Origin of the sequence: Pseudomonas sp. JR33AA, from assembly GCF_021378985.1 — a bacterium.
Taxonomy (GTDB): Bacteria; Pseudomonadota; Gammaproteobacteria; order Pseudomonadales; family Pseudomonadaceae; genus Aquipseudomonas; species Aquipseudomonas alloputida.
This window is the reverse complement of record NZ_JAJSAW010000006.1, coordinates 169,079-225,681: the sequence shown is the minus strand read 5'-3', so window position 1 is coordinate 225,681 and position 56,603 is coordinate 169,079. Positions and strand designations below refer to the sequence as shown.

The window sequence follows — 56,603 nt, the reverse complement described above, 5'->3', positions numbered from 1 at the left end:
AAGTCGATATCTGCCTGCAGGCACCTGCAGCCTGGATGCCGGTGTCGAAGGTGCCGGTGGGTGGTGGGCGGCATATTGCCTTTCCGCATTTGCTCGACCGCTACAAGCCGGGTGTGATCGGCGTGCTGCGTTCGGGGCAGCGATTCACCAACGAGTCGAATGCCTACCACGACGTAGGCGCAGCGCTGATCGAGGCGTGTGCCGACCAGGCAGAAACCGCCATGTGGTTGGTGTGCGACCGCCGCACCCTGGCAAAATACGGGCTGGGCTTTGCCAAGCCTGCGCCGATGCCGCTGGGGCCATTGCTGCGCAACGGTTACCTGCTCAAGGGCCAGACCCTGGCGGAATTGGCCGGCAAGGCCGGTATCGATGCGCAAGGGTTGGAGCAGACTGTGCGCGAGTACAACCTTGGCGCTGTCCATGGCGAAGACCGTCAGTTCGGCCGCGGCAGCACTTGCTTCAATCGCTACCTGGCCGACCCGCAGCAACAACCCAACCCCTGCGTAGCGCCGGTTGGCGAGGGACCGTACTTTGCCGTGAAAGTGATCATGGGCGATCTGGGCACCTTTGACGGGCTGCGCACCCGTGTGACCGGTGAAGTGTTGGCGGCCGACGGGCAAGTCATCGACGGCCTGTATGCGGTGGGTAACGACCGCGTCAGCATCATGGGCGGCAACTACCCCGGGGCGGGTATCACCCTGGGGCCGATCATGACCTTTGCCTACATCACCGGGCGCCATCTGGCGGGTGTCGAGCAGGGGCTGGCGGCGGGCAACGCACGGGAGGTGGCGTGATGGACAAGCCTGTGGTCGACCACCGCATCTACACCATTCGCCCGCGCGGCATGGCGGCCTTTCTCGAGGCGTTCGACCGGCTGGCGATGCCGATCCTGCTGCGCCACCTCGGTGCACCCCTGGCGTTTTACACCAGCAGCATCGGGCCGTTGAACCAGGTGGTGCACTTGTGGGGCTATGACAGCCTCGATGATTTCGAGAAGCGCAGCGCAGCGCGGGATGCCGACCCGGACTTTGCCGCGTACCTGCATGCCACCCGCGACCTGGTGGTGGCCCAGGAAACACGCATCATAAGGCCTGTGCGCTTACCCAGCCTTTTTCACTAGGGCTGCGACAAACACCGTCATAAAAACAACAACAGGTGATACCTATGAACAACACACTCGACGTGCGCCAACTGATCGACCAGCAACCCATCGGCCGTTACCAGAAATGGGTGGTGTTCCTCGGCTTTCTCATCATCGCCCTGGACGGCCTGGACGTCGCCATCATCGGCTTCATTGCCCCGCAACTGAAAAGCGACTGGGGCCTGGATGCGCAAAGCCTGGGCCCGGTATTGAGCGCCGCGTTGATCGGCCTGGCACTCGGCGCCCTGATTGCCGGCCCCTTGGCTGATCGTTACGGACGCAAGGCGGTGTTGCTGTGCAGCGTCCTGCTGTTCGGCCTCTGGACACTGGCCTCGGCCTTTTCACCCAACCTGGAAGCCCTGGTCGCGTTGCGCTTTCTGACTGGCCTGGGCCTGGGCGCAGCCATGCCCAATGCCAGCACCCTGGTCAGCGAGTATGCCCCGGCACGCAGCCGCTCGCTGCTCATTACCCTGGCGTTCTGCGGGTTCTCCCTGGGCGCGGCGGCAGGTGGTTTCGTCAGCGCCTGGATGATTCCGAACCTGGGCTGGCGCAGTGTCTTGGCATTGGGTGGGGTGTTGCCGCTAATGGTCCTGCCGTTGCTGTACTGGCGCCTGCCGGAATCGGTGACGTTTCTGGTCAGCAAGGGAGCGGACCGCAAGCGCATTCTGGCCATTGTCCGTCGCCTGGCACCTGTGCAGGTCAACGCCGACACGACCTTTGTCTTGCCCGGTAAAGCCCAGGCTGCAGGCGGTGCAATCGGCACCATCCTCTCTGCGCGGTATCGCTTTGGTACCTGCATGCTCTGGGGCGGGTACGTGCTGGCGCTGTTCCTGGTCTATCTGTTCAGCGGCTGGTTGCCGACGCTGGTAAAGGAAGGGGGCGGGTTTTCGGTGGCTGAAGCGGCCATCGTCACGGCCTGTTTCCAGATTGGCGGCCCGTTGGGGGCGATTTCGGTGGGGTGGGCCATGGATCGTTACCCGGCGCAGCGCGTGCTGGTCCTGACCTTCCTGTTCAGTGGTGCGGTGATTTTTGCAATAGGTCAGGTTGCTGCGGACTTCGCCTGGTTATGCGCGGTTGCGAGCGCTGTGGGCTTTGGCCTTAACGGGGCAAGTGTTGGCATGAATGCACTGGCGGCGGCTTTTTACCCGACTGAGGCACGGGCGACCGGGGCCAGCTGGATGAGCGGCATCGGGCGCCTGGGTGCGATTCTCAGTGCCTTTGCCGGGGCGCAGATGCTGGCGCTGGGCTGGAGCTTTGCCCAGGTGTTCGCTTCGTTGTTGTTACCCGCAGGGTTGGCGGCTTTGGCGGTATGGTTGCAGGGGCGAAATGCGGCGTTACGGCTTAGCGTTCCAGGCAGCACATCCGGCACCCGGGCTGCAGCGCCTGCAGGGTCGGCTCCCACTCCCTAGCCTTCGGGAACTCACCCCCGATCTGAAGCCATACGCTCGATCAACGCCCACAACGCCGCATCATTGAAATCGTCGATAACCAGCCTGGCGCCCGCCGCCAGCAACCGCTCCGGGGTCTGCGTCGTGGCTACGCCCACGGTGAAGATCCCCGCGCCACTGGCCGCGGCCGTCCCCGGCAATGAGTCCTCGAAGGCCAGCGCTTGCCCGGCCTCGGCACCCAGCCGCTGCAGCCCGGTGAGGTAGGGCAGCGGGTCCGGTTTGGGCCGTGCCAGTTCTTCGGCCACCAGCACATGTTCAAAGTGCTGGCCAAGGCCCATGGCGTTCAGCATGTGCTCGGCGTTCAGCCGCGGTGCGTTGGTCACCACGCACATGCCGATGTCATGGGCCTGGGCATGCTCCAGCAGGCGCAACAGGCCTGGCATTGGCTCAAGCGACGGCGACATCGCGCGAAACAGCGCTTCCTTGCGGTCGGCCAACGCCTGGCACTGTTCGACGCTGGCGCCGTTGAACAGCTCGGCGAACAGCTCGCCGTTGGCGCGGCCGCTGACCTGGGCGTCGAACTGCGCCTGGCTCAGCTCGCGGCCGTCGTGTTCGCGCAGCAGTTGGCGAAAGGCCTGCAGGTGCAGGGTGTCAGTGTCGGTGAGGGTACCGTCAAGGTCGAACAGCAGGGCGGTCAGCATGGGATATCCAGATGAAAAAACACAAGCCAGGGGATCATAACCAAAGCTGACGACGAAGGGGGCTGTTCAGCGTACTCCGAAAAGAGTACAAATGTGCTCCATGGACACTCTTACCCCCAAACGCCGCGCCATTTTCGAATTCATCCGTGAGCGCATTGCCGAGCATGGTCAGCCGCCGAGCCTGGCCGATATCGCCACACGCTTCGGTTTTGCCTCGCGCAGCGTTGCGCGCAAGCACATCACCGCCCTGTGCCAGGCCGGTTACATCGATGTCACGCCAAACCAGGCCCGGGGCATACGCCTGGCCGAACCGCTGCGCCGGCCGGAAATCCTCGAAATACCCGTCCTGGGGCAGGTGGCGGCAGGTGCCCCCATCGGGCCTGACCTGGACATCCACGAGCAGTTGCTGCTCGACCCCAGCCTGTTCCGCCGTACCCCCGACTACCTGCTGAAGGTGCGGGGCGACTCGATGATCGACGACGGCATCTTTGACGGTGACCTGGTCGGCATCCTGCAACAGGCCGACGCCCGCGACGGGCAAATCGTGGTTGCGCGCCTGGACGGCGAAGTGACCATCAAGCGCCTGCAACGCCAAGGCGGTACTTACCGGCTGTTGCCACGCAACCCGGCCTATGCGCCGATCGATGTGCAGCCCGAACAGGACTTTTTCATCGAAGGCGTGTTCTGCGGCTTGCTGAGGCGCGACTGATGGGCGCCGTGGTCGACCTCGACCGGCTGCTGGAGCAGCGCCGGGTATGGCGCGGACGGCAGGCCCAGGCGCGGCCACTCGGGCTGCAGCCCACCGGCCATGCGGCCCTCGACGAACGTTTGCCGGAAGGTGGCTGGCCGGCGGCAGCACTGAGCGAGCTGTTGCTGGCCAACCCCGGCTGTGGCGAATTGCAGTTGCTGTGGCCAACCCTGGCCCGGCTGAGTGAAGACGCCAGCAGAGTGGTGCTGGTGGCTCCACCCTTCATCCCTTATGCACCGGCCTGGCAGGCCGCGGGGGTGGACCTGCGCTGGCTGGTACAGGTGGATGCCGCGCCTGCCGATGCCCTGTGGGCTGCCGAACAGTGCCTGCGCTCGGGCAGTTGCGCGGCGGTGCTGTGCTGGCCGGAACGTGCCGATGACCGCGCCCTGCGGCGCTTGCAGGTAGCGGCCGAAACCGGGCAGGCACTGGCGTTCGCCTGCAGGCCGCAGCAGGCGTCGCACAACCCTTCACCTGCAGCGCTGCGCATTGCAGTCGACACGCGCCCGGCGCAATGGCGCGTGCTGAAAAGCCGTGGTGGCATGCCACCAGCGCTGCCTATACCCTGCCCGGGGCGGGGCTGATGCACCATGCTCTGGGCCTGCATCCTGCTCCCGCAGCTTGCGCTGGACACCGTCCTGCGTGAGCGTGATGACCCTGACACACCCTTGGTGCTGATTGGCGGGCCGACCCAGCGTCGCGTGTTGCAGGCAGTCAACCCGGCGGCCGCTGCACTGGGCCTGAAGGCCGGGCAAACCCTGACCGCAGCGCGTGCCCTGGCCGATGGCTTCACCTGCGTCGAAGCCGACCCCAAACGCATCGATCAGGTGCAACAGCTGCTGGCGGCCTGGGCCTACCGCTTCAGTGCCCAGGTCAGCCTGCATTACCCACGGGCGCTGCTGCTGGAAGTGGGCTCCAGCCTGCAACTGTTCGGGCCCTGGCCCTTGTTCGAGGCGCGTCTGCGTCAGGAACTGGCAGAATTGGGCCTGCGCCAACGCATTGTCCTGGCCAGCAACCCGGTGGCTGCTCGCATGCTCGCCAATGCTCACGATGGCCTGGCCGTGGGCGATGCCGACGCCACCCGAGCGGCGCTGCTTGGCATGCCCATCACGCGCGTCGGCCTGCCGGCAGAGGCGGCCGAAGCGTTTGTCCGCATGGGCTTGCGTCAGCTGGGCCAGGTATTGGCCTTGCCGCGCGATACCTTGGCCAGGCGCTTTGCGGCCCAGGTGCAGCTGCACCTCGACCAGTTGCTCGGCCTGCGCAACCTGGGGCTGGACTTCTACCAGCCACCGGACCGTTTCGAAACCCGGCTGGAACTCAATTTCGACGTCGAGTCGCACCAGGCGCTGTTGTTCCCGCTGCGGCGCATGCTCAACGACCTTGCTGCATTTCTGGCCGGGCGAGACTGTGGCGTGCAGCGCTTCTGCCTGCATCTGGAGCACGCCGAGGGGCCGGATACCCTGCTCAAGGTGGGTTTGCTGGCGGCCGAACGCGATGCTGCGATGCTGTTCGAGCTGGCCCGTGGGCGCCTTGAGCCGCTGCGCATACCCGCACCGGTGCGCAACCTGCGGCTGGTTGCCGAAGACTTGCCACCCTTCGTGCCACAGCATCAGGCGCTGTTCGACCCGCGGGCGCAACAGGCGCAACCCTGGGCGCAATTGCGTGAGCGGCTGCGCGCCCGTCTGGGGGATGAGGCCGTCAAGGGGCTTGCCGCAGCCGCCGATCACCGCCCCGAATGCGCCTGGCAGTTGGCAGAGCAGGGTGCCCAAGGCAACATGCCGATTACCCCGGGCAGTCGCCCGGGGTGGCTGTTGTCGGCTCCGATAGCGCTGGATGACGCCACCTACCAGGTGCAGGGCTACGCCGAGCGCATCGAATCAGGTTGGTGGGATGGCGGCGATGTGCGTCGCGACTACTATCGCATCGAAACCCGTGACGGCTTGCGCGGTTGGGCCTACCGCGACCTGAGCCAGGCCGGCCCGCTTTGGCTGCAGGGTTGGTTCGCATGAACACCCCGGGTTATGCCGAGCTGCATTGCCTTTCCAACTTCAGCTTCCAGCGCGGTGCGTCGAGCGCCGACGAGCTGTTCCGGCGAGCGCGCGAACAGGGCTACCAGGCGTTGGCAATCACTGACGAATGCACCTTGGCCGGTATCGTGCGCGCATGGCAGGCTGCCAAGGTGCACCAGTTGCGGCTGATCGTCGGCAGCGAGGTGCAATTGTCAGACGGGCCCAAGCTGGTGCTGTTGGTCGAAAACCTGACGGGTTACCAGAACCTGTGCGCACTGATCACCCGTGCCCGGCGGCGAGCAGAGAAGGGTAAGTACCAGCTGTTTCGTGATGACCTGCTGCTGCACCATCAAGGCCTGCTGGCGTTGTGGGTGGCCGCTGACAGTGGCGATACCGTTACCGGCGCGTGGCTGCGCAGCCTGTTCGCTGAGCGCCTGTGGCTGGCCGTGCACCTTCACCGGGGCAGTGACGATGCCGTGCGCCTGCAACGGCTGCGGGCACTGGCGGCTGATGTAGGCATTCGCAGCGTGGCCTGTGGCGACGTGCATATGCACGTGCGTGGCCGTCGTGCCTTGCAGGACTGCATGACTGCCATCGGCCAGCATTGCCAGGTGAGCGAGGCCGGGCGCTTTCTGTTTGCCAATGGCGAACGGCACCTGCGCAGCCAGGCGCAACTGGCCGAGTTGTATCCGCTCGACCTGCTGGCCGAGACCCTGGTCATTGCCCAGCGCTGCCAGTTTGACTTGAGCGAACTGAACTACCAGTACCCACGCGAACTGGTGCCCGAGGGACATACCCCGGCAAGCTGGCTGCGCGAACTGTGCGAGCAAGGCATGCCGCTGCGCTGGCCAGACGGGCCAAGTGGCAAGGTACGGGATGTGCTTGCCAAGGAACTGGGGCTGATCGAAGAGCTGGGCTACGAAAGCTACTTCCTGACGGTGCACGACATTGTCGCCTTCGCCCGCAGCCAGCGCATTCTATGCCAGGGCCGAGGGTCGGCAGCCAACTCGGTGGTGTGCTTCGTGCTGGGCATCACCGAGCTTGACCCCATGGAACACCACCTGCTGTTCGAGCGCTTCCTGTCGCGCGAGCGCAACGAGCCGCCGGACATCGACGTGGACTTCGAACACGAGCGGCGCGAGGAGGTGATCCAGTATGTGTTCCGGCGTTATGGCCGGCACCGGGCGGCGCTCACAGCGGTCGTCAACACCTACCATGCCGCCGGTGCGGTGCGTGATGTGGCACGGGTGCTGGGGCTACCCGCCGACCAGGTGGATGCCCTGGCCAAATGCTGTGGCCGCTGGAGCGATCGCATACCCGATGACCAGCGCCTGGCCGAAGCCGGTTTTGAAGCAAGCAGCCCTTCGCTGCGGCGGGTGCTGGTGCTGGCCGGTGAACTGATCGGCTTCCCCCGGCACCTGTCTCAACACCCGGGCGGTTTTGTCATCTCCCAGCAACCGCTCGACCAGCTGGTGCCGGTGGAGAATGCCGCGATGCCGGAGCGCACGGTGATCCAGTGGGACAAGGACGACCTGGACATGGTCGGCCTGCTCAAGGTCGATGTACTGGCACTGGGCATGCTCAGCGCCTTGCGCCGCTGCTTCGACCTGCTGCAACACCACCGTGGCCGGCACCTGACCCTGGCGACCATCCCCAGCGAAGACCCGGCCACCTACGCCATGATCAGCCGTGCCGAGACCATGGGTGTGTTCCAGATCGAGTCGCGCGCGCAAATGGCCATGTTGCCCAGGCTGCGGCCCACCACGTTCTATGACCTGGTCATAGAAGTGGCCATCGTCCGCCCCGGGCCTATCCAGGGCGACATGGTGCACCCGTACCTGCGCCGGCGCCTGAAGCAGGAACCGGTGACGTATCCGTCGCCGCAACTGAAGGAGGTGTTCGAGCGTACCTTGGGCGTGCCGCTGTTCCAGGAGCAGGTGATGGAGCTGGCGATGGTCGCGGCCGACTATACGCCGGGCGAGGCCGACCAGTTGCGCCGCAGCATGGCAGCCTGGAAGCGTCACGGCGGCCTGGAACCGCACCGCGAACGGCTGGTGCAGGGTATGTTGCGCAATGGCTACGCGCTGGCATTTGCCGAGCGCATCTTCGAGCAGATCAAGGGGTTTGGCAGCTATGGCTTCCCTGAGTCGCATGCGGCCAGCTTCGCCTTGCTGTGCTATGCCAGCAGTTGGCTGAAGTGCCATGAGCCGGCGATCTTCACCTGTGCGTTGGTCAACAGTTGGCCGATGGGCTTCTACAGCCCTGACCAGTTGCTGCAAGAGGCTCGCCGCCAAGGTATCGAAGTGCGGCCGGTTGATGTCTGCCACAGCGACTGGGACTGCACCCTGGAGCCTGATGCTGAAGGCACCCTGGCCATTCGCATGGGCTTGCGACTGGTACGTGGCCTGGCCGAAGCCGATGCCCGGCGCCTGCAGCAGGCCAGGGCACAGCGGCCGTGGCGCAACGTCGAAGACCTGTGCCTGCGCGCCGGCCTGGACGCACGGGCCCGTGCCCGCCTGGCTGATGGCGGGGCGCTGCGTGCCTTGGCCAGCGATCGGCACCAGGCGCGCTGGCAGGTGGCTGCGGTGCAGCCGCAGCTGCCATTGTTCGCCGAGGTGCAAGCCTTGCCTGAAGAAACGGTGGTATTGCCGGTGCCAACCGTGGGCGAGGACCTGATGGCCGATTATCAAACCCTCGGCACTACGCTTGGCCCACATCCACTGGCCCTGTTGCGTTCTCGCCTGAGGGCACTGGGGTGTCGCAGCTCCAGTGAGCTGCAAGGGGTTGTGCATGGCGACAACATTGCCGTGGCCGGGCTGGTGGTGGGCCGGCAACGGCCTCAAACCGCCAGCGGTGTGACCTTCGTTACCCTGGAGGACGAACATGGCATGGTCAACGTGGTGGTGTGGCGTGCGCTGGCCGAACGGCAGCGGCGGGCGCTGGTGGGGTCGCAGTTGCTCAAGGTCAGTGGGCGGCTGGAGCAGGAGAATGGGGTGCGGCACCTGATTGCGCGGCGGTTGGAGGATGTGAGTCCGCTGTTGCAAGGGCTGGATGTGCGCAGTCGTGATTTCCACTGACCCCCAACGCTCGGTACTTGCGCGATTCCCTGTGGGTGCGGGCGAGCCCGCGAAGCAGCCACCGCGTTGCAGGGCACCGGCCTTGCCGGTGTTCGCGGGCATGCCCGCGCCCACGGAGGTCGTCTACTGGGCCAGCTTGTGCTCGCCTACACCATCGCCAACCGCTGCTTGCGCGTCGGTGCAGGGAACGCCCGGTCGATCGCCCGCAGGTCTTCACCGGTCAAGGTCAGCGCTCCCGCCGCCGCATTGAGCCGCACGTGCTCGGGCGCCACCGCCTTGGGGATGGCGATCACGCCGTCATCGCGGGTCACCCAGGCCAGGCTGACCTGGGCCGGTGTGGCGCCATGGCGCTCGGCGATTTCCGCCAGTACCGGGTGCTGCAACAAGCGCCCGGCCTGGGCCAGCGGGCAGTAGGCCATGGTTGGCAAGCCACGTTTTTCGCACCACGGTAGCAAGTCGAATTCGATGCCACGCTGGGCCGGGTTGTACAACACCTGGTTGGTGGCACAATCAGGGTTATGCAGTTCGCGCAGGTCGTCGACGTCGAAGTTGGACACGCCCCAGCGCTTGATCTTGCCTTGTTCGCGCAAGCGCTCGAAACCTTCGACGGTTTCCTCCAGCGGGTGCTGACCACGCCAGTGCAGCAGGTACAAGTCGATGCAGTCAGTAGCCAGGCGGGTGAGGCTGCGTTCGCAGGCAGCCGCCATGCCGCGCAGACCGGCGTTGTGCGGGTACACCTTGCTGACCAGAAATACCTGGTCGCGGCGCCCGGCAATGGCTTGGCCAACGACCGCTTCTGCCCCCCCTTCGGCATACATCTCGGCGGTGTCGATCAGGTTCAGGCCCAGCTCGATGCCCTGTTGCAACGCCGCGACTTCGGCAGCCCTGCGGCCTGGGTCTTCGCCCATGTACCAGGTGCCTTGGCCGATCGCTGGAACGCTCGTGCCTGCCAGATTTACGTAACGCATGTCACCTCCGGGATCCGGGTATTGGAAAGAAGAACCTCAAGCAGTGCTTGCGCTGCGGTGGAAAGCTTGTGCTCGCTGAGGGCAATCACGCCGATGCGCCGCTCGACAGTGGGCTCGACCAAGGTTACGCAGCGGGCACCCAGCTCCTGCATCTGGTTGATGCACAGCGCCGGCACGGCACTCACCCCCAGGCCGCTGGCAACCATGCGGCCGATGGTCGTCAGCTGGTGGCTTTCGAACGCGACTGCCAGCTTGCCGTGGCGGGCCGCCACATGCTGCTCCATCAGCAGGCGCACCGCCGAAGGGCGTTGCAGGGCCACGAAATCTTCGGCCATCAGCTGCGCCCAGCTGACCTGGGGCAGCAGTGCCAAGGGCGAGTCGGCGGCCACCACCGCAACGAAGCGGTCCATGTACAACGGGTGGAAGGCCAGCCCATCGATGTTATCCGGCTCGAAGCCGATGCCCAGTTCGACGCGGCGATGGCGTACCAGTTCCTGTACCTGTTCGTTGATCACGTCGTGCACCGTGACGTTGACTTTGGGGTAGCGCTGGCGAAACACCTTGAGCGAATGGGGCAACAGGTTGCCGGCAAAAGCCGGCATGGCCGCCACCGATACACGGCCCAATTGCAGGGTGAAGCGCTGGCGCAGCATCTCTTCGGTGTCGTCCCAGTCGGCCAGCAGGCGGCGTGCCAGTGGCAGCAGCACTTCGCCTTCGGCAGTGAGGCTGACGCTGCGCGTGGTGCGGCTGAGCAGGGCGCCGCCGAGGTTTTCTTCCAGTGCCTTGATGGTCAGGCTCAGTGCTGGTTGCGAAACGTGCAGGTGTTCACCGGCCTGGGCGAAGCTCTGGTACTTGGCCACGGCGACAAAGGCGCGCAGTTGTTTGACGTTCATGTCGGGCCTGTCGTTTGTTTTATAAAAATTATCAATCGATGACGAAAACAAAATTAACAAATCAGTCGCTTGCGGTGAAGATGTCTGCACACGCTCACCGACAGCCTCGTCGGTTAAACAACTACAAAAGGCGGATCAGCATGGCCGGACTGGACAAGCGCGTTGCAACCTATGAACAGGCCCTCGAAGGCCTGACCGACAACATGACGGTACTGGCCGGTGGTTTCGGCTTGTGCGGCATCCCGGAAAACCTTATCAGCGAGATCAAGCGGCGTGGCGTCAAGGGCCTGACCGTGGTTTCCAACAACTGCGGCGTTGACGGTTTTGGTCTGGGCGTGTTGCTGGAAGACCGGCAGATTCGCAAGATGATTGCCTCCTACGTGGGCGAAAACGCCGAGTTCGAACGCCAGTTGCTCAGTGGCGAGCTGGAAGTGGAGCTGACCCCGCAGGGCACCCTCGCCGAAAAAATGCGCGCAGGTGGTGCCGGCATTCCGGCGTTCTATACCGCCACCGGCTATGGCACCCCGGTTGCCGACGGCAAGGAAGTCCGCGAGTTCAAGGGCCGCAAGTACATCCTGGAAGAATCCATCACCGGTGACTTCGCCATCGTAAAGGGCTGGAAGGCCGACCACTACGGCAACGTGGTGTACCGCAACACTGCGCAAAACTTCAACCCGCTGGCGGCTACCGCCGGCAAGATCACCGTGGTCGAAGTGGAAGAAATCGTCGAACCCGGCGTGCTGCTGCCCAGCGAAATCCACACCCCGGGCATCTACGTGGACCGTGTCATCGTCGGCACCTTCGAAAAGCGTATCGAAAAGCGCACCGTCAAGGCCTGAGCGCCATCCACCCGAACAATAAAGAGATCCTGACCATGGCACTGACCCGCGAACAGATGGCGCAACGCGTTGCCCGTGAACTGAAGGACGGTTACTACGTCAACCTGGGCATCGGCATCCCCACCTTGGTGGCCAACTATGTACCCGCCGACATGGATGTGATGCTGCAATCGGAAAACGGCCTGCTCGGCATGGGCGAATTCCCGACCGAAAGCACCCTCGATGCCGACATGATCAATGCCGGCAAGCAAACGGTCACCGCCCGCCGCGGTGCCTCGATTTTCGATTCGGCACAATCGTTCGCCATGATCCGTGGTGGCCACGTCGACCTGACCGTACTGGGGGCTTTCGAGGTGGACGTGCAGGGCAATATCGCCTCGTGGATGATTCCGGGCAAACTGGTCAAGGGCATGGGCGGGGCCATGGACCTGGTGGCCGGCGCCGACAACATCATCGTCACCATGACCCACGCCTCCAAGGACGGCGAGTCCAAGTTGCTGCCACAGTGCAGCCTGCCGCTGACCGGTGCGGGCTGCATCCGCAAGGTGCTGACCGACCTGGCCTACCTGGAAATCGAAGACGGCGCCTTCATCCTGCGCGAGACCGCGCCAGGAGTCAGTGTCGAGGAAATCATCGAGAAAACCGCCGGCAAACTGATCGTGCCGGATGACGTCAAGGAAATGACCTTCTAAGGCATGACGTGATCTCACCTGTAGGAGCGGGTTTAGCCGCGAATGCGTCGGTACATTGACCGCCGCATTCGCGGCTAAACCCGTTCCCACAGGTTTTTCGCGTTGCCTGGCAATACCGCTTCACCTCATAAAACCAATAAAAGGAATGCCACTGTGGCCGCTGAAATCCAAGACAGCCGCTCCGCGCGCTTTGCCTTGCGCTGCTCCAACTGGGCTGAACGCTGGTTCCCCGACTCCTGGGTGTTCGCCGCGCTGGCGGTGCTGCTGGTGTGTATCGGCGCACTGGCCATGGGCGCCAAACCGACCGACACCGCCAAGGCTTTTGGCGACGGTTTCTGGAGCCTGATACCGTTCACCATGCAGATGGCCTTTGTGGTCATCGGCGGTTATGTGGTGGCCAGCTCGCCGCCCGCCGCCAGGCTGATCGATCGCCTGGCGCGCATCCCTGGCAATGGGCGTTCGGCAGTGTGCTGGGTAGCACTGATCTCGATGCTGGCATCCTTGCTCAACTGGGGGCTGTCGCTGGTGTTTGGAGGCTTGTTGGTACGCGCCCTGGCGAGGCGCACCGACCTGAAGATGGACTACCGCGCCGCAGGTGCCGCCGCTTACCTGGGCCTGGGTGCGGTGTGGGCGCTGGGCCTGTCCTCCTCGGCGGCGCAGCTACAGGCCAACCCGGCCAGCCTGCCACCTTCAATCCTGTCGATAACCGGGGTGATCCCGTTTACCGAAACCATCTTTCTCTGGCAGTCCGGCGTGATGTTGGCGGCACTGGTGGTGGTCTCGCTGGTGATCGCCTATGCCACCGCTCCAGGGCCGAACAGCGCACGTAGCGCCGAAGACTGCGGTGTCGACCCCAGCTTCACAGCGCCGCCCGCGCCGCAACGCACGCGCCCGGGGGAGTGGCTGGAACACAGCCCGATCCTGATCCTGCTGTTGGTGGCCTTGGCTGCTGGCTGGCTGTACCAGGAGTTTGCGACAAAACCTGCAATTACCGCCATCTCGGGGCTCAACACCTACAACCTGTTGTTCATCATGCTCGGGGCTTTGCTGCACTGGCGCCCGCGCAGCTTTCTTGACGCGGTGGCGCGTGCGGTGCCGACCACCACGGGTGTGCTGATCCAGTTCCCGCTGTATGGTTCGATCGCCGCTATTCTCACCCAGGTGAAGGGCGTCGATGAACAGACGCTGGCCCACCATATTTCACTGTTTTTCACCCAGATTGCGACCCATGACACGTATGCCGTGCTGATGGGGGTGTATTCGGCGGTGCTGGGCTTCTTCATCCCTTCAGGCGGCGGCAAGTGGATCATCGAGGCCCCTTACGTGATGCTGGTGGCCAACGACCTGCAGTACCACCTGGGGTGGGCCGTGCAGATCTACAACGCGGCCGAAGCCTTGCCGAACCTGATCAACCCGTTCTACATGCTGCCGCTGCTGGGCGTGCTGGGGCTCAAGGCGCGCGACCTGATCGGTTTCTCGTTCGTGCAATTGCTGGTGCATGTGCCGTTGGTGCTGGTGTTGCTGTGGGCGCTGGGTTCAACGCTGCAGTACGTGCCGCCCGTGATGCCTTGATTCAACGCCCCTGGAGGCTTGGCGTCAGCTTTCAGACGCGTATCATGGCTGCCTCAGCCTGGGAAACCCGCGTCACATGTCTATCCGATTGAAACTGCTGCGTAAGAAACTGGGGATGACCCTGGAAATGCTGGCCGAAAAGACTGGCATGACCAAAAGCTACCTGTCCAAGGTCGAGCGCGGCCTCAACACGCCCTCGATCGCTGCGGCGCTGAAGCTGGCGAGGGCGCTGAACGTCAATGTCGAAGAGCTGTTCGCCGAAGAACAGACCGGGCAGAGCCGCTACAGCCTGGTGCGCCGTACCGAGCGCCAGGCCCTGGTAGGCGATGGGCAAGGGCCGGGGTACGCGGCCCTCACCAGTCAGGTTGGCCAGCGCAGCCTGCTGCCGTTTCTGATTCAGCCGCCGGCCGAGTTCAGCGACCCCACGTTCAAGGAACACCAGGGCGAAGAGTTCCTGTTTGTACACGCAGGCCAGGTGGAAGTGGATTTCATGAGTGAACGGGTGTTGCTGGAGCAGGGCGACGCCCTGCATTTCAACGCCCAGACGCCGCACCGGCTGCGCTCGGTAGGTGTGACACCGGCGCAGTTACTGGTTGTGGTTCATCACGCAGACGAATGACTCCGCAGGGGGGGCAGATATGTCCCTCACGCGTTCTCAGTTGTGAAACGTCCGATTCATCGCAACAGCCCTCCCTTGCATAATCTGCATGCCGTTTTTTTGACGAATGCGCCTATCGCCCATTGAATTTTATTATGGTGTCGGATCATTGACGTAGTGTCATTGTGCCCATAAGCTCAAATCAACACCGAAACAACTCCCGCAGCACCGCACCAATAACTAATTGATTTTCCTGTTTTTAGGAGGGGAGTATGCGCACGACTCTGATAATCAAATCGATGTTCTTGCTGGTGATGCTAAGTGGTGCTGCCCGCGCAGCGGATTCGTATATAAATCAGAACAGTATCATTCCTGTTTCAACTGCAGGCTGGTTCTTTGCCTTTGCTGTGGTCGGTTTTGTTGCCGTTGCCAACCGCAGAAAGATCTGAACCGGATACCGTGTACGTAAAATGACTGCCCATCGCTGCGAGGCCACAAGCATGGCTTGTGAATTCTCCAACCGTTGCTATATTCCCAGTAGCCCGTAGGGCGAACGTTTACAAAGCGTTGCAGCCACGTCTACAGCGTCAAGGCAAGGGCCTACAGGAAGGTCGAGGCCATCGCGGCAGCTGTGCGCCGTGAAGCGGAGCGAGAGTTGGTGTGTTGTTCTCATTCAGTGCTCTTTGTCGGGCCATTTGGCCGGAGGGACCCTCATGGTGCGTTCAATGTTTGCCGCTTTCTGCATGCTGACGGTGTGGTCTGGCGCCGGTAACGCCGACCAGAACAGTGCCGCCTACCTGCTCAGCCCTGGCGATGTGGTGATGGTTTCGGTGTGGCAGGAAGACAGCCTGCGTCAAGAAGCCACCGTACTTCCCGATGGCAGTATCACCTTCCCCCTGGCCGGGCGCATCAATGTTGCCGGGCTGGATGTGACGGCAGTCGAAAAGCAGGTCGCTGCCAAACTCGAAAAATTCCTCCCCGACCCTAACGTCAGCGTTGTCGTCAAAAGCATTGCCGGCAACATGGTCTATGTCCAAGGCAAAGTGATCAAGCCCGGGCCTGTGCAAATGGCGGGCCCCACTGCGGTATTGCAGGCGCTGAGCATGTCGGGTGGCCTGGACAAGTTTGCTGATGTAGGCGAAATCAAGGTGGTCCGCGGCACCGGTGCTTCCCAAAAGATCCTGCCCGTGCGATATAAGGACCTGGTGTCTGGGCGGGACATGTCCACCAACATCCAACTTCAGGCTGGCGATACGCTGGTCGTTCCTTGATCTTGCCTTTAATAAGAACATTTAATGCCTCTTCTTAGAACAACTCGCATTGCAACGGCAATCTTGGTCTTGCCGTTCACGGACGCGGTACTGGCGGCAAATTGGCAGTCTACGGTGGTGGTACCGACTTCCGTCGAATACGACAGCAACCCATTGCTGCTTACCTCGGGGGAAAAGGGGATAACGCGCACGATCATCGCGCCGGATTACACCCTGATCGGCACTTTCGACCGCGACGAATTGAGGTTGGGGCTTGGCATGCATGTGCTGCGCTCGTCCGATACGGATATCGTCGATGACCGTGAAGACCCTGATATCAGCCTGGGTTGGCAGCGCACCACCGAGCGGGGGCGGTTCGGGTTGGTGGGGCGTTACAACGAAAGCTCGACGTTGTCGGGGACAGTACTCGATACCGGGGTGATTACCACCGACGGTACGCAGAAGCTTTACACCTTGACTGGCAACTGGAGCCAGGCGGTGACCGAGCGCAGCACCTTGAGCAACGAAACCACTTACAGCCGTGCCCGTTACGACATCAGCACGCTGACGGGCTACGACGAACTGGCGAACGTCTTTACCTGGACTTACGCCTGGAGCGAGCGGGCTGACCTGTATACCCGTTTTGGTGCCCGGCGCTATGAGCCCGAAGAGGACCTTACCGCGACGGCTTCCAACAGCTACAGCCCGGCAGTCGGTATCAAGTACCAGCTTGCCGAAGGCTTGAGCGCCGATGCCCATGTTGGCGTCAATCAGGTGTCGGGTGACGACGGCGGCCGGCGCGGGGAGGGTGGGGTTGCGTTGCTGTACACCGGCCCGCGTGCCGATGCCAGCCTGACTGCCGAGCGTAGCACGGTGGCAAGCGCTGAAGGCGGCTTCGCCGAACTGGACCAGGTGCGTGGTGTATGGAGCTATGCGCTGACCGAGTTGTCCCGGGTTGGCGCCGATGCCGCGTGGCAAGACAGCAAAGGACAGTCGCCCAACACGTTGCAGACTTACAGCGTATGGGCCAGCCGCCAGTTCTCGCCTTACTGGGACCTGCGCCTGTCGCTGATGTACAAGGAACGGCAGCAGGACCATGTACCGGATGCGACCGCTACGATCGTTGGTTTGACGTTGACGTACAGGTACCCCGACATCTGAACTTCAGGCAGGTGGCCCTATGAAGTCTGACTACGAGCTCTCCCTCAGAGATTACATCGCCATTATCAAGGACAGGGCCCTGGTGTTAGGGGTGAGTGCCGCAGTCATTCTCGCCGCGACCGTGGCTGTTGCGTTGATGGTGCCGCCGATCTACCAGTCGACGGGCACCATTCTGGTGGAGTCGCAGCAGATTTCACCGGAGCTGGTGTCGACCAACAACACCAGTTTTGCCGATGAGCGCATCGAGGTGATCCGCCAACGGGTGATGACCCGCGATAACCTGTTGCGCATCATTGGCAAGTACGACCTGTTCGCCGACAAGCGCTTCAGCGAAAGCGACAAGATCGACCAGATGCGCAACGCGATCGTGGTCGAAACCCTTACCACCTACGTGCGTGGCCGTGGTGAAGCGACCGTGGCGTTCAATGTGTCGTTCGAGCACAAGCAGGCGCAAGTGGCCAAGGAAGTCGCCGACGAACTGGTGACGCTGTTCCTCAACGAAAACCTCAAGCAGCGCACCGAGCGCGCCAACGAAACCACCGAATTCCTCACCCAGGAAGCCAACAAGCTGGGCGCCGAGTTGGCCAGCCTGGAAAACCAGCTGGCCGATTTCAAGCAGGCTCACGCCAATGCCTTGCCCGAGCACCAGACCTTGCGCATGAACATGCTGTCGCGGGCGGAGCTGGAGTTCCGCGAGGTCGACCGTGACTACAAGGCTGCCCAGGAAGAGCTGCGCTACCTGGAACTGGAGCTGTCTGCGGCCAATGCCGGCCTTGCCACCCAGGTTGCCGAGGGCACCCGGGCAACACGTGCCGACCAGCCCGAAGACCTGCCAAGCCTGAAAGCCGAATATGCGCAGTTGCTGACCCGCTACAAGGACGCCCACCCGGATGTAGTGGCAGTCAAGCGCAAGATCCAGGCGCTTGAAGCCAGCGGGGGGCGCACTGCGGCAGCGTCCACGGTCAGCCTCGACGCGGCCCGTGTCCGCGCCAAGATGAGCGCCGCGCAAGTGCGCATTGCCTCGCTGGCAGAGCAAAAGCGTGAGCTGACCCGGAAAATGGAAGGCTACGAAGCCGAGATCCTCGAAGCGCCGCAGGTCGAGCGTGGCCTGGTGACCTTGATGCGTGACCATGACAACGCGCGCAAGAAATACGAAGAGATTCGTGCCAAGGAAATGGGCGCAAAGATTACCGAAAGCCTCGAGCAGGAAAACAAGGCTGAACGCTTTGTGCTGCTGGAGCCTCCCCTGTTGCCTGAGAAGCCAATCAAGCCTAACCGCAAGAAAATCGCTGCGCTGGGCCTGGTGCTGGCACCGGCCGGTGGCGGTGCGCTGGTGATGCTGCTGGAAATGCTCAATCAGCGCGTGCGCGGCGCTGGTGCCCTGGAAAACCTGCTGGGCAAACGGGTGCTGGTGGCACTGCCGTACATCGATACCCGGGCCGACGTGGCCCGACGCAAACGCTGGCGCAATCGCCTGATCCTGGCGGCACTGGCGTTGGCAGCTATCATGATAGGGCTGGTGCACGTGTTCTACATGCCACTGGATGTGCTGTTGTACAAAGTCATGTCTCGGTTTGTATAGGGAAAGCAGTGATGGACAGGATCAAGCCGTCTGTTGGCAACAATATTCATCAGGTTACCCCGGGTACTCCCCAGGCACTGTCTCCGGCCCCCGGTACGGCGCTGGCCGAAGTGCCGGGTCAGTTCGATTACGTGAACACCAAGGTGGTACCGCTGCGTGCAGACCACCTGGAGCGTAACCGCATCGTGGCGTACAACAAAAACTCCAACATGAACGGGCCGATCGACCTGTTGCGCACGCAGGTGCTCAGGGCCATGGACGAGAACGGTTGGCGTACCTTGGCCATCACCTCGCCAACGCCGGAAGCGGGCAAGACAATGCTGGCGATCAACCTGGCCATGAGTATTGCCCACCACACCACCAAGACTGCGTTACTGGTGGACTTCGACCTGCGTCGGCCCAAGGTCGGCAGTTACCTGGGCCTGCCCATGGAGCAGGCACTGAACGAGTTTCTGACGGACAAGGCCGAGTTGCAGGACTGCCTGGTCAACCCCACCTTGCCGCGCTTCGTGGTGCTGCCAACGCGGGTACCCGTGCCCATGTCGACCGAGATGCTGTCTTCGCCCAAGGTGAACAACCTGATTGGCGAGTTGCGCAACCGCTACGAATCGCGCATTTGCATTTTCGATTTGCCGCCGCTGCTCAGCTCGGACGATGCGATCACCGTGATACCCAAGTTCGACTGCGTGTTGCTGGTGGTGGCCAACGGCATGAACAACAAGAAGGAAATCGAGGATTGCCTGCATCACCTGGCCACGGTGAACCTGATCGGGACAGTGTTGAACAAGGCTGACGAACAGCCGCGCACCTATTACTGAGCCTTCTGGCCATTGCCCTGTAGGCGCAGCCTTTTGCTGCGGCTACAGGGCGCAAGGGCAACTCAGCGCTCCCAGGGATACTGCAACTCCCACTGCCACGCATGCCGCACAATCTGCTCCAGCGAGGCGAATGCCGGGCGCCAGCCCAGCACCTGCATGGCTTTGCTCGCATCCGCCACCAGCCTTGGCGGGTCGCCGGCGCGGCGCGGGGCGTCAAGGACATTGATCTGCCGCCCGGTCACTGCCCGGGCCGTATCGATCACCTGCTGCACCGAAAAGCCAAGGCCATTGCCCAGGTTGAACGCGGCACGCTCGCCACCGCCCAGTAGATAATCCACTGCCAGTGCATGGGCCGCCGCCAGGTCTGCCACATGCACGTAGTCGCGTATGCAGGTGCCATCCGGTGTGTCGTAGTCGCGACCAAACACTGTCACCGCCTCACGCCGGCCAGAGGCCGCCTGCAGGATCAACGGGATCAGATGGGTTTCCGGGTCGTGACGCTCGCCTAGCTGGCCTTGCGGGTCAGCGCCTGCTGCATTGAAATAGCGCAGGCTTACCGACTTCAAGCCATAGGCCCGGTCGAAGTCCTCAAGAATCTGCTCGACCATCCATTTGCTCAACCCGTACGGGTTGATCGGCCCCTTGATGTGCGCTTCATCGATCGGCACGTATTGCGGGTTGCCGTATACGGCGGCACTCGAAGAAAACACCAGATGCCTGATGCCGGCATTGACCATGGCCTGCAGCAGCGAAAGGGTGGCTGCGACGTTGTTCTGGTAGTACTTGCCGGGCGCACTGACCGACTCGCCCACTTGAATGAACGAGGCGAAATGAAACACCGCATCGAAGCGACACACGCCAAACAGCACGTCCAGTGCGGCTTCGTCGGCGATGTCGAGCTTGGCCCACTGGATACCGGGGCCGGGTGAAACCAGGTCCGCAACCAGTACTTCATGGCCAGCGGCGAGCAGGTGCTTGACCATGTGCGAGCCAATGTAGCCCGCACCACCCACAACCAGATACTTCATCCCCACCTCCTGGAATCTGCTGTTTACAGACGCAGTGAACACTCCCTGAAACGTGCAGGTGGGATGATCAGCTACAGGTGACCTGAGCGTAGATGGCCATATGCTCTATTTCAAGAATAGCCAGTTGGACATGTAGGTACCGTCGAAGGTAATGGTGTATTGCCCATCCTTGTAGGCCACCGGCAGCGGTTTGAGCTGCATCCGTGCATCGCGGGCGAACAGTTTCAGGCCGGCGGGCGCCTTGATGTCCAGGCTGCCTTCAAGGGGCTCTACATTGAACGGCGTCTTGTCATCGGCCTTGGGCATGGCACGGGTGCCCAGCGACAGCAGAAGCTCGCGTGACTGGCCCAGTGGCTTGCCGTCCAGGCTCTGGACCACCACGCTGGCGTAAGGCGTTTTGGCTTGTATCTGAATGGCACCCAGCTTGATCGAGCGGTCGCCCAGCCAGCCGCTGGCGGCCTGGGTCAATGGTGTGTCGATGGTGTAGAGGCCTTGTTGCCAGTTGCGCCTGAGCTCGCCTGTGTCGGTCACCGACTCGGTGGCATCGGCGGCCAGCAGCGATTGCCCCGGGTCGTGAAGCACCTGCGCGTCTGCCGGGATGGAAGCGGGTTTTAGCCACGGCAGTTCCGGTGTGTGTGGGAGGGCGATCTGCAACTGGCCCTTTTCCATGGCCGTGCGCAGCAGCGGTGAGTTACGCGGGGTGATTTCCTGGTTGTACAGGGTGGCAGGTGTCGGTGCGAACACGTAGCGCGTGGTGGCTGCTTTTACGTCCCCACGGCGATAGAGCAGGGCAGCGGCGGGCAGGGTGGCAATCATCGCCGGGTCGTTGTACGCGTGCCAGTTGTCCGCCGTGCGCCATCCCGGGTTGAACGCTTGTTGGCTGTAGGCGTATTGCATCATGGCATCCCAGCCTTGGTGGCTGGCGGTGCCGGCGATGTAAATCGGCAGCGAGTGGCGGTCCGCCAGCGGGAAGGGCTCGGCGTTCCACTCGGTGACAGTCAGCGGTTTGCCGACGACCTGGGCGGCAGCAATCCAGTCGATCATGCCGTCGCTGGTCAGCGGGTTCTTCTCCAGCTGGCCTGCGTCGCCGTAGCTGTGGGCGTCGATGACATCGCCAACGCTCAATGCTGGCAGCGCGCTAAGCCCATTACCGCCCCAGGTACTGGTGGTAGCAATGGGCACTTTCACACCCACGCCGCGCAGGTGGGCGATCATGTCGGCATTGAAGCGCTGCTCCAGTTCGTTGAGCAACAGCTTCGACGGCCCATGCTCCCAGGCACGCCAGGTCAGGTCGGCGGGCAGGTCAAACTGTTTGGCAAAGGCCTTGGCTGCGGTCATGTAGCGCTCGCTGTGGCGCGGTACGTCCTTGTTCGGCATCAGGGCGTTGCCGTAATGCTGGGTCAGGTCATTCTCGTTGGTGATCAGCACGGCGGCGATGGCCGGGTCGTCCTTGTAGGCCAGGCCTGTGTATTCGTTCACATGGGTCAGGTACTGCTCGGCGAAGCGTTTCATCGCTTGCCGAATACTGTCGTTCACGTAGGCGTAACCCTTCAGGTCGACGCGACCGTCCTTCTCGGGCAGCTCCTTGAAGTCTTCGATGTTGTCGTTGGCGGTAAACGCACGCTGCACATGCATGTCCAGCCAGATGTAGATGCCTTCGTCCTTGAGTGACTTGATCCACAGGTCAAGCTTGCGCAGCGATTCGGCGCTGAGCTGCTGGGTATCACGCACCAGGGCGCCGTCGCCAAAGACGTTGGGGCTGACCCAGGGCGAGTCGTGGTGATGCAGGCGCACCAGGTTGAAACCAAGTGCCGAAAGGCGTTTGGCCTGTTGGCGTATTTCGTCGTCGGGGCTTTTGAACAGCGAATAGGCCGACAGGTTGGTGCCCCAGAAGCGTACCGGGGTGTTGTCGGCGAACATCAACTGGTCGCCGACCGCCTTGACGAAGCCACGCTTGCCGGCGGGCTTTTCCGCTGCGTTGAGGAACGACAGGTCCACCGGCGAGGTGCGCCAGTCCAGCTGGTCATCAGGCCAGTTGGCGGGGTCTGCCAGGCCGAAGCGCTCGCTGGGCGTCGGGCCGAGTTCGATGTCGCCGGTCACGTTGAGCACAGCCTTGAGCTGCTGGCGGCCGGCGCTGATCGGGTCCTTGTAGAGGAATGCGCGCAGCTCGGACGGGTTGCCGCGCTCAAAATAGACCTTGGCCAGTGGCGGGTCGAAGCGCATTTCGATGCGTCGCCCCTGGTCGGCCTTGCCCCATGTCCAGCCGCGGTTGTCGGGCAGCAACTGCGGGGGGCCCATGTCGCCGGCGATTTGAGCGGGGTCGAACTGAAACACCATGCCGCCACCCATGACGCCGCTCTGGCGGCTGTGGGCGTCGAGGTCGAAGGCCCAGCTCAGGGTTTGCGCCTGTTCCTTGCGAATGTCAGCCTGCAGGTCGAAGTCCAGTTCCTTGTTCTTGCCCTGCAGCGTGTAATGGTAGGGGCCATTGACCTTGAAGTCGGTATAGAAACCGGTCCAGCTCCAGTTGGCGGCCCAGAAATCGAACTTGGCCTTCATGACCGGGCCACCGCCGTGTGTCACGGTAGGCAAGCCATTTTGCTCATCGACACTGACCTGCCAGTCTGAAGCCCAGCTGGCCAGCGGCAGCAAGGCCAGGCCGGCAATGGCCGAAAGGCGCACGTAATGACGCAGGGACAGCCTATTCATGAACATTACCTGGGTTGTAGTCGGGTTCTGCCAGCTCCACGGCCGGGCTGTTGTGCAGGCGGCGAACCATCTGGATGTAAGCCACGCCCAGCCCTGCGATAGACCAGTACACCACCGGGATGAAGGTGATGCTGCTGACGGTGAAGATGATGACCAGAATGCCGATCAGCGTTGCCAGCAACGCCCGGCCGAGCTGTCGTCGCTCGTCATCCTTGTCGGCAAAACTGAGCATGGCCTTGCGGATACCCCGCAGCAGCACGGCAAAGAACGCCACGAACAGGCCAAGCCCGACCAGGCCGGCCCGCAGCGCCAGGTTGATGTAGGTGTTGACGATATCGATGATGCCTTCGCCCTGGATCATCGCCTGCATTTCGGGTGTGTTGCGAAAATCGAAGGAGCCGAACAACGGGTTGCGCTGGATGACGATCCACGAGTTATCCATCAGCCGCTCGCGGTAGGTGATGTTCTCTTTTTCGAGGTTACCGATGAACGGCAGCAGGTCCAGCACCTTTTCGCCGCCAGGCACGACGGTCAGCAAAGGCAATGCCAGTATGCCGGCCGCACCCAGCAGCGCCAGGCGCTTGACGGCGCCTTTGCCCAGGGCAATGAACACCACCACGATGACCACGGCGCCGATCCACGGGCCGCGTGACAATGGTGCGAACAGCCCGGCGGCCAGCAGCAGCGCGCCCATGGCCCTGTGCAACGGGCGTTGCACATAGCCTTGCACGAACAGGAACAGGCCGATGGCCACGCTCATCACGTACCCCAGTACAATCGCCTGGCCGGTGGTGACGCTCGCCCGCAGCGCACCGCCGCGGCTCAGGTAGCCGGACATGCTCCATGGCACGCCCATGGCGTCGACCAGGGCGCTGTACAGTAACCAGTGGCGCACATACTCGGCCACCGCGATCAGCGCCATGACGAAAGAGACGAGTACGAAGGCCAGCAGGGTGTCCTTGAAGTCGCTGATTTGTCGCAGGCCACGGCTGGCCACGTAATACGGCAGGAGTACGTCGACATACAGGTACAGCGCCTGGCGCAGCGTGTCGGTCGGGGTGGTTTCGCGCAAATAGAGCACGCTCAGCAGCAGCAGGCCGGCCGCCAGCAACTTATCGGCCCAGGTGCGGCCAAAGCGCAGGGTGTCACCTTGGCGGCGCAGGTGCAGCGCGGCCGGCAGCAGCACACACACGCTCAGCAGGCGAATATGGTTCAGATCGACCAGATAATTGACCACGCCAAACCCGGGCACCTGCACCGACGCTGGCGGGATCAGGAACAGCAGCATGTAGAACAGCGCCATGGGGTTGTGCTCGCGGCGCCCGGCCAGCAACAGCACCACCGCACCCACGCCCAGGTACAGCCAGAAGCTGTGCGAGAAAAAAGCCAGCAGGGTCAGCAGGAACCACAGATTGCGCCGGCGCTTGTAGTCGCTGGGCGGAATAAGGTCGGTCGCAGGCCGCCGCGCCATCAGGAAGACCACGCTCGCCAAAAACAGGATGACGATCAACGCACGAAAATGTTCAGGCATCGGCTATGTACACCTTTCCCTTGGTGGGCAACGGCTAGCATCGTGGCTAATTGAAACTATAGTGACTTTTAGCCAATCAGTCAGAGATTGAAGTCATGCCGTCGATTGATGTGTCAGCCGCCGCGAGCCTGCGCAAGCGGGCCCTGAGGGCCGGGTCGTGGAACCTGGTCTCGCAGGTGGCTTCACAGGTGATGCGCCTGGGCGGCAATCTGATCATGGCCCGCTTGCTGCTGCCGGAAATGTTCGGGGTGATGGTCATTGCCACCACTGTTTCGATACTGCTCCATTTGCTTTCCGATGTCGGCCTGCGCCAGAACATCATCCAGAGCCACCGTGGAGACGACCCGGACTTTCTCAATACCGCCTGGACCGTGCAGATCATCCGCGGTTTCCTGCTGTTTGCCCTTACCCTGCTACTGGCCCTGGGCGCTTGGTTGGCGCAATTGGCTGAGCTGTGGCCGGTAGACTCTACCTATGCCGCGCCCGTACTGCCGATGGTACTGGCGGTCACCGGCCTGTCAGCGGTTATCTGGGGTTTCCAGTCCACCAAGATAGATGTGGCGGTACGAACTTTCCAACAAAAGCGCGTGGTACTGGTCGACCTTGCCTCGCAGGTGGCTGGCCTGGTGGTGATGCTGGTGCTGGGCTTGCTGACCCATTCGATCTGGGCGCTGGTGTTATCAGGCCTGGTTTCGGCGGTCGCCTGGACCGTGCTGGGCCATACCGCCCTGGAGGGGCCCAACAACCACCTGCGCTGGGACCGTTCGGCGCTGGCCGAGCTGATCGTGTTTGGCCGCTGGATCCTGTTGTCGTCGATGGTCGGCGTGCTGGCGATGTACGGTGACCGCATATGGTTTGGCGCCAGCATGTCAGCGGCGCAACTGGGTGTGTATTCGATCGCCGTGCTGATCCTGGGGGCGGTGCAGACTGCGCTGATGAAAATTGTCGGCGCGGTGGCGCTGCCTGCTTTCAGCGAGGCGGCCAGGGCCGACGACAAGCCGCGCCTGAAAGCGCTGTATTTCCGCTTTCGGCTGCTGGTCGACCTGCTGGTACTGTTCATTTGCGGCGGGTTCCTGACCGCCAGCCCGCTGCTGATCGGCTGGATGTATGACGATCGCTACCGCGAAGCAGGGCCGATGCTGGCGATTCTCTCGCTATCGTTCATCGTATTGCGCTATACCTTGGCTCATCAGGTGTGGATTGCCTTGGGCCTGACCAAGTACCAGGCCATGGACAACATCATCCGCCTGGTCTCGTTATGGGGGCTGTTGCCGCTGTTACTGGCGATTGGCGGCGTGGAGTGGGCGATCTGGGGGGTTGCCCTGCATGCTGTGCCAACGTTGGTGCTAGTTGTGTATGTGAACTGCAAACTGGATATCTTCAGCCTCAAACGTGAGCTGGTGGTACTGCCGATGCTGCTGGTCGGGGCGCTGTGCGGGGCACTGTTGACGGCCTTTTTCAACTGGCTGTAGCGCAGTTTGCCGGGGGGTAACTTTTATGGCTACAGGTCACGGGATCATGGGGAAGCTCACTTTTTGTACTGCGCAGTTGGGTCGTAGAGGTTTTCTCCAGAGTTGTGTCTTGCTCGGTGTGGGGGGGGCGGTGTTCGGCGCCTCGCCGGCCGTTGCCGGCAAGTCGGTTGAAACGCCCGGGTTCGTGGTAATCAACGGTTGGGTATTGCCGTCCCGTTACTTCCGGAACGCGTCAGCATGATCAAGGACTTTCAGCAGCAGAAGGCGCTGCGCGACCACTATGATTTCTGCATCATCGGGGCTGGCCCGGCGGGTATAACCTTGGGCTTGCGCCTGGCCGCCGCCGGCTGGAGCGTCATGATCGCCGAAGGCGGGGGGCGCGAATATGCGCCGCACTCGCAAGCCTTGTACGCGTGCTCATCCACCGGCCTGGAACTGTATGCCGAGGAAACCCGCCTGCGTTACCTGGGTGGCACCTCCAATCACTGGGCTGGCCGTTGCCGTCCATTCACCCCGTCGGACTTTGCCGTCGCCCCGCCAGGCGATTTGCCGGGCTGGCCAATTCCCTACTCGGAGATCGAAGGCTTTCTGCCGGCAGCGATGGAGATCGTCGATCTGGCGCCTGGCTCGGATTTTCGCGCGATGAATGCCGGGCTCGATGGCGGCGACTTCGAGGCGGACCGTTTTCTGCTCAGCACGCCGACACGCTTTGCGCAAAAGTACGCTTCAGCACTGGAACAGACCCCAGGCCTGGACGTATTCATCAACTGTAATTGCGTTGACCTGCAGTTCGACAAGGCGTCCGGCCACCTGGCTGCGGTGGTTTTGTCCGACTATGAGCGCAATCGTCAACGCCTGGAGGCTGGCAATTTCATTCTGGCCACAGGTGCCATCGAGAATGCCCGGCAGTTGCTCAACAGCGAGACCCTGGTGGCCGCAGGCGTGGTGGGCAAGGAAGGGCTGGTCGGCGGGTGTTTCATGGAACACCTGAACATCGAAATGGGCACTTTCATCCTCAAGTCCGGCCTGGACCCTGAGCCGCGCCAGTACTACACCACGGATGCTTTCGTCGACGCGTACAAGGCCGGTAAAGGCAATGTCACCGCCGCCTTGCTGGCCGATGTGCAAACCTATGGCCGCACTGCCGAGGTGAAGTATTTTCTCGAGAGCCTGGCCTGCGACATGGGGTTTGCCAACAAGGTCGCCTTCGTCGCCAAGTTCAGTTGCCCTGGTGACGGCGTGATCAGCACCATGATCGAGCAGTTCCCCAACCTGCACAGCCGTATTTCGCTGCTGGACCAAAAGGATGCGCTGGGCGTGGCTAAGGTCAATGTCAACTGGGTGCTTAGCGCCGAAGACCGGCACACCATCAAGTGCATTGGCAGCGAACTGGCCAAGCAGTTCGCCGACATGGACCTGGGGTTCGTCAAACTCAACGATTTCGTCTACGACACCTCGATTCCGCTGAAAATGGCACCCCATGCCCATCACATGGGCACCACGCGTATGGCCGCCTCGCCGCAGTTCGGTGTAGTCGATGCCAATTGCAAGGTGTTCGGTACCGAAAACCTGTATGTCGCCGGCAGCAGCATTTTTGCCAAGGGCGGCGCCTCCAACCCGACCATGCCGCTGTTGCAATTTGCCGTGCGGCTGGCCGACCACCTCGATAACAAGATGAAAGCGGCCGGCAGCGCCGCTGCGTGATGCAGGTTGTACACGGGTGAGTGCGATGCGGTCAGCACCTAGAAGAACGAGACCGGAACGCCTCAGGACACTCCAGTTTGTTCAGATCGCGAGGCCAGGCAGTATGAAGGAATGGATACGCAAGGCAGTGGCGCACTACGCCCATGCAACCGGGCGCGGGGGCAAATTCTACAGGAGGTTCTGCAACCCTTCTGGTCTCGAATGGGGAGCCTATCTGGCCCGATGGGGCAACTTTCATTCGGTCGGCAGCAATTTCTTCGTCAATACAGGCTGCAAGTTTCTCGACCCGTCGCTGGTCCGTATCGGCAACAGCGTGGGCTTGTCCGATTGCACGCTGATCGGTCATGACGGGGTGGTATTGCTGATCGAGCATCGTTTTGGCAAGCATCTGGATTCGGTCGGTTTCATCGACATCAAGGACAATTGCTTCATCGGCCATGGTGCGATCGTGATGCCTCGCGTGACCATCGGGCCCGAATCCATCGTGGCGGCAGGGGCGGTAGTGACCAAGGACGTGCCGCCAGGCACCGTCTATGGAGGCAACCCGGCCGTGTTCATCTGTACCACCGAGCAGTTGATTCAACGGGTCGAGGCACGTTGCGAAGCCTACCCATGGATAGACCTGGTGAAGCAGCGCAAGGGTGCCTACGACCCGGAAGTTGAACCGCTGTTGATGGCGCAAAGACGCCAGTATTTCTTCGGGGACGGCAAAAATGGCTGACAAACCTGTGGATGTCATGGTGGTGAACTTCAATACCGCTGGACTGCTGCAGCCGATGTTCGATGCACTGCGCCGGGCCGACAGCGAGCGGCTGGCCAGTTACCTGGTGGTCGACAATGCCTCGCGCGATGACTCGGTGCAGCGCATGGCCCAGGTGTGCCCCGAGGCGCTGCTGCTGAGCAACAAGCAGAACGTGGGCTTCGGCCGGGCCAACAACCAGTTGTTGGCGCACCTCAAGGGCAAGTACGCCTTGCTACTCAATACCGATGCCTTCGTTGCCCCTGATTCTCTGCAAAAAACGCTCGACTACATGGACGCCCACCCGGAATGCGGGGTGCTGGGGGTGCGCCTGGAGGGCCGCGATGGGGACCTGCAACCAAGCTGTCGCTACTTCCCCACGCCGCTCAATGTGTTTGTTGGGCGCACCGGGTTGGGGCGGTTCTTCCCAGGGTTGAAGATGGTCGACGAAATGAACTGGGATCACGCCTCGGTGCGCGAGTGTGACTGGTTGCCCGGCTGCTTCTACCTGGTGCGCCGCGAAGTGCTCGACAAGGTGGGTTTGTTCGACCCGCGCTACTTCCTTTATTACGAGGAGGTGGACCACTGCAAGCGGGTGAAGGAAGCGGGCTGGAAAGTGGTGTTCTACCCGCATACCACGGTGGTGCATATCGGTGGCGAAAGCTCCAAGTCGGTGGCGGAGCTGGAGGCTGCCAGCCGGCAGATCTCGTCCTATCAGATCGAAAGCGAGTTGCTGTACTTTCGCAAGCATCACGGGGTGGCGGGGCTTGCCCTGCACATGCTGCTGGTCACGCTGGGCGACTTGGTGCTGGCACTCAAGGCACTGTTGAAACGACGCGGTTGGGGCGCGATTCAGGCCTGCTGGCGTCATTGCCGGGCAACCTGGTCTTTGCTGTTCAAGACCCGGTACGCCAGCCAACCGACAAGGTAGGGGGGAGCCATGTTCGATAATATTCGCGCCGACCTGCGAGCCCATGGCGGGGACTGGGGCGCTCAGGGCTTCTGGGTATTGCTGGTGTACCGCTTTGGCCGCTGGCGTTATACGCTGCGCCCGGCCCTGCTACGCAAACTGTGCTCGCTCATCTACAAGGTGCTGTTCAAATTCGTCCAGATCATCACCGGTATCGAACTGCCTTGCGAGGTGGTGATCGGGCGCAACTTCGTCATCGATCATTTTGGCGGCATCGTTGTCAGCGGCTATGCCCGCTTTGGCGATGACTGCCGTATCCGCAACGGTGTGGTGGTGGGCCTGAAGAATGTCGACGAGCCTATTGCCCCGGTGTTCGGCAACAACGTCGACATCGGCACCGGGGCCAAGGTGTTGGGCAGCATTCGCATTGGCAATAACGTGATCATCGGCGCCAATGCCGTCGTGCTGGTTGATGTGCCTGACAATTCACTGGCAGTGGGGGTGCCGGCCATCATCAAGGCCCGGCAACCGACCGCCACGGCGTCGGTCGAGTGAGGCCCATGGCAACGGTGATCGGCGTAGTGGTGATTGGCCGCAATGAAGGCCAGCGTCTCGAGCGCTGCCTTGTTTCGCTCGCGCAGGGCGCAGACAAGGTGATGTACGTCGACTCGGGTTCCACCGACGGTTCGCTGCAGTTGGCCGCCAACCTTGGCGTTGAAGTGCTGGCGCTGGACATGGGTATCCCGTTCACCGCCGCACGCGCCCGCAATGAAGGTTTTGCCGCCTTGCAGCGCCTGTTGCCCTCGATGCAACTGGTACAGTTCGTGGATGGCGACTGCGAGGTGAATGCCAATTGGCTGGCCACGGCACAGGCTTTTCTTGAGCAGCACCCCGCCGTGGCAGTGGTGTGTGGTCGCCGGCGTGAGCGCTTCCCGCAGCGTTCGGTGTACAACTTGCTGTGCGACCTGGAGTGGGATACCCCGGTCGGTGAGGCCAAGGCCTGTGGCGGCGATGCGCTGATGCGGGCAGACGCCTTTGCTGCTGTGGGTGGCTTCCGTCCTGACCTGATCGCCGGCGAAGAGCCTGAGCTGTGCGTGCGGTTGCGGGCCAACGGCTGGAAAGTCTGGCGACTGGATGCCGAGATGACCCTGCACGATGCCGGCATGACCCGTTTCAGCCAGTGGTGGCGGCGTAGCCTGCGTGCAGGGCACGCCTATGCCGAGGGCGCCTACCTGCATGGCCAGCCACCCGAGCGGCATTGGCTGCGTGAGTCACGTCGGGCCTGGTTGTGGGGCCTGGGCATACCCTTGGTGATCGCGCTGGCCTGCCTGCTGCTGGGCGGCTGGGGCCTGCTCTTGCTGTTGATCTACCCACTGCAGGCCGTGCGCCTGGCCCGCCGCGGCGGCAGGTCGACGCGCGAGAACTGGCTGCAGGCGGTGTTCCTGGTGTTGGGCAAGTTCCCGGAAATGCTCGGCCAGCTGAAGTTCCTGCGCCACCGCCTGGCGGCTGGCAAATCGGCTTTGATCGAGTACAAGTGAGAGAAACCCATGATGCTCGGCACCCTCGTGAAAAGCGTGTTTACCTTGCAACCGGGTTACTCGTTGCGGGCGATGCACAACAAGTACAAGTTGGCACGGCAGATCGCCAGGCAGTGGCCTGAGCTGAACGGGTTCATGCAGCGCATGACGGCAGCGCTGGGCCCGCAGGGTTTGCAGCGTCTGGGTGTGGATTGTATCGGTGTCGTGCAATGGCCTTACATCAGCCGATGCTGGGAGGCCCCACAGCGTCTGGATGTGGTGGCATCGCACTTTGAACGGGTGGCTGGGCAGTTCCCGGCGTTGCTGCTGCTGGGGCGCGACGAAACCCTGAGGCTGTGTGACCTGTCCAGCCATTCGCCGGACTGCTGGCTGGTACTGGACCGGCCTATCTGGTTCAAGCGCGAAGGCGAGCTGGTGCTGAACCTGTTCCAGGCCGACCTGCGTGTGGCATCCCTGGCCTTCACCCTGGGCTGCAGCCAAGGCGAGACCAGCCTGTTCATCGGTGCGGTGCAGGGTATTCACAAAGGTATCGACAGCGAAACCTCACTGGCTATCTACCGTGACCTGACCAAGGACTTCGAAGGGTTGCGGCCGCGCAGCCTGTTGCTCGAAGCGTTGAAATGCCTGGGCAGGACCCTGGGCGTAACGCAGCTGTATGCCGTCAGCGACGCTTGCCGGCACCATCGCCATCCCTACTTTGGCAGCGACAAGGGCCAGGACCTGGCGGCCAACTACGACATGATCTGGCAGGAACACGGCGCCACAGCGTCTGATCGTGAGGACTTTTTTACCCTGCCGTTAGCGCCGGCGCAACGGGCAGAAGCTGACATCCCGGCCAAGAAACGGGCGATGTACCGCCGCCGCCAGGCATTGCTTGACGATGTTTTCACCCGCTTGCAGGCAGCATTGCCAAGCAGCAACCACAACCTTGGACTACAAGGAAAACAGGGGGATGCATTTGCTGTGAGTGCATCGGCAGTAGACAGACCGCCCGTAGTCGACAGCCTGAAGTGAAGGTTGCCAGGGAAGGTTGGTCATCAAGCGGGTTTGGATCTGGATTCGTATGCATATTGCTTACTTCATCAATCAGTACCCGAAAGTCAGCCACAGTTTCATCCGTCGCGAGATTCTGGCGCTGGAGCGCCAGGGGGTTGAGGTGCAACGTATAGCCCTGCGTGGGTGGGACGCCGAGGTGCAGGATGCCGAGGACGCAACCGAACGGGGCAAGACCCGCTACGTGTTGCAAGGTGGGCTCAAGGGGTTGTTGGCGCCGACGTGGCAGGTACTGCGTACGCAGCCGCGGCGGTTTTTCCAGGCGCTGTGGCTGGCCATGCGCCTTGGCCTGCGGGCCGATCGTGCCTGGCCCTACCACCTGGTCTACCTGGCTGAGGCCTGCCTGGTGCTGCAATGGTTGCAGGCCGGGGAGGCGACACATGTGCACGCGCATTTCGGCACCAACTCTACTGAAGTGATCATGCTGGCCAACGTCCTGGGCGGGCCGGCATACAGCTTCACCGTGCACGGGCCGGAAGAATTCGACAAACCACAGTTCTTGCACATGGGTGAGAAGGTGCAGCGCGCCGCCTTTGTCGCGGCGGTGAGCTCGTACGGACGTAGCCAGCTGTACCGCTGGGTGGCGCACGAGCACTGGGGCAAGGTGAAGGTGGTGCATTGCGGCCTGGAGCGTGGTTTTCATGAGGTGGCGCCGGTCGATGTGCCATCGGCGCCACGGCTGGTGTGTGTTGGGCGCCTGTGCGAACAGAAGGGCCAGCTGCTGTTGATCGAAGCGGCGCGCTGTCTGGCTGCCCGGTCGATCACCTTCGAGCTGGTGCTGGCGGGTGACGGTGAAATGCGCAAGCAGATCGAGGCCGTGATTGCCCGGCACGGCTTGCAGCAGCACGTGCGTATCACTGGCTGGATCAGCAGTGCGCAGGTACGTGAGGAAATCCTGGCCGCCCGGGCGCTGGTGCTACCCAGTTTCGCCGAGGGCTTGCCCGTGGTCATCATGGAGGCCATGGCCCTGCGCCGGCCCGTGCTGACCACCTATGTAGCGGGTATTCCCGAGCTGGTGCGGCCTGGCGAGAATGGCTGGCTGTTTCCTGCCGGCGCCGTGGACGAGCTGGCAACAGCCATGGCCGACTGCCTGGCACAACCGGCCGAGGCACTGCAGCGCATGGGCGAGGTGGCCTACCAGCGTGTAGTGCAGCGGCATGATATCGACACCGAGGCGGCCAGGCTGGCCGGCTATTTCAAGGCATACGCATGATAAGTGTATTGGGTTGGTTACTGGGCCTGCTGGCGATCATCGTCCTGGTACCGGTGTTGGTGCTGGTGTTGCAAGTGTTGCTGGCTTGCCTGCCGGCGCGGTCGAGGCCCAAGGGCATTGGCGAGCGCCCGCGAGTGGCGGTGTTGGTGCCCGCCCACGATGAGGCCTTGATCATTCGTGCGATGCTGGCGAGCGTTACGCCGCAATTGCTGGACGGCGACCGCTTGCTGGTAGTGGCGGACAACTGTTCGGATGACACGGCCCGGTTGGCACGTGAGGCCGGTGCCGAAGTGGTAGAGCGCCACGATACGCGGTTGCGCGGCAAAGGTTACGCATTGGATTTCGGCGTGCGTCACCTGGCTCAGCGGCCGCCCGAGGTGGTCATTGTGGTGGATGCCGACTGCCAGGTGGGCGAGGGGGCGATCGACTGCCTGGCCCGCCGCTGCCACGAACTTGCACGCCCGGTACAGTCGCTGTACCTCATGCGTGCACCGGCAGGCGCCGGGTTGAGAGTGCAGGTTGCCGAGTTTGCCTGGCGGGTCAAGAACCTGGTGCGGCCGCGCGGCTGGGCACGCCTGGGCCTGCCATGCCAGCTGATGGGCGCGGGCATGGCGTTCGGCTGGCACGATCTGAGCCTGATCAACCTGGCCAATGGTCATCTGGTCGAGGATGTAAAGCTGGGCCTGGACCTTTGCCAGCAGGGCAAGCCTCCTGCTTTCTGCCCCGAGGCACTGGTCACTAGCCAGTTCCCGCTCAGCCAGCAAGGCCTCAACAGCCAACGCACCCGCTGGGAGCATGGCCATCTGGGTTTGATGCTTGCCGACGCACCCAAACGGGCGATGGCTGCGATCACCCAGCGCAACGCTAGCCTGGCGGCCTTGACCCTGGACCTGCTGGTACCGCCCCTGGCGTTGCTGGTACTGACCTTGCTTGGGCTTAACCTGGTGACCTGGCTGGCGTACCTGCTGTTCGGCCTGGCGGCGCCCGCGTGGCTCGCCTTTGCCGGGTTGGCCTCGCTGGCCTTTGCTGTGGTGTTGGCCTGGGCGCGCTTCTGCCGTGAAGTGATACCGTTCTCGGTGTTGTTGTACGCGCCGTTTTACGCGGCCAGGAAGATTCCCTTGTACCTGAGTTTCCTGATCAAGCGCCAGGTTGAATGGGTGCGTTCAAAACGGGATGACGACTGATGGCTCAGTGGCAGAATCGCTGGAAGCGTGTGATCGAGCAGCTGGAAGTGATCGCTGATGACGCCGCCGTGCAGCACCTTCTCGACCGCCTGGCTACGCCGGATACCGGCACCGTGCTGGGCTTCGTCAACGCCCATGCGATGAACCTGGTTGTGCGCGATGGTGGCTACAGCCAGGCACTGTCGGCCGCAGATGTACTGCTGCGCGATGGCGCCGGCATGGCGATCCTGTATCGCCGCCTGGGCCTGGAGCCCGGGCTCAACATGAACGGCACTGACTTCATTCCCAGGCTCATGGCGGCCTACCGAGGGCGCAAGGTTGCCTTCTGGGGCACCCGGCAACCCTACCTTGATCAGGCTGTGCAGCGCTGTAAAGCCGAGTTCGGCATCGTGCCGGTGTCGGTTCACGATGGCTTCGCCAGCCTTGAAACCTATTTACAGTTGGCCCGCGAGCAGCGACCCGAGCTGATCGTGCTGGGCATGGGCATGCCCAAACAGGAAGCGGTGGCGGCGCAGTTGGCAGCCACTGGCGGGCCATGCCTGATTGTGTGCGGTGGGGCGATCCTGGACTTTCTTGGCGGCAAGGTCAGCCGTGCCCCCGAATGGCTGCGGCGTTTGGGTGGCGAGTGGCTGTACCGCCTGCTGCGCGAGCCCAAGCGCCTGTTCATGCGTTATGTGGTGGGCAATCCGCTATTCCTGTTGCGCACCCTGTTGTACCAGCGGGCGGCGGTTTCGGCCAGGCGGGCCCTATGAATCGGTCAAAATTCGCACAAGCGGTGATTCCGGGTACGCCAGCAGCGGGTGACTGCTACAGTGATATCAATCGCTTGAGGGCGCCAGGCGCCTGCTGCACGGGCTTTACGTACCCTGTTTTCAAGATTTGCTGTTTGATGGAAGGCACTTGCTAGGCTCATTTTGATGAGGTCTGAAATGGTTTTCGAACCCAGAAGCAGTCGTTCCTTACTCCAGAGAAGAAGCAGTGTCAGTAACGCCATTCAGGCAGGCCTCGATGGTATTGCCGTCACCGGTATTGCCTGGTACCTGATCTACGACCAGTTCGGCTATATCACGTCCGATTACGTGATCATGCTGCTGTTGCTGATTGGTGCACTGGCGGTGATTTATGACCATTACGCGATCTACCGCACCAACGTCGGGCTGTCGATCAAGGCGTTCCGCCTGTTCAAGGCCTGGTCGGCAACCTTTTGTTTCCTGGTGGTCATGGCCTTCCTGACCAAACAGAGCGAAACCTACTCCCGGTTGCTGATGGGGCAATTGTTCGTCATTGGTTATTTCGCGCAGTTGTTCTTGCACTTTGCCGTGCGTGAACTGCAAAAACGCTTTACCGCCCACGCGCGTCTGGACAATGCCCTTATCATCGGCAACGGTGACCTGGCCAACTTCCTGTATCAAAAAATCAGCAACAACCCGTGGTTTGGCGAGCGGGTGCTGGGGTGCGTGCTGCTCGACAAAGGCGATGGGCAGGGCCTGGAGAGTGCCGAGGGCAAGCAGCGCCTGCCGGTGCTGGGGCATATTGGCGACCTCGACGAACTGGTCGCCCGACACGGCATTCGTACGGTGTACCTGGTGACGCCACTGGGTGGCTCCGAGGTCATCAACGACGTGTATTTCAAGTTGCTCGACAAGTGCATTGCGGTGAACTGGGTGCCGGATATCTTCTCGTTGCGCCTGATCAACCACAGCGTGCGGGAAATTGCCGGCATTCCGGTGCTGACCTTGTCGGAGACACCTTTGACAGGCATGAGCCTGTTCTTGAAAAACCTTGAGGACCGGGTGCTGGCCGCGTTGATTTTGCTGTTTGCATCACCTGTGTTGCTGGCTATTGCGCTGGCCATCAAGATCGATAGCCGCGGGCCGGTGTTCTTCCGCCAGGAACGTACCGGCTGGACAGGCGAATCGTTCCGCATCTGGAAGTTTCGCAGCATGCATGTTCACCAACCGGAAGCAGGTGTGGTCAAGCAGGCGCAGAAGAATGACCCACGGTTGACACGGGTCGGCGCCTTTATCCGGCGGACAAGCCTTGATGAACTGCCACAATTGTTCAATGTGCTGACCGGGGAAATGTCCCTGGTAGGGCCGCGGCCGCATGCCTTGCAACATGACACCTTGTATTCGCAGGATATCGTTGACTACTTTGCCCGCCACAATATCAAGCCAGGCATGACAGGTTTGGCGCAGGTGCGCGGCTTCAGGGGGGAGACCAAGGATATCGAGCAAATGATCCAGCGGGTAGATTCGGACATCGAGTACATCAACAACTGGTCGTTGTGGCTGGACTTCGTGATCCTGGTGCGCACGCTTAATGCCTTCACAGGTAAGCAGGCGTATTAGCAAAGCGCCCCTGCATCGACCACGTCCTTGTTCAACGGATGCAGCGCCCTGAACCCCCGCGCTTCTTCCACCAGCCAGTCATGCACCGCTCGCGCGCCCGGCTGGTTCAAACCGCCTGGCGGGTAATGCACCACATAACGCTTGTGGTTGGCGACCGGTACACCAAAGGGCACGATCAGTGCGCCGCGCTCCAGTTCGTCATTGAGCAGCGTGCGCCGTGCAATCGCCACGCCGATACCGGCAATCGCCGCCTCGATGGTCAGGTGGTTGCGGTTGAAGGTATGCCCGCGCCGCACATCCAGGCCGGCGGCGCCGATGCCTTCCAGGTAGAACTCCCACTCGGCATATTCCGAACTGCCACGCCAGGCGGTGATGTCATGCAGCAGCGGATAGTGCACCAGGTCTGCGGGGCCATGCAGCGGCGGGCGCCCGCGCAGCAGGCCAGGTGAGCACACCGGGAAGATCTGCTCGTCCAGCAGCGGCGTCGAGAGCATGCCAGGGTAGCTACCGTCGTTCAGGTCGATGGCCAGGTCGAAGTCACCCGGGGTCAGCGCCTGGGCGCTGTCTTCGGCGACCAGGCGTAGTTCGATATCCGGGTAGCGCTGTTGAAAACGCGGTAAGCGCGGCGTGAGCCATTTGGCCAGGAACGAGGGGATTGAACGCACACGCAATGTGCCGCGGATTTCCCCCGCGTCCAGGCGCAGCAGCTCGGCTTCGATACTGCCGTAGGCCTCAGCCACCGTCTGGGCCAGCCGTTGCCCTTCGGCGCTCAGTTCCACGCCGCGCGCCCGTCGCAGGAACAGCCGGTAGCCAAGGCGCTCTTCCAGCTGGCGCATCTGCTGGCTGACTGCGCCCGGGGTGATGTGCAGCTCTTCGGCACAGCGGGTGAAGGACAAGTGCCGGGCTGCGCAGGCAAATACATGCAGCCAGACGAACATCTGACCATTGAGTTGTCGTCGCATCGTTTAGTACCGCTAAAGGCTTGCTTAGGAAGTTTCGTTGGTCATCCGTGAGCCAGCGCGGCAGTATCGCGCAAAATCGCAATAACGCTCAATTTCTTCAGACAACCGTACGCTGGATGCATATCAGGGTCGGTTCAGGCATTAGCATGGCTATCAGTGTTTTCGACCTTTTCAAAATTGGCATCGGGCCGTCCAGTTCCCATACCGTGGGCCCCATGCGGGCGGCCGCTACCTTTGCCCAGGCCCTGCGTGTGCAGGGGCTGCTGGCGCGGGTAACGCGCGTGCAAGTGCGGCTGTATGGCTCGCTGTCGGCTACCGGGGTTGGCCATGCCACCGACCGCGCGTGCCTGCTAGGCTTGATGGGCCAGTGGCCGGACCGTATCGACCCGTCCACGATCGAGTCGCGCATCGGCCATGTCCTGCAAGAGCACTGCCTGATGCTCGACGGTAGCCATCCGCTGGCCTTCGACTATGGCCGTGACATGCTGCTGCTTGACGAGAGCCTGCCTTATCACCCCAATGCCATGAGCCTGGAAGCCATGGGCGGGCAGCACAGCCTGTTGAGCCAGACCTATTTTTCGGTGGGCGGCGGCTTCATCGTCGAGCAAGCCGAAATCGATGCGCCGGCCAGCGAAACGAATGCCGTGATGCTGCCTTATGAATTCGACAGTGGTGCCCAGTTGCTGGCGTTGTGCAAGGCCCACAACCTGAGCGTGGCGCAACTGATGATGGCCAACGAATGCGCCTGGCGCCCGGAGGCCGAGGTGCGCGAAGGCTTGCTGCGTATCTGGGCGGCCATGCGTGAGTGCGTGGCGAACGGCCTGCGCAATGAGGGCGTCCTGCCGGGCGGCTTGCACGTCAAGCGCCGCGCCGCGCGGTTGCACCGCAGCCTGCAGGAGCTGGGCAAGCCCAACGTGATCGGCTCGACCCTTGGCGCCATGGAGTGGGTGAACCTGTTCGCCTTGGCGGTCAATGAAGAGAATGCTGCCGGTGGGCGTATGGTCACCGCGCCCACCAACGGGGCAGCCGGCATTATCCCGGCGGTGTTGCACTATTACATGAAGTTCAACCCCGGTGCCTGCGATGCTGATGTGGTGGACTTCCTGCTTGGCGCAGCGGCAGTTGGCATCCTGTGCAAAAAGAACGCCTCGATTTCCGGTGCCGAGGTGGGTTGCCAGGGGGAGGTGGGCTCAGCCTGTTCGATGGCTGCTGCCGGCTTGGCGCAGGTACTGGGTGCTACGCCGCCCCAGCTTGAAAACGCCGCCGAGATTGCTCTGGAGCACAATCTTGGGCTTACCTGCGACCCGGTGGGTGGCCTGGTGCAGGTGCCGTGCATCGAGCGTAATGCGATTGCTGCGGTCAAGGCGATCAACGCTGTGCAGATGGCGCTGCGGGGAGATGGCGAGCATTTCATCTCGCTCGATCGGGTGATCCGCACCATGCGTGATACCGGGGCGGACATGCATGCCAACTACAAGGAAACCTCGCGCGGCGGTTTGGCGGTCGCTTTTGTCGAGTGCTGATTTGTAGTGCGGTCAACTGGAGCGGCCTTCTGTCACGATGGGCCGCTCCTGAACCAGGTTGCGCTGACCTGTTGGGTCAGCACTGACTCAACGGCCTTTCTGCTTGGCTGCAACGAAGCTCGCACGCATGTCCTTGGCCCAGCCATCGAGCACCGGCTTGACGTCATTCAAGGTCAGCTTCTGGGTATCGTTCTCCAGTTCCTGGCCTGCGCCCTTGCGTACCACCTGGGCCAGTACCTTCTGACTGGCACCGTCCAGGAGCGCCGCCTCCACACCGACATCCACGTCCTGGTCACGTCCACCCATGGCGGTATTCACACCTGCCGCTACAAGCGCGATAGGGATCACTTCGTATGGCTTGAGGCCCTCGTTGCTGGTGGACACTGCCGTGATGGCTGGGCGTACCACGATCACGCCCGGGCCAGGCCCCTTGGCCAACGGCATCACGCTGCCTATTTCGCGGCGCAGGGCCTCGTTGAAGTAGCGGGTGATCTCCTGCAGCGTCTGCTGCGAGATAACGGCTGTGGGCTGCGGCTTGGGGTAGAACTGGCTTGGCTCGACGAACACCTGGCTGTATTGATTGACATTGACCTTGGGGTCGATCCAGCGCATCACCGGGTCACCCGACGGGCTCTTGGCCTCTTGCAGCCGGCTGTAGTCTTTGAGGAAGCCGGAGTAACCCTTGGGGTCCACGCGGTTGCTGGAGCAGGCGGCCACGGCAAGCAGCGCGGCGCACAACAGGGTAATGCGGGGCAATGATTTCATGATGAAAAGGCATCCATGAGAGGTCGGCCTCAACAACGCTAGCAGGTGCGAGGCAGTTGGCCAGTGGGAGAGGCAATCCTCTTTGAAAAGAACGCAGAGGGTGGCCGGGAGGTACTCGCCTCGGGGGGCGCCGCAAACGTTGCTGCCCACTCAACCCAGAGCCTCACGCAAACGGTACCACAACATGCCCAGCGCCAGCAGTGGCGAGCGCAGGGCCTTGCCGCCGGGGAAAGTCAGGTGTGGCACGGCGCTGAACACATCCAGGCCATGGCTGTGGCCGAGGGCGATGCTTTCGGCCAGCAGTTTTGCCGTCCAGTGCGTCACGTTCAACCCGTGCCCGGAATAGCCCTGGGCGTAATACACGTTGGGGTGCTGGTTCAGGCGCCCGACCTGGGGGAAACGGTTGGCGGTGATGCCGATCATGCCACCCCATTGGTAGTCGATGCGCACGTTGGCCAGTTGCGGGAACACCTTCAATACCTTCGGCCGCATGTACGCGCCGATGTCTTTAGGGTCGCGCCCGGAATAATGACAGGCGCCACCGAACAGCAGGCGGCGGTCTGCGGTGAGGCGATAGTAGTCCAGGCCGACCTTCTGGTCGCACAGCGCCATGTTCTGCGGGATCAGGCGGCTGGCCAGCGCTTCGGGCAAGGGTTCGGTGGCCACCACATAGCTGCCGGCCGGCAGTACCTTGCCGCTCAGGCGCGGTTCCAGTTCATCGAGGTGAGCGTTGCAGCCCAGCACCAGGCTGCTTGCGCGCACCTTGCCGCGCGCCGTGTGCAGGGTCAACCTGGGCCCGTGCTCAATGCGCAGCACCGGGCTTTGCTCGAAAATGCGCACGCCCAGGCCGTGGGCCGCGCGGGCTTCGCCCTGGACGAGATCAAGGGGATGCAGGTGGCCCGACCCCATGTCTACCAGGCCGCCCGCGTATTGGTCGCTGGCGACGATCTCGTTCAGTTGCCCGGCGCCGACCAGGCGTGTTTCATGGCGATAGCCCAAGGCGACCAGGTCGTCCTGTTCATCCTTGAAGGCGGCGAACTGCGCCGCCGTGTTGGCCAGTTCGCAGAAGCCCCAGCGCAGGTCGCAGGCAATGCCGTAGCGGGCGATGCGCTCGGCCACCAGTTCCACTGAATCGATGCCGGCCTGTTTCAGGTAGCGCACACCCTCCTGGCCGACATGCCGGGCAAAGCCGCTGACATCATGGCCGATACCGCGAATCAGCTGGCCACCATTGCGCCCACTGGCGCCCCAGCCGATCCGTCGGGCTTCCAGCAGTACCACCGAGAGGCCGCGCTCGGCCAGCTCCAGGGCGGTATTGACCCCGGTCAGGCCGCCGCCGATCACGCATACGTCGGCCGTCAGTTCACTGTCCAGGCTGGGGTAGGGTGCCGCGTCGCGCGCTGTGGCGGCGTAGTACGAGGCAGTGTGTTGGGTATTGAAAGACATGAGCGTTCTCGACTCAGCGGTTGGACTTGATCTTGCTCCAGGAGCGGGTCATGACACGCATGATTTTCGGGCTCGGGGTGCTGGAGATGTACAGCTTGTCCAGCACCTCCTGGGGTGGGTAGATCTCGGGGTTGTTCACCAGTGATGCATCCATGTAGGCCTTGGCGTCCGGGTTGGCGTTGGCATAGCCGACCGTGGCGCTGACCTTGGCGATCACCTTGGGGTCGAGCAGGTAGTTGATGAACGCCAGGGCCTGCTCGGGGTTATTGGCGTCCTTGGGGATGGCCAGCAGGTCGAACCACAGGTTGCTGCCTTCCTTGGGAATGCTGTAGGCGACCTTCACGCCGTTTTTCGCCTCTACCGCGCGGTTGGCGGCCTGGAACACGTCGCCTGAGTAGCCGAACGCTACGCAGACATCACCGTTCGCAAGGTCAGAGACGTACTTGGAGGAGTGGAAGTAGGTAATGTAGGGGCGCAGTTCGAGCAGGCGGGCCTCGGCCTTGGCGTAGTCGCCCGGTTTTTCGCTGCGCGGGTCCATGCCCAGGTAGTTGAGCACGGCCGGGAACAGCTCGTCAGGCGAGTCCATGAATGCCACGCCGCACTGCTTGAGCTTTTTCAGGTTCTCGGGCTCGAACAGCACTGCCCATGAATCGATATGGTCAACACCCAGTGCCGCCTTTACCTTGTCGACGTTGTAGCCGATGCCATTGGTGCCCCACAGATAAGGCACGGCGTACTGGTTGCCGGGGTCGTTCTGTTCAAGTTGCTTGAGCAGTTTGGGGTCCAGGTGCTGCCAGTTCGGCAGCTTGCTGCGGTCCAGCGGCAGGAAGGCACCGGCCTGGGCCTGGCGGGCGAGGAAGTGGTTGGACGGTACCACCACATCGTACCCCGTGCGCCCGGCCAACAGCTTGCCTTCAAGGGTTTCGTTGGAATCGAACACGTCATAGACCACCTTGATTCCGCTGCTGGCCTGGAAGTCGGCCAGGGTGGTGTCACCGATGTAGTCGGTCCAGTTGTACACACTGACCGTGGGTGCGGCCTGGGTGGCGGTGGCGAACAGCAGGGTGAATGCAGCGGGGATCAGGGCTTGCAGATGATGCATGGGAACACCTCGTTGGTCTTGTTTTTCGAGTTCGGAGCACGCTTGCCTGTGCAAGGGGTGCAAGGCACCCCGCGGTGGGTCAGACACTCAGCATCAGGAATTCACGCTCCCACGAGCTGATGACGCGCTTGTAGTTCTCGTGCTCGGCGCGCTTGACCGCCACGTAGCCCTGGACGAACTGCTTGCCCAGGTACTGCTGCACGGTTTCGCAGTCTTCCATGTGCTGCAGGGCATCCTCGATAGTGATCGGCAGGCGCAGGTTGCGTCGCTCATAGGCGCGGCCCTGCACCGGTGCGCTAGGGTCGATCTGCTCGACCATGCCCAGGTAGCCGCACAGCAGGCTGGCAGCGATGGCCAGGTACGGGTTGGCATCGGCGCCCGGCAGGCGGTTTTCCACCCGCATCGCCTCAGGGCTGGAGGTGGGCACGCGCAGGCCGGCGGTGCGGTTTTCTTCACCCCACTCTACGTTGACCGGTGCCGAGGTATCCGGCAGGAAGCGGCGGAACGAGTTGACGTTGGGCGCGAACATCGGCAGCAGCTTGGGGATGTACTTCTGCAAGCCGCCGATGTGATGCAGGAACAGCTGGCTCATGCTGCCGTCTTCGTTGGCGAAGATCGGTTTGCCAGTGGCGATGTCGACCACGCTCTGGTGCAGGTGCATGGCACTGCCTGGTTCATCGGTGATCGGCTTGGCCATGAACGTGGCGGCCACGTTGTGCTTGAGCGCGGCCTCGCGCATGGTGCGCTTGAACACGGTGATCTGGTCGGCCAGGTCCAGCGCGTCGCCGTGGCGGAAGTTGATCTCCATCTGCGCCGGGCCGTCTTCGTGGATCAGCGTGTCCAGGTCCAGGCCTTGGATCTCGCACCAGTCGTAGACGTCTTCGAACAGTGGGTCGAATTCGTTGGCGGCATCGATCGAGAACGACTGACGGCCACTTTCAGCACGGCCGGAACGCCCCAGTGGCACCTGCAGTGGCAAATCCGGGTCTTCGCAGCGCTTGGTCAGGTAGAACTCCATCTCGGGCGCGACGATCGGCTGCCAGCCCTTGTCGGCGTACAGCTTTAGCACCTTCTTCAGGACGTTGCGTGGCGAAAGCTCGATAGGGTTGCCTTGCTTGTCGAAGGTGTCATGAATCACGATCGCGGTTGGCTCGATTGCCCATGGGATCTGGTAAACGGCGGTGGGGTCGGGGCGGCAGACCATGTCGATGTCGGCGGCGTCGAGCAGGTTGTAATAGATGTCATCGTCGACGTAGTCGCCGGTGACCGTCTGCAGCAGCACGCTTTCTGGCAGGCGCATGCCTCGCTCATGGAGGAACTTGGCGGTGGGCGCAATCTTGCCGCGGGCGATGCCGGTCAAGTCGCTGATCACGCATTCGACTTCGGTAATCCGGTGTTCTTTCAGCCAGGTGGACAGCTGATCGAAGGGGGCGTTCATACAGACCTCTTGGTTGGGTTTTAGTGGGGGAGCGTGGGCGCTTGCGAAAGCCGTTGAACAGTTGCGAAGGCGTTACGCTTCCCAGGTGACGCGCTGGCGACTATCTTGGTCGCAGCCCCCCGGGGCAATCTATCCACTTTCTTCAGTATCGAATGCACCAAAAGAGTGCGTACAGGACAATGCGTGACAACCGCCAATGCGTTGAAGGTCCAGGCTTTCCACACCACTGACGTTACCGAGCAAGTGCGCACCACCCCTGGCTGGCAGCAGCAGTACCGGCAGATGTCGCCCGGGTACTTCAGCGGTGAACTGCGTTGTCTTGGGCTGGAGGGTGTGGAAGTGTACGAAGAGCGCCTGAACACCCGGGTGGAGCAGTTTTTTCGTGCGCCAAGCGGCTCGTTGGCGTTTTGCTTCGACCGCAGCGAGAACAGCCTGTACCTGCTGAACGAACAAAGCCGCAATATCTGGATCACGCCGGAGAACTACCACGAGGTGGCGGTCGTGTTCGACCAGGCGTTCCTGGCCCGCCATGGGCTAGACCCGCAGCGCCTGGAAGGGTTGTTCATGGTGCCATTGGGCAGCGGCCAGAATGCGCTGTTCGGCAGCTGGCTCAGCGCCACCTTGACCCGGCTGGGCGAGGAAGGTTGCCCGTTGCAAGGGCAGGCCCTGGCTGAGCAGCTGCTGGAAGACTGCCTGTTCATTCTCGACAACGCCAGCCAGCGTTTACAGGGCGTGGCCCTGGGGCGGCGGGACGAGGAACGGGCGATCATGCACCGGGTCAGCGAATGGGCGGCCGACTGCCCGGAAGAGACGCTGAACCTGCTTGAGCTGGCAGACGTGGCCGGGGTTTCGCTGCGCCAATTGCAGCAGGCGTTCAAGGCGTTTACCGGCATGCCGCCGGCGCACTGGCTGCGCCTGCGCCGGCTTAACGGTGCGCGGCGTGATCTGTTGCGCGGTGGCGGCGTGACCGTGGCCGAGGTGGCGATGCGCTGGTCGTTCTGGCATTTAGGAAGGTTTTCAGAGAGTTACCGACAGTTGTTCAAGGAGTTTCCCAGTGAAACACTGAGGCGGAGCAGGGGTTGAGGGGGCAGTTAAGCTACTGGCCGCTTCGCGGGCTAGCCAACATTGAACCCAGCATCTGCTGCCGAAAGTTGCTATCGTGCCGCCCTGATTTCACCCGAGGTGCCGATGTTCTACCTGCCTTTGCCCAGCGACCAGGCCGACCGCCTCGCCAGCGCGGCCGTTACCGAGTTCTTCACCACCGCCAGTGTGCTTGATGCCGCTGCCGTGCTGTTCGTGCAAAACCTGCCACGCCAGCCTGCCACCGCCTCGGCCGACGCGCAGGAGCGTCGTTTCGCCGAAATCGTGCGCATCGCCAACGAAGTCGAAGGTGTCGCCCCCGGGCGCTTCCAGGCCCAGGTAGCACAGCAGTTCGATCGCGAAGCGTTCGCCATGGGCCTGGGCATGCTGGGCGAAAATGGTATTGCACTGCTGTCGGCGGAAGTGGAGTACCAGGCGGACGAATGGCTGGATGACGAAGGCCAGTGGAACTTCCAGTTCGCCGACCGCTACCGCCAACGGGCCACGCCGCTGCACCCGGTGTACCTGCCGTCGCTGGCCAGTGACTTGATGCTCAGCGACCAGCAGAACCGCCTGCTGCGTGAATTCCTCAGTGGCATTGACGAGTCTGTGGCTGTGCAAGGTTTCGCCGGCACCGGCAAGACCTTCCTGATTCACCAGTTCGCCCGGCTGCTGGAGCCACAGCGCACATTGTTGCTGGCCCTGACCGAAGGGCAGTTGCGCGCGCTGCAGGCACGGGTCAAGGACGCGGCCGCCTATACCGCGCTGACCTTCGGCCAACTGGCTGACGAGTTGCTCAACCGCGACCTCACCAGCAACGGCTGGCGATTGCGCGACCCTTACCGCACCCGGCTGTCCTGGCGCCCCCAGGAAGCACAAGTGGTGCGCTGGCTGGCCATCCCTGATATCGGCCCGCTTGCAGCGCGTGACGTGGTTGCCTTGTGCATCCGCGCCGTGCGCACGTTCTGCCACAGTGCCGATACCCAGATTCAGTTGCACCACTTGCCCTGGGCCGGGCCTGGCACTTCGCCGCTGGATCAGGAGGTGCTGCTGGAAAAGGCGCGTCTGTACTGGCAAGAGCTGATTCGCCCGTCGGCGCGGGACATTCAGCTACCGGTGCGTGACTACCACCGGGTCAAGCTGCTGTCGCTGACCGAGCATGTGATCGACAGCCGTTACACCCATGTCATCGTCGACGAGGCCCACGAGCTGTCGGCACCGATGCTGGCGGTACTCGATCGCAGTCCGCAGTCGATCATTACCCTGGGTGACGAACTGCAAAACCTCAACGGCCTCAGCCCGCACCATGGCAGCTTCATCCGGCAACGCTGTATCGACCATTCACTGCGCGCCGGGCCGGCAATGGACAATGTGCTCAACCCGCTGATCCAGGCGCACCCGGCCACAATCCAGGCCGCCTTCAGTGGCAACGCCGAGCACTACACCCGGGTCAGTTTCTTCGATACGGTGATGGTACCGGAACAGCCCACGGCGCTTATCGTCGATGATGAATGGGGCCTGTTTGGCTGGTTCCAGCGCCTGACGCATCAGGGCGTGCCGTTCTTGTTGCTGAAAAGCGCTCGCAAGGACTTTGAACTGTTCGTCGAGGACTGCATCGAGCTGTACCGCTACGGCACCCGGCCGCGCCACCCGATGCTGTTCCGCTATGCCAGCTGGCAAGCGCTGGAACAGGACAAGGGCGATGACAAAGCGTTCGTCGCCGTGGCCAATATGCTGCGCAAGGGCTACACACCGGAGCACTTTGCCAAGGCCAAGAGCCGTTACCGCTGGGACAAGGCGCCGAAGCTGTTCCTGGGGCGAGTACGGGATGTGAAGAACATGGAGTTTGCCCGGGTGATGGTGTCGCCGGAGCTGATGGTGGCGCCACAGGTAGCGGGTAACCGCAATGAACGGGCGCGTATGCTGGCGGGGTTGTATACCGCCTGTTCGCGGGCGCGGCATGAACTGATCGTGCCGGGGGGGATGCTGGACTGGGTCAAGGACCAGGTTCGGGATTGACCGGGATGGGGCTGCAAAGCAGCCCCAGGGTCATGAATCAGTTTCGGTCCAGCCACACCGTCTGGGCATTGGTGAACTCGCGCACACCAAAGTGCGACAGCTCACGGCCGAAACCACTCTTCTTCACGCCACCAAACGCCACGCGGGGGTCGGAAGCGCAGTAGCCGTTGATGAACACGCCCCCGGTATCCAATGCGGCGGTCATGCGTTCGGCCAGCGCATAGTCGGCTGTGTAGATGGTCGAAGCCAGGCCAAACTCGCTGTCGTTAGCCAGTTCCACGGCATGGTCGGCATCGCGGGCAGTGATGATCGCGGCTACCGGGCCGAACAGCTCCTGCTTGAACGCGGTCATGTCCGGGGTGACATTGGCGAACACGGTCGGCGCATAGAAGTTGGCCACGCCTTCGACCTTGTTGCCGCCCAGCAGCAACGTGGCGCCTTCGGCCAAAGTTGCCTGAACCTGCCCATCCAATTCGTCGCGCAGGTCATAACGGGCCATCGGGCCGATATAGGTGTCGTCCTCCAGCGGGTTGCCGATTTTCAGCTGGCGAGTGGCTTCAACGAACTTGCGGGTGAACGCGTCCACAATGCTCGCTTCCACGATCAGGCGCTTGGCGGCGGCGCACACCTGGCCGGTGTTCTGGTAGCGGCCTATCACCGCGGCCTGGACGGCGGCATCCAGGTCGGCATCGGCCAGCACGATGAAGGGATCGGAGCCGCCCAGCTCCAACACGCACTTCTTCAGCGCGGCACCGGCCTGTGCACCAATCGCCATGCCGGCACGCACGCTGCCGGTCAGGGTCACGGCGGCGATGCGCGGATCGTTGATGGCGCGGGTGACGCCATCCGGGGTCACGTTCAGCACTTCGAACACGCCTTCCGGCAGGCCGGCATCCTTGAACAGCTCACCCATCAGGTAGGCGCTGCCCATCACGTTCGGTGCGTGCTTGAGCACGTAGGTGTTACCCGCCAGAATCGCCGGTACGGCGCCACGCAGCACCTGCCAGACCGGGAAGTTCCAAGGCATCACGGCCAGGATCGGGCCTAGCGGGCGGTATTCGATACGGGCCTTTTCGACCTGGGTCGGCTCGGCGGCGAGCATGGCCGGGCCGTGCTCGGCGTACCAGCGGCACAGGCCAACGCATTTGGCGACTTCACCGCGCGCCTGGGTGATCGGCTTGCCAATTTCACGGCTGATCATGTGCGCGAAGGCTTCGGCCTTGGCTTCGAGGGTGTCGGCCAGGGCCAGCAGGTACTCGCTGCGCTGACCCAGCGACACCTGGCGCCACTGGCGATAGCCAATCTTGGCACGTTGCAGCGCCGCTTCCAGTGCGGCGTCGGTGTCGAACGGGTAGGCGCCGATCTGCTCGCCACTGTAGGGGTCGAGGGAGATGGCGTGGGTCAGGCTGCTGATCGTGCTCATGGCGGGACACTCTCGTTGTTGTTAATCAGTGACGCCAGACTAGTGGGCTATGGCTTTAATGAAAACTGAATAATAATGAGCGAAACATTCACGTTTGGAGAAAGGCTGTGGACCTGGTGCAACTGGAGATCTTCAAGGCCGTGGCAGAGCAGGGCAGCATCAGCGCCGCCGCGCAGCACATCCATCGGGTGCCATCGAACCTGACCACGCGCATCAAGCAACTGGAGGAGGATTTGGGTGTAGAGCTGTTCATTCGTGAGAAGAGCCGCCTGCGTCTGTCGCCTGCGGGTTGGAACTTCCTCGAATACACCCGGCGCATCCTCGACCTGGTACACGAGGCGCGGCTGACCGTGGCGGGTGAAGACCCGCAGGGCACCTTTGCCCTCGGATCGCTGGAAAGCACGGCGGCGGTGCGCATCCCGGCGTTGCTGGCGGCCTACAACCAGCGCTACCCCAAGGTTGACCTTGACCTGTCCACCGGGCCCTCCGGGACCATGCTCGAAGGGGTGCTGTCTGGCCGCCTGGTGGCCGCGTTCGTCGACGGCCCGGTGCTGCACCCGACACTGGAAGGCATGCCGGTGTTCGAAGAAGAAATGATGGTCATCGCGCCGCTCAACCATGCACCGGTGACCCGCGCCCAAGACGTGAACGGTGAAAGCATCTATGCCTTCCGTGCCAACTGTTCGTACCGGCATCACTTCGAAAACTGGTTTGTGCAGGACCAGGCGGTACCAGGCAAGATCCACGAAATGGAGTCGTACCACGGCATGTTGGCCTGCGTCAGCGCGGGTGCCGGCCTGGCCATGCTGCCGCGCAGCATGCTCGACAATATGCCCGGGTGCAGCACTGTCAGCGCCTGGCCAATGTCGGAGGACTTCCGCTATCTGAAAACCTGGCTGGTATGGCGACGGGGTACGGTCTCGCGCAGTTTGAGCATGTTCGTGAAATTGCTTGAAGAAAACCGCGCAAGCTGATGTTTTTGCTCGGTAACCTGCTTATCTGAATTGAATTTCATCTGCATGACCTGGCATCAGCACGAACACCCGTTCGCGGGGAGGATCAGATATTAGGTAAGCCATCCTCGAAAGGAGGGTCGTACCATGCGTAACCATCACTATGCGCTCGGCGCTGCCTTGCTGATCTCCCTGGCCCTGCCATGGACCCTGGCCGCCGCCGCCGACCTCAATGCGCCCATCGACATGCAGGCTGTGCAGTTGCAACCGCAGGAGCAGAATGGCGTGCGCTACCTGCAGGGCGGTATCGGCCAGGACGAGGCCAATGCCCTGCGCAAGACCACGGGTTATGACCTGCACGTAGAGCTTTCGACCGGCCCGGAAGGCAAGTTCCAGAGCGGGGCCACGGTCGATATCCAGAATGCCCAGGGCCAGCCCGTGCTCAGCGTCAGCGATGCCGGGCCACTGCTGTATGTGCAGCTGCCTCCCGGCAAATACAAGGTCATTGGCAATGCCCAAGGCCAGGCGGTGCAGCAGTGGGTGGCCGTGACAGGCAAGGCCCCCACGACCGTTAACCTCAATTGGCGTTGATGAGGATGCGGGCAGGAGTACGGATGTACTCCTGCCTGGGATAAAGTCACGCGTCGCGAATTCCTGTGCCCGTCAGGCACATCTTTACCGAGTGTTTTAGCCAATAGTGGCAATACACTTCCAACTTTCTGATTATCTGGACAATAATCAGAAGTATTACTTCGTATGACCGGTCTGTATGCGCCGGTCCCCCCAAAAAGATCGAGGGGCCTAAGCCCCCGCTTGCCGTGTAGACCATCAGGAGAGTTGTTGATGAAGACCCGTCTAGCAGCTTCGCTGGCCGTTGCCGTGCTGGCCTTTGCTGGGGCCGATCTGGTCCAGGCTGCGCAGATATCAGGCGCTGTGGGCGCCACTGGCCAAGGTGACATGACGTACCGTATCGGCCTGTCGTTCGATTGGGACAAGAAATGGATGGAAAGCAGCACCGGCCATGTGAGCGGTTACTGGGATGCGGCCTACACCTATTGGGAAGGTGGCGATGCCAGCGGTGCGCATTCGCTGTCGTTCAGCCCGGTGTTCACGTATGAGCTCAGCGGCTTTACCTACACCCCTTACATCGAGGCAGGTATTGGCCTGGCAGCGTTTTCAAAGACCGACGTGGGCGACCAGCGACTGGGATCGGCGGTCAACTTTGAAGACCGTATCGGCTTTGGCCTGAAGTTGCCGGGAGAACAGAAGATAGGCATCCGTGCCATGCACTACTCCAACGCCGGGATAAAGCAGCCAAACGACGGCATCGAGTCGTACTCGCTGTTCTACAGCACAGCTTTCTGAAATTACGGGGCCGCTATGCGGCCCCCGCAATTCAGAAGGTATAGGAAACGCCGGCTTGCACCGTGCGCGGTGCGCCGGGGTATACGTAGCTGTTGAACGCCCCCTCGTCATACCCCTTGTTGAACACGTTCTTCACGTCCAGATTCAATCGCACGTGTTCGTTGACCTTGTAGAAGCTCAACAGGTCGACCACGCTGTAGCGTTCCATCGTGTAGGTGGCTGCCGAGGTCTGCCCGGCACGGTCGTCTACATACTTCACCCCTACGCCCAGGCCAAGGCCTTTGGCCAGGCCATCCTGGAACTCGTAGGTGTTCAGCAGGCTGAAGGTATTGCGCGGGATATTGGCCAGGCGCGTTCCCTTGGGCAGGGTCGTGTCCTTGGTGACTTCGGCGTCCACGTAGGCATAGCCACCAATCATGCGCCATTCGGGGGTGAGGTTGCCGGCGACATTGATGTCCAGGCCACGGCTGCGCACCTCGCCGGCCGCGATCTTGTAAGTACCCGTAAGGTCGCTCGGGTCGTTGGCCAAGACGTTTTCCTTGACGATGTGGTAAATCGCCGCGTCGACACTCAACTGGCGGTCGAGTGACTCCCATTTCACACCCAGCTCGTAGGACTTTCCTTTCTCGGGGTCGAAACCTCCGCTACCGCCACCAGCAGGCGCGCCAGTATTGGGTTTGAACGAACGTGCGGTATTGGCGTACACCGCCAAGGTATCGGTCAGGTCATAGATCAGCCCAAAGCGCGGGGTGACGCCGTTTTCGCCTTTGGTGAAATCTCGGTTGGCCGCCAGCTTATCGTCGTAATCGTGTTCGAAGCGCTCGAAGCGCACACCCGCCAGCGCCTTCAATCGCTCGGTCAGCGCTACTTGGTCCTGAATGAAGAACGCCCACGTCTGCAGGTTTTCCTTGTCCCAGGTGGTGGTGCGGTCCAGAACTGGGCGCGGCTGGCCCAGCACCGGGTTGTAGATATCTATCAGGTAGGAGGTTGAGGAGCGGCGGATGATCGAGTTGTAGTCGTAGTTCTCGTACTCGACACCGGTCAGCAAAGTGTGGCTGAGCGTACCGGTATCGAAATGCCCGGTCAGGTTCAATTGCCAGTCACGGTCGGTCCATTCCAGCTTGCGGTAGTTGAAGTTCCGCTGCAGGGTGCGGCCGTCTGACAGTAAATTGCTCCCCTCGACTGCATTGCCCTTGAGCGAGCCATCGAGGTACTGGAATCCACCGCCCAGCGTCCAGTTGTCGTTGAGCAGGTGCTCGAAACGCACCTGCGCCATGTTGTTGTCATTGTGCAGCAGGTTGTCACTGCCTTTTTCCCAAATGTAGGTATCGCGCGAGGCGCTGCCGGTCTGGGTGGGATAGCGGGTCAGGCCGCGATCGAGGGGGTGGTTGTTGCGCATGAAATCGCCCTCGAAGGTAATCTTCGTGGCGTCATTGACCTGCCAGCTGATGACAGGAGCGACATCATAGCGTTCGCTCTCAACATCGTCACGGAAGCTGTCGCCGCCTTCACCCAGTACATTCAGGCGGTAGGCCAGCGAGCCGTCCTCGCTCAGCGGCCCGGTGGCATCGAGGGTGGCACGGTGCATGCCCTGGTCATCGAACTGGCTGCCAAGGGTGACCTGGGGCTCGGGCAACGGCTGCTTGCTGACCACGTTGAACGTACCACCGGGGTCGCCACGGCCGTACAGGCTGCTGGCCGGGCCGCGGATGACCTCCAGGCGCTCGACGGTGTTGGCATCCGGGGCATTGGGGTAACCGCGGTTGATCGGAAAGCCGTTGCGGTAGAACTCACCGGTAGTGAAGCCACGCACGGTGAAGGTTGTCAGGCCCTGGCCGCCGAAGTTGTTGGCGCGGCCGACACCACCGGCGTAGTCCAGGCCGTCCTGCAGGCGCGTGGCGCCCGTGTCTACCAGCACATCCTTGGGCACCACGCTGACCGATTGCGGCGTTTCGTGCAGCGCCGTGTCGGTGCGGGTGGCACTGGCCGAGCGGGTGGCCTTGTAGCCTTCGACCGGGCCGTCGGCACGTTCGCTGTCGGCAGTACTGGTGATGCTCATGGCCTGGAGTTCGATCTGATGAGGGTCGCTGAGCGGTTCAGGCTCGGCAAAGGCCAGTGGGGAGACAGCATGAAGCACACAAAGCGAAACGAACGTGCGGCGCATCGACAGTACGGTCCTTGAATAGGGCGCTAAGGGGCTGGGTCGGGAAATGCCGCGAAAATACTACGAATCATTATCAGATGCATTATTTTTGAGTGGCACGGGTGTGCCAGAAACCAAGGAAGATTAAGCGTCAGTGACAACCGTGCCTGCCGACATCGCGAAGGGGCCGACAGGTTAGACGCTGCTCTGCGGTTGGAATTGCCTTTTCGCAGTGCAAGGTTGTCCCTGCCTGGCCCCTGGGCAGCCTGCTGAAATTCAGCGAGCAGCCCTGATCGCCAACACATTGCACAGTGGGTGTTCCAGCACATGCGCCGTTGTCCCGCCCAGGAATGTCTGCATGGCGTCATGCCGGTGGCTGCCCATGACGATCACGTCCACCCGGTTGTGGCCGACGAACTGGGCAATAGCCCTGGTCGCCGCCCCTTCGAGGAAGTGCCGGCGCTCCAGCGGGATCTGGTGATGGTCGCCCAGGCGGTTGAACGCCGCCCGCTGCGCGGTACGCACGCTGCCGTCGAAGCCGGGGATGGTGACCGTACCGGCGCCGAAGTCGGCGATGTGGGTCTTGGCCGCGTCGCACACATGCAGCAGGTGCAGTTCGGCGTTGCACTGCAGGGCCAGGTCATGGGCGCAGTGGATGACCTGCTCGTCCAGGTGTTCGCCAGCCCCGTGGCTGTTCAGGTCCACCGCGGCAGCGATCTGTCGTGGCAGGGGCAGGCGAATGTCGCTGACCAGGTGTACGGCGACCGGGCTGTCCTTGAGCAATTGCCAGTCCAGCGGCGTGACCAGCAGGCGTTTGAGTACGGGCTCGTGCTGTACGTCCTTGACCAGCAGGTCGCAGCCCAGCCGTTCTATCCGTTCCAGTACGCTGCCCCGCGGGTCGCGGGTCAGCAACAGTTCGGTGGACACGTCCAGGCCGGCATCGCTCAACTGTTCAGCCTCATCCGCCAGCCATTGGCGGTTGTCGCCGAGCAGCCGCTCACGCTCACGCCCATCGCTCATCAAGCCAAAGGTGTCGACGTCGTCGACGAATACATTGATATCCAGCAGGGCACCGCTGGATTCTGCCAACGCCGCAGCGCGTTGCAGCGCCGGCGTATGACGCATTTGCGGGCCGAGCATGACGAACAGACGTTTGAACTGGCTCATCGCACACCTCCACGTGTGGCAGCCCCCCGGGTGATCTGGTCATGTTCAGTCTAGTCTGCCGCAGCGTACACCGGGGCGATGTGTCGGGTATGATGCGTGCCCCATCACTGTCACGAGGCCCGCCCCATGTCCCTGAGTGCTGAACAGATCGTTGAGTACCGCGCCTTTGCCGAGCAATTGGCCGACGCTGCCGCTGAAGCGATCACGCCATACTTCCGCGCCAGCCTGGATGTCGAGGACAAGGGCGGGCGTCTGTACGACCCGGTGACCGTGGCCGACAAGGCTGCCGAAGACGCCATGCGTGAGTTGATCCAGGCGCGTTATCCCGAACATGGCATCCTCGGTGAAGAGGCCGGTGTTGCAGTGGGCAGCAGCCCGCTGACCTGGGTGCTCGACCCGATCGACGGCACCCGTGCGTTCATTACCGGCTTGCCACTGTGGGGCACCTTGATTGCCCTCAATGACGGCACCCGCCCGGTGCTGGGGGTGATGAACCAGCCCTTCACCGGCGAACGGTTCGTGGGCACCCCGGCAGGCGCCTGGCGCAGTGGCACGCCCTTGAAGACGCGTGCCTGCGCCGACCTGTCTGCCGCCACGCTGATGTGCACCACGCCGGACATGTTCGACACCGCCGAGCGCAAGGCGGCATTCGAAGCGGTCGCCGGCAAGGCGCGGTTGATGCGTTATGGCGGTGATTGCTACGCCTATTGCATGCTGGCTTCGGGCTTTGTCGACGTGATTGTCGAAGCGAGCCTTCAGCCGTATGACGTACAGGCGCTGATGCCGATCATCGAAGGGGCGGGCGGCGTGATCACGGCCTGGGATGGCAGTTCCGCGCAGGATGGCGGGTGCGTGGTGGCCTGTGGTGACCCTGCGCTGCATGCGCAGGTGCTGGAGGTGCTACGCCAGGCCATGTGATTCAGGTTCGTCGGTCCTAGGCTCTTCGCGGGCGGTGGAAGCGGGTTCACCCGCGAAGAGGCCGCCACCGGTTTCCATTCTCGCCAAGCCACCGCACTTTTTCCCATTTTCGGGCTCTATGCTTGGCCAGGCCGCGCTGACTCCCAGCGCAGCCGCCGAATATCGACCCGGTGCCGATGGTTGCAAGCTACCCGAATTTCTTCCCCCGCCTGCTACTGACAGGTGCCCTGGCATGCCTGTGCGCCTGCACGCAGCAGCAGGGCCGTGACATGGTCAACCAGCTCGGCAACGGCAAACCCAGCGAGCTGTTCCAGACCAGCGTCGACCGCCTGGCCACGCTGTCGATGCGCGACAACCTGCAAAGCCTGTACCTGCTGATGAACAAGCTGTACCTGCGCAACCCCAACCAGTGGAAGATGTCTGGCTACCTTGACGCCGCCACCGCCGAGCGACAGATCCGCATCGCCATCGAACAGCGCCTGCCGCTGCCGCAACTGGGCAACCGCCGTGACCTGGCGGCATTGAGCTACGCCCTGAGCCCCGAGTTTCGCGGGGACCGGGTCGGCGCCTTCATCTATGCCATTGGCAGCATGCTGATCACCGCGCATGGCGGGCGTACCGAGTTCTACATGACCGATACCATCGACCCTCTGTTCGTCAACAACGCCGCGCGCAATATCGAGAAGGCAACATGGATGCTCAGCCAGCGGCAAGATGCCAATGGGGTGTTGCTGCTGTTCTCGAACGAGATTTCGGAGGAGGGCAGCAACCTGAGTTTTGCCGTTGAGTTCGGCAAGATCGTCGCGCGGCTGGACTTGCTGGCCGAGTTGCTGGATGAGCGTTATCGGCGCATAGGCTTGAATTACGCGCAAAGCCTGTTGCTGATGAACTTCCTGCCGGTGCAGTGAATGACGGTCGTTGCAGGCGGCGCTTGGGGCGCCGCCCTGTGCAAGCCACAAGTAGCGAAATAACGTTCGATAATCGAACACTCACGACGCCGCAGCTGTCCGCTATCCGCCCAGCCAATCCCATCGTTGCATTGCCCAACCCCGGCCTTTTTGCTGTAGTGTCCCCATCCGCCGGCTGTCGCCTACCTCCGTGAAGCGCAGCCAGCCCGATAGAATGACCGTGATGACCGCAACCACAGCCCACAAGGCGGTAGGGCGCGGCGACCAGAACAATAACGATACCGAGTGCCTTGCCTATGGAAAGCCGCCTGCTGAGCGAGCGCAGTAGCGTGTTTCACCACGCCGACCCTTACGCTGTGTCCGATTATGTGAACCAGCATGTAGGCCAGCATTGCATCGGTCTGTCCCGTACCACCCACCCCCAGGCCAGCCTCAGCCATCGCAAGTTCGCCGAGCTCGACCTGTGCCGTATCAGCTATGGCGGCAGTGTTCGCGTGACGTCGCCCGCGCTGGAAACCATCTACCACC

50 protein-coding genes (2 of these 50 running past the window's edge) are annotated in these 56,603 nt (G+C 62.3%); 36 read left to right on the top strand and 14 right to left on the bottom strand.

Annotation, left to right across the window (positions count from 1 at the left end):
* The 3 genes in view from LVS58_RS12605 to LVS58_RS12595 are tightly spaced (at most 44 nt apart) and all read left to right on the top strand, a layout consistent with a single transcriptional unit that may run on beyond the window.
* On the top strand, window positions 1–794 hold the end of the coding sequence (locus tag LVS58_RS12605) for an FAD-dependent oxidoreductase (protein ID WP_233691359.1). It extends 922 nt beyond the left edge of the window; 794 of the gene's 1,716 nt are visible here — the last part of the coding sequence; its start codon lies off the left edge, out of view; the stop codon is at window positions 792–794.
* Entirely contained in the window at window positions 794–1,120 is a 327-nt protein-coding gene (locus LVS58_RS12600) for an NIPSNAP family protein (RefSeq protein ID WP_233691358.1), read from the top strand. Before LVS58_RS12605 ends, LVS58_RS12600 begins: the two co-directional genes overlap by 1 nt.
* Before the next feature lie 44 nt (window positions 1,121–1,164).
* On the top strand, window positions 1,165–2,550 hold the full coding sequence (locus LVS58_RS12595; protein ID WP_233691357.1) for an MFS transporter: 1,386 nt from the start codon (window positions 1,165–1,167) through the stop codon (window positions 2,548–2,550).
* A gap of 11 nt (window positions 2,551–2,561) precedes the next feature.
* Here the strand turns inward: LVS58_RS12595 and LVS58_RS12590 are convergent, their stop codons facing one another.
* Window positions 2,562–3,230, bottom strand: coding sequence for an HAD family hydrolase (locus tag LVS58_RS12590; RefSeq protein WP_233691356.1), 669 nt, complete (start codon window positions 3,228–3,230; stop codon window positions 2,562–2,564).
* A gap of 91 nt (window positions 3,231–3,321) precedes the next feature.
* Between LVS58_RS12590 and lexA the strand changes: the two genes are divergently transcribed.
* The 4 genes from lexA to LVS58_RS12570 are packed head-to-tail and all read left to right on the top strand — an operon-like array spanning window position 3,322 to window position 9,061.
* Window positions 3,322–3,939: a transcriptional repressor LexA gene (gene lexA / locus LVS58_RS12585; RefSeq protein WP_012052394.1), complete on the top strand. Its 618-nt coding sequence runs from the start codon at window positions 3,322–3,324 to the stop codon at window positions 3,937–3,939.
* Window positions 3,939–4,559, top strand: a complete 621-nt coding sequence (gene imuA, locus LVS58_RS12580) for a translesion DNA synthesis-associated protein ImuA (protein WP_233691355.1) — start codon at window positions 3,939–3,941, stop codon at window positions 4,557–4,559. Before lexA ends, imuA begins: the two co-directional genes overlap by 1 nt.
* A 6-nt stretch (window positions 4,560–4,565) precedes the next feature.
* Window positions 4,566–5,984 carry a Y-family DNA polymerase gene (locus LVS58_RS12575; protein WP_233691354.1) on the top strand — a complete coding sequence of 473 codons (1,419 nt, stop codon included), beginning with the start codon at window positions 4,566–4,568 and terminating at the stop codon, window positions 5,982–5,984.
* A complete protein-coding gene (locus LVS58_RS12570; RefSeq protein WP_233691353.1) occupies window positions 5,981–9,061 on the top strand; it encodes an error-prone DNA polymerase in 3,081 nt (1,026 codons plus the stop codon). The genes LVS58_RS12575 and LVS58_RS12570 overlap by 4 nt, the downstream gene beginning before the upstream one ends.
* Window positions 9,062–9,207: 146 nt before the next feature.
* Here the strand turns inward: LVS58_RS12570 and LVS58_RS12565 are convergent, their stop codons facing one another.
* Together LVS58_RS12565 and LVS58_RS12560 are read right to left on the bottom strand one after the other, a co-directional pair.
* On the bottom strand, window positions 9,208–10,029 hold the full coding sequence (locus LVS58_RS12565) for an aldo/keto reductase (protein WP_233691352.1): 822 nt from the start codon (window positions 10,027–10,029) through the stop codon (window positions 9,208–9,210).
* The gene (locus LVS58_RS12560) at window positions 10,017–10,922 is read right to left on the bottom strand and encodes a LysR family transcriptional regulator (protein ID WP_233691351.1); all 906 of its coding nucleotides are present in this window, start codon (window positions 10,920–10,922) and stop codon (window positions 10,017–10,019) included. The genes LVS58_RS12565 and LVS58_RS12560 overlap by 13 nt, the downstream gene beginning before the upstream one ends.
* A gap of 140 nt (window positions 10,923–11,062) precedes the next feature.
* Here LVS58_RS12560 and LVS58_RS12555 point away from each other — a divergent pair, with 140 nt between their 5' ends.
* From LVS58_RS12555 to LVS58_RS12515, 9 genes are all read left to right on the top strand, one after another.
* The gene (locus tag LVS58_RS12555; protein WP_004374230.1) at window positions 11,063–11,761 is read left to right on the top strand and encodes a CoA transferase subunit A; all 699 of its coding nucleotides are present in this window, start codon (window positions 11,063–11,065) and stop codon (window positions 11,759–11,761) included.
* A gap of 35 nt (window positions 11,762–11,796) precedes the next feature.
* On the top strand, window positions 11,797–12,453 hold the full coding sequence (locus tag LVS58_RS12550) for a CoA transferase subunit B (RefSeq protein WP_004576290.1): 657 nt from the start codon (window positions 11,797–11,799) through the stop codon (window positions 12,451–12,453).
* A 153-nt stretch (window positions 12,454–12,606) separates the two neighbouring features.
* A complete protein-coding gene (locus tag LVS58_RS12545) occupies window positions 12,607–14,025 on the top strand; it encodes a short-chain fatty acid transporter (RefSeq protein ID WP_233691350.1) in 1,419 nt (472 codons plus the stop codon).
* A 76-nt stretch (window positions 14,026–14,101) separates the two neighbouring features.
* Window positions 14,102–14,644 (top strand): helix-turn-helix domain-containing protein, encoded by a 543-nt coding sequence (locus tag LVS58_RS12540; protein WP_233691349.1) that lies wholly within the window; start codon window positions 14,102–14,104, stop codon window positions 14,642–14,644.
* Between the two features lie 251 nt (window positions 14,645–14,895).
* A complete protein-coding gene (gene eppA, locus LVS58_RS12535; RefSeq protein WP_004374238.1) occupies window positions 14,896–15,072 on the top strand; it encodes an EPS-associated small membrane protein EppA in 177 nt (58 codons plus the stop codon).
* A gap of 264 nt (window positions 15,073–15,336) precedes the next feature.
* Window positions 15,337–15,894: a polysaccharide biosynthesis/export family protein gene (locus tag LVS58_RS12530; protein ID WP_233691348.1), complete on the top strand. Its 558-nt coding sequence runs from the start codon at window positions 15,337–15,339 to the stop codon at window positions 15,892–15,894.
* Between the two features lie 24 nt (window positions 15,895–15,918).
* The gene (locus LVS58_RS12525) at window positions 15,919–17,034 is read left to right on the top strand and encodes a hypothetical protein (RefSeq protein WP_019438668.1); all 1,116 of its coding nucleotides are present in this window, start codon (window positions 15,919–15,921) and stop codon (window positions 17,032–17,034) included.
* Window positions 17,035–17,053: 19 nt separating this feature from the next.
* On the top strand, window positions 17,054–18,616 hold the full coding sequence (locus LVS58_RS12520) for a GumC family protein (protein WP_233691347.1): 1,563 nt from the start codon (window positions 17,054–17,056) through the stop codon (window positions 18,614–18,616).
* 11 nt (window positions 18,617–18,627) lie between these two features.
* Window positions 18,628–19,434: a CpsD/CapB family tyrosine-protein kinase gene (locus LVS58_RS12515; protein WP_233691346.1), complete on the top strand. Its 807-nt coding sequence runs from the start codon at window positions 18,628–18,630 to the stop codon at window positions 19,432–19,434.
* A 62-nt stretch (window positions 19,435–19,496) separates the two neighbouring features.
* On the opposite strand, the gene galE is transcribed toward LVS58_RS12515, so the two are convergent.
* The 3 genes from galE to LVS58_RS12500 form a co-directional block, all read right to left on the bottom strand.
* Window positions 19,497–20,462 (bottom strand): UDP-glucose 4-epimerase GalE, encoded by a 966-nt coding sequence (gene galE / locus LVS58_RS12510; RefSeq protein WP_233691345.1) that lies wholly within the window; start codon window positions 20,460–20,462, stop codon window positions 19,497–19,499.
* Between the two features lie 105 nt (window positions 20,463–20,567).
* A complete protein-coding gene (locus LVS58_RS12505) occupies window positions 20,568–23,168 on the bottom strand; it encodes a cellulase family glycosylhydrolase (RefSeq protein WP_233691344.1) in 2,601 nt (866 codons plus the stop codon).
* Window positions 23,161–24,699 carry an O-antigen ligase family protein gene (locus LVS58_RS12500; protein WP_233691343.1) on the bottom strand — a complete coding sequence of 513 codons (1,539 nt, stop codon included), beginning with the start codon at window positions 24,697–24,699 and terminating at the stop codon, window positions 23,161–23,163. The genes LVS58_RS12505 and LVS58_RS12500 overlap by 8 nt, the downstream gene beginning before the upstream one ends.
* Before the next feature lie 95 nt (window positions 24,700–24,794).
* Between LVS58_RS12500 and LVS58_RS12495 the strand changes: the two genes are divergently transcribed.
* From LVS58_RS12495 to LVS58_RS12445, 11 genes are all read left to right on the top strand, one after another.
* A complete protein-coding gene (locus tag LVS58_RS12495) occupies window positions 24,795–26,171 on the top strand; it encodes an oligosaccharide flippase family protein (RefSeq protein ID WP_233691342.1) in 1,377 nt (458 codons plus the stop codon).
* Window positions 26,172–26,408: 237 nt separating this feature from the next.
* Entirely contained in the window at window positions 26,409–27,875 is a 1,467-nt protein-coding gene (locus LVS58_RS12490; RefSeq protein ID WP_233691341.1) for a GMC oxidoreductase, read from the top strand.
* Between the two features lie 103 nt (window positions 27,876–27,978).
* Complete coding sequence (locus LVS58_RS12485; protein WP_233691340.1) at window positions 27,979–28,596, top strand: acyltransferase; 618 nt, start codon at window positions 27,979–27,981, stop codon at window positions 28,594–28,596.
* Entirely contained in the window at window positions 28,589–29,545 is a 957-nt protein-coding gene (locus tag LVS58_RS12480; protein ID WP_233691339.1) for a glycosyltransferase family 2 protein, read from the top strand. Before LVS58_RS12485 ends, LVS58_RS12480 begins: the two co-directional genes overlap by 8 nt.
* A gap of 9 nt (window positions 29,546–29,554) precedes the next feature.
* Window positions 29,555–30,079 carry a serine O-acetyltransferase gene (locus LVS58_RS12475; RefSeq protein WP_233691338.1) on the top strand — a complete coding sequence of 175 codons (525 nt, stop codon included), beginning with the start codon at window positions 29,555–29,557 and terminating at the stop codon, window positions 30,077–30,079.
* A 5-nt stretch (window positions 30,080–30,084) separates the two neighbouring features.
* Window positions 30,085–31,062 (top strand): glycosyltransferase family 2 protein, encoded by a 978-nt coding sequence (locus LVS58_RS12470; RefSeq protein WP_233691337.1) that lies wholly within the window; start codon window positions 30,085–30,087, stop codon window positions 31,060–31,062.
* A 9-nt stretch (window positions 31,063–31,071) separates the two neighbouring features.
* Complete coding sequence (locus tag LVS58_RS12465) at window positions 31,072–32,076, top strand: VirK/YbjX family protein (RefSeq protein WP_233691336.1); 1,005 nt, start codon at window positions 31,072–31,074, stop codon at window positions 32,074–32,076.
* Between the two features lie 49 nt (window positions 32,077–32,125).
* Entirely contained in the window at window positions 32,126–33,328 is a 1,203-nt protein-coding gene (locus LVS58_RS12460) for a glycosyltransferase family 4 protein (protein ID WP_233691335.1), read from the top strand.
* Window positions 33,325–34,512: a glycosyltransferase family 2 protein gene (locus tag LVS58_RS12455; RefSeq protein ID WP_233691334.1), complete on the top strand. Its 1,188-nt coding sequence runs from the start codon at window positions 33,325–33,327 to the stop codon at window positions 34,510–34,512. The genes LVS58_RS12460 and LVS58_RS12455 overlap by 4 nt, the downstream gene beginning before the upstream one ends.
* Window positions 34,512–35,264 carry a WecB/TagA/CpsF family glycosyltransferase gene (locus LVS58_RS12450; RefSeq protein ID WP_233691333.1) on the top strand — a complete coding sequence of 251 codons (753 nt, stop codon included), beginning with the start codon at window positions 34,512–34,514 and terminating at the stop codon, window positions 35,262–35,264. The genes LVS58_RS12455 and LVS58_RS12450 overlap by 1 nt, the downstream gene beginning before the upstream one ends.
* Window positions 35,265–35,441: 177 nt before the next feature.
* Window positions 35,442–36,863, top strand: coding sequence for an undecaprenyl-phosphate glucose phosphotransferase (locus LVS58_RS12445; RefSeq protein ID WP_233691332.1), 1,422 nt, complete (start codon window positions 35,442–35,444; stop codon window positions 36,861–36,863).
* Here LVS58_RS12445 and LVS58_RS12440 read toward each other — a convergent pair.
* Window positions 36,860–37,825 carry a LysR substrate-binding domain-containing protein gene (locus tag LVS58_RS12440; RefSeq protein WP_233691331.1) on the bottom strand — a complete coding sequence of 322 codons (966 nt, stop codon included), beginning with the start codon at window positions 37,823–37,825 and terminating at the stop codon, window positions 36,860–36,862. The genes LVS58_RS12445 and LVS58_RS12440 overlap by 4 nt on opposite strands.
* 146 nt (window positions 37,826–37,971) lie before the next feature.
* Between LVS58_RS12440 and LVS58_RS12435 the strand changes: the two genes are divergently transcribed.
* Entirely contained in the window at window positions 37,972–39,348 is a 1,377-nt protein-coding gene (locus LVS58_RS12435; protein WP_233691330.1) for an L-serine ammonia-lyase, read from the top strand.
* An 87-nt stretch (window positions 39,349–39,435) separates the two neighbouring features.
* Here LVS58_RS12435 and LVS58_RS12430 read toward each other — a convergent pair whose 3' ends face one another.
* The 4 genes from LVS58_RS12430 to LVS58_RS12415 all read right to left on the bottom strand — a co-directional run bounded on the left by LVS58_RS12430 (window position 39,436) and on the right by LVS58_RS12415 (window position 44,099).
* Window positions 39,436–40,113 (bottom strand): DUF3313 domain-containing protein, encoded by a 678-nt coding sequence (locus LVS58_RS12430; RefSeq protein ID WP_233691329.1) that lies wholly within the window; start codon window positions 40,111–40,113, stop codon window positions 39,436–39,438.
* A 150-nt stretch (window positions 40,114–40,263) separates the two neighbouring features.
* Window positions 40,264–41,559 (bottom strand): NAD(P)/FAD-dependent oxidoreductase, encoded by a 1,296-nt coding sequence (locus tag LVS58_RS12425; RefSeq protein WP_233691328.1) that lies wholly within the window; start codon window positions 41,557–41,559, stop codon window positions 40,264–40,266.
* A 13-nt stretch (window positions 41,560–41,572) separates the two neighbouring features.
* Window positions 41,573–42,661 (bottom strand): polyamine ABC transporter substrate-binding protein, encoded by a 1,089-nt coding sequence (locus tag LVS58_RS12420; protein ID WP_233691327.1) that lies wholly within the window; start codon window positions 42,659–42,661, stop codon window positions 41,573–41,575.
* Between the two features lie 79 nt (window positions 42,662–42,740).
* A complete protein-coding gene (locus LVS58_RS12415) occupies window positions 42,741–44,099 on the bottom strand; it encodes a glutamine synthetase family protein (protein WP_010954037.1) in 1,359 nt (452 codons plus the stop codon).
* A gap of 183 nt (window positions 44,100–44,282) precedes the next feature.
* On the opposite strand from LVS58_RS12415, the gene LVS58_RS12410 reads away from it, so the two are divergent.
* Window positions 44,283–45,182, top strand: a complete 900-nt coding sequence (locus tag LVS58_RS12410) for a helix-turn-helix domain-containing protein (protein WP_233691326.1) — start codon at window positions 44,283–44,285, stop codon at window positions 45,180–45,182.
* A 105-nt stretch (window positions 45,183–45,287) separates the two neighbouring features.
* Window positions 45,288–47,198, top strand: coding sequence for an AAA family ATPase (locus LVS58_RS12405; protein WP_233691325.1), 1,911 nt, complete (start codon window positions 45,288–45,290; stop codon window positions 47,196–47,198).
* Between the two features lie 37 nt (window positions 47,199–47,235).
* On the opposite strand, the gene LVS58_RS12400 is transcribed toward LVS58_RS12405, so the two are convergent.
* Window positions 47,236–48,621, bottom strand: a complete 1,386-nt coding sequence (locus LVS58_RS12400; RefSeq protein WP_233691324.1) for an aldehyde dehydrogenase family protein — start codon at window positions 48,619–48,621, stop codon at window positions 47,236–47,238.
* A gap of 107 nt (window positions 48,622–48,728) precedes the next feature.
* On the opposite strand from LVS58_RS12400, the gene ptrR reads away from it, so the two are divergent.
* The 3 genes from ptrR (at window position 48,729) to LVS58_RS12385 (ending at window position 50,939) form a co-directional block, all read left to right on the top strand.
* Complete coding sequence (gene ptrR / locus LVS58_RS12395) at window positions 48,729–49,595, top strand: putrescine utilization regulator PtrR (RefSeq protein WP_233691323.1); 867 nt, start codon at window positions 48,729–48,731, stop codon at window positions 49,593–49,595.
* 126 nt (window positions 49,596–49,721) lie between these two features.
* Window positions 49,722–50,165: a carboxypeptidase regulatory-like domain-containing protein gene (locus LVS58_RS12390; RefSeq protein WP_233691322.1), complete on the top strand. Its 444-nt coding sequence runs from the start codon at window positions 49,722–49,724 to the stop codon at window positions 50,163–50,165.
* 252 nt (window positions 50,166–50,417) lie between these two features.
* Complete coding sequence (locus LVS58_RS12385) at window positions 50,418–50,939, top strand: acyloxyacyl hydrolase (protein ID WP_233691321.1); 522 nt, start codon at window positions 50,418–50,420, stop codon at window positions 50,937–50,939.
* A 31-nt stretch (window positions 50,940–50,970) separates the two neighbouring features.
* Here the strand turns inward: LVS58_RS12385 and LVS58_RS12380 are convergent, their stop codons facing one another.
* Window positions 50,971–53,103, bottom strand: a complete 2,133-nt coding sequence (locus LVS58_RS12380) for a TonB-dependent siderophore receptor (RefSeq protein ID WP_233691320.1) — start codon at window positions 53,101–53,103, stop codon at window positions 50,971–50,973.
* Window positions 53,104–53,358: 255 nt separating this feature from the next.
* Window positions 53,359–54,249: a universal stress protein gene (locus tag LVS58_RS12375; protein WP_233691319.1), complete on the bottom strand. Its 891-nt coding sequence runs from the start codon at window positions 54,247–54,249 to the stop codon at window positions 53,359–53,361.
* 126 nt (window positions 54,250–54,375) lie between these two features.
* Here LVS58_RS12375 and hisN point away from each other — a divergent pair, with 126 nt between their 5' ends.
* The 3 genes from hisN to benR form a co-directional block, all read left to right on the top strand.
* On the top strand, window positions 54,376–55,167 hold the full coding sequence (gene hisN, locus LVS58_RS12370) for a histidinol-phosphatase (RefSeq protein ID WP_233691318.1): 792 nt from the start codon (window positions 54,376–54,378) through the stop codon (window positions 55,165–55,167).
* A 176-nt stretch (window positions 55,168–55,343) separates the two neighbouring features.
* A complete protein-coding gene (locus LVS58_RS12365; RefSeq protein WP_233691317.1) occupies window positions 55,344–56,075 on the top strand; it encodes a hypothetical protein in 732 nt (243 codons plus the stop codon).
* A 296-nt stretch (window positions 56,076–56,371) separates the two neighbouring features.
* Window positions 56,372–56,603: the 5' portion of a benABC operon transcriptional activator BenR gene (benR, locus tag LVS58_RS12360; RefSeq protein ID WP_233691316.1), read on the top strand. Its footprint extends 725 nt past the window's final position; the window shows 232 of its 957 coding nt (coding positions 1–232); it begins with the start codon at window positions 56,372–56,374; its stop codon lies off the right edge, out of view.

What these genes read in the sequence shown, in the direction of transcription:
- LVS58_RS12600 (WP_233691358.1), top strand. Translation starts at nt 794, where the DNA reads ATGGACAAGCCTGTGGTCGACCACCGCATCTACACCATTCGCCCGCGC.
- LVS58_RS12595 (WP_233691357.1), top strand. Translation starts at nt 1,165, where the DNA reads ATGAACAACACACTCGACGTGCGCCAACTGATCGACCAGCAACCCATC.
- LVS58_RS12590 (WP_233691356.1), bottom strand. Translation starts at nt 3,230, where the DNA reads ATGCTGACCGCCCTGCTGTTCGACCTTGACGGTACCCTCACCGACACT.
- lexA (WP_012052394.1), top strand. Translation starts at nt 3,322, where the DNA reads ATGTGCTCCATGGACACTCTTACCCCCAAACGCCGCGCCATTTTCGAA.
- imuA (WP_233691355.1), top strand. Translation starts at nt 3,939, where the DNA reads ATGGGCGCCGTGGTCGACCTCGACCGGCTGCTGGAGCAGCGCCGGGTA.
- LVS58_RS12575 (WP_233691354.1), top strand. Translation starts at nt 4,566, where the DNA reads ATGCTCTGGGCCTGCATCCTGCTCCCGCAGCTTGCGCTGGACACCGTC.
- LVS58_RS12570 (WP_233691353.1), top strand. Translation starts at nt 5,981, where the DNA reads ATGAACACCCCGGGTTATGCCGAGCTGCATTGCCTTTCCAACTTCAGC.
- LVS58_RS12565 (WP_233691352.1), bottom strand. Translation starts at nt 10,029, where the DNA reads ATGCGTTACGTAAATCTGGCAGGCACGAGCGTTCCAGCGATCGGCCAA.
- LVS58_RS12560 (WP_233691351.1), bottom strand. Translation starts at nt 10,922, where the DNA reads ATGAACGTCAAACAACTGCGCGCCTTTGTCGCCGTGGCCAAGTACCAG.
- LVS58_RS12555 (WP_004374230.1), top strand. Translation starts at nt 11,063, where the DNA reads ATGGCCGGACTGGACAAGCGCGTTGCAACCTATGAACAGGCCCTCGAA.
- LVS58_RS12550 (WP_004576290.1), top strand. Translation starts at nt 11,797, where the DNA reads ATGGCACTGACCCGCGAACAGATGGCGCAACGCGTTGCCCGTGAACTG.
- LVS58_RS12540 (WP_233691349.1), top strand. Translation starts at nt 14,102, where the DNA reads ATGTCTATCCGATTGAAACTGCTGCGTAAGAAACTGGGGATGACCCTG.
- eppA (WP_004374238.1), top strand. Translation starts at nt 14,896, where the DNA reads ATGCGCACGACTCTGATAATCAAATCGATGTTCTTGCTGGTGATGCTA.
- LVS58_RS12530 (WP_233691348.1), top strand. Translation starts at nt 15,337, where the DNA reads ATGGTGCGTTCAATGTTTGCCGCTTTCTGCATGCTGACGGTGTGGTCT.
- LVS58_RS12525 (WP_019438668.1), top strand. Translation starts at nt 15,919, where the DNA reads ATGCCTCTTCTTAGAACAACTCGCATTGCAACGGCAATCTTGGTCTTG.
- LVS58_RS12520 (WP_233691347.1), top strand. Translation starts at nt 17,054, where the DNA reads ATGAAGTCTGACTACGAGCTCTCCCTCAGAGATTACATCGCCATTATC.
- LVS58_RS12515 (WP_233691346.1), top strand. Translation starts at nt 18,628, where the DNA reads ATGGACAGGATCAAGCCGTCTGTTGGCAACAATATTCATCAGGTTACC.
- galE (WP_233691345.1), bottom strand. Translation starts at nt 20,462, where the DNA reads ATGAAGTATCTGGTTGTGGGTGGTGCGGGCTACATTGGCTCGCACATG.
- LVS58_RS12505 (WP_233691344.1), bottom strand. Translation starts at nt 23,168, where the DNA reads ATGAATAGGCTGTCCCTGCGTCATTACGTGCGCCTTTCGGCCATTGCC.
- LVS58_RS12500 (WP_233691343.1), bottom strand. Translation starts at nt 24,699, where the DNA reads ATGCCTGAACATTTTCGTGCGTTGATCGTCATCCTGTTTTTGGCGAGC.
- LVS58_RS12495 (WP_233691342.1), top strand. Translation starts at nt 24,795, where the DNA reads ATGCCGTCGATTGATGTGTCAGCCGCCGCGAGCCTGCGCAAGCGGGCC.
- LVS58_RS12490 (WP_233691341.1), top strand. Translation starts at nt 26,409, where the DNA reads ATGATCAAGGACTTTCAGCAGCAGAAGGCGCTGCGCGACCACTATGAT.
- LVS58_RS12485 (WP_233691340.1), top strand. Translation starts at nt 27,979, where the DNA reads ATGAAGGAATGGATACGCAAGGCAGTGGCGCACTACGCCCATGCAACC.
- LVS58_RS12480 (WP_233691339.1), top strand. Translation starts at nt 28,589, where the DNA reads ATGGCTGACAAACCTGTGGATGTCATGGTGGTGAACTTCAATACCGCT.
- LVS58_RS12475 (WP_233691338.1), top strand. Translation starts at nt 29,555, where the DNA reads ATGTTCGATAATATTCGCGCCGACCTGCGAGCCCATGGCGGGGACTGG.
- LVS58_RS12470 (WP_233691337.1), top strand. Translation starts at nt 30,085, where the DNA reads ATGGCAACGGTGATCGGCGTAGTGGTGATTGGCCGCAATGAAGGCCAG.
- LVS58_RS12465 (WP_233691336.1), top strand. Translation starts at nt 31,072, where the DNA reads ATGATGCTCGGCACCCTCGTGAAAAGCGTGTTTACCTTGCAACCGGGT.
- LVS58_RS12460 (WP_233691335.1), top strand. Translation starts at nt 32,126, where the DNA reads ATGCATATTGCTTACTTCATCAATCAGTACCCGAAAGTCAGCCACAGT.
- LVS58_RS12455 (WP_233691334.1), top strand. Translation starts at nt 33,325, where the DNA reads ATGATAAGTGTATTGGGTTGGTTACTGGGCCTGCTGGCGATCATCGTC.
- LVS58_RS12450 (WP_233691333.1), top strand. Translation starts at nt 34,512, where the DNA reads ATGGCTCAGTGGCAGAATCGCTGGAAGCGTGTGATCGAGCAGCTGGAA.
- LVS58_RS12445 (WP_233691332.1), top strand. Translation starts at nt 35,442, where the DNA reads ATGGTTTTCGAACCCAGAAGCAGTCGTTCCTTACTCCAGAGAAGAAGC.
- LVS58_RS12440 (WP_233691331.1), bottom strand. Translation starts at nt 37,825, where the DNA reads ATGCGACGACAACTCAATGGTCAGATGTTCGTCTGGCTGCATGTATTT.
- LVS58_RS12435 (WP_233691330.1), top strand. Translation starts at nt 37,972, where the DNA reads ATGGCTATCAGTGTTTTCGACCTTTTCAAAATTGGCATCGGGCCGTCC.
- LVS58_RS12430 (WP_233691329.1), bottom strand. Translation starts at nt 40,113, where the DNA reads ATGAAATCATTGCCCCGCATTACCCTGTTGTGCGCCGCGCTGCTTGCC.
- LVS58_RS12425 (WP_233691328.1), bottom strand. Translation starts at nt 41,559, where the DNA reads ATGTCTTTCAATACCCAACACACTGCCTCGTACTACGCCGCCACAGCG.
- LVS58_RS12420 (WP_233691327.1), bottom strand. Translation starts at nt 42,661, where the DNA reads ATGCATCATCTGCAAGCCCTGATCCCCGCTGCATTCACCCTGCTGTTC.
- LVS58_RS12415 (WP_010954037.1), bottom strand. Translation starts at nt 44,099, where the DNA reads ATGAACGCCCCCTTCGATCAGCTGTCCACCTGGCTGAAAGAACACCGG.
- LVS58_RS12405 (WP_233691325.1), top strand. Translation starts at nt 45,288, where the DNA reads ATGTTCTACCTGCCTTTGCCCAGCGACCAGGCCGACCGCCTCGCCAGC.
- LVS58_RS12400 (WP_233691324.1), bottom strand. Translation starts at nt 48,621, where the DNA reads ATGAGCACGATCAGCAGCCTGACCCACGCCATCTCCCTCGACCCCTAC.
- LVS58_RS12390 (WP_233691322.1), top strand. Translation starts at nt 49,722, where the DNA reads ATGCGTAACCATCACTATGCGCTCGGCGCTGCCTTGCTGATCTCCCTG.
- LVS58_RS12385 (WP_233691321.1), top strand. Translation starts at nt 50,418, where the DNA reads ATGAAGACCCGTCTAGCAGCTTCGCTGGCCGTTGCCGTGCTGGCCTTT.
- LVS58_RS12380 (WP_233691320.1), bottom strand. Translation starts at nt 53,103, where the DNA reads ATGCGCCGCACGTTCGTTTCGCTTTGTGTGCTTCATGCTGTCTCCCCA.
- LVS58_RS12375 (WP_233691319.1), bottom strand. Translation starts at nt 54,249, where the DNA reads ATGAGCCAGTTCAAACGTCTGTTCGTCATGCTCGGCCCGCAAATGCGT.
- hisN (WP_233691318.1), top strand. Translation starts at nt 54,376, where the DNA reads ATGTCCCTGAGTGCTGAACAGATCGTTGAGTACCGCGCCTTTGCCGAG.
- LVS58_RS12365 (WP_233691317.1), top strand. Translation starts at nt 55,344, where the DNA reads ATGGTTGCAAGCTACCCGAATTTCTTCCCCCGCCTGCTACTGACAGGT.